The organism is Sphingomonas quercus, assembly GCF_018863195.1.
In the GTDB taxonomy this organism is placed as follows: domain Bacteria; phylum Pseudomonadota; class Alphaproteobacteria; order Sphingomonadales; family Sphingomonadaceae; genus Solisphingomonas; species Solisphingomonas quercus.
This window is the reverse complement of record NZ_JAHKRT010000002.1, coordinates 560321-616060: the sequence shown is the minus strand read 5'-3', so window position 1 is coordinate 616060 and position 55740 is coordinate 560321. Positions and strand designations below refer to the sequence as shown.

Annotated in this window: 40 protein-coding genes; 9 read left to right on the top strand and 31 right to left on the bottom strand. The window is 66.3% G+C overall.

Annotated elements, in window-relative coordinates:
- The 3 genes from KOF26_RS05985 to KOF26_RS05975 form a co-directional block, all read right to left on the bottom strand.
- Window positions 1-204: hypothetical protein (locus tag KOF26_RS05985; protein ID WP_216321613.1), on the bottom strand; the 204-nt coding region annotated here is incomplete at its 3' end.
- A gap of 20 nt (window positions 205-224) precedes the next feature.
- Window positions 225-1520, bottom strand: a complete 1296-nt coding sequence (gene dctA, locus KOF26_RS05980) for a C4-dicarboxylate transporter DctA (protein ID WP_216321610.1) — start codon at window positions 1518-1520, stop codon at window positions 225-227.
- A 209-nt stretch (window positions 1521-1729) separates the two neighbouring features.
- The gene (locus KOF26_RS05975) at window positions 1730-3229 is read right to left on the bottom strand and encodes a PQQ-dependent sugar dehydrogenase (RefSeq protein ID WP_216321591.1); all 1500 of its coding nucleotides are present in this window, start codon (window positions 3227-3229) and stop codon (window positions 1730-1732) included.
- A 256-nt stretch (window positions 3230-3485) separates the two neighbouring features.
- Between KOF26_RS05975 and KOF26_RS05970 the strand changes: the two genes are divergently transcribed.
- Window positions 3486-4151 (top strand): response regulator, encoded by a 666-nt coding sequence (locus KOF26_RS05970; RefSeq protein ID WP_216321588.1) that lies wholly within the window; start codon window positions 3486-3488, stop codon window positions 4149-4151.
- Window positions 4148-5620, top strand: a complete 1473-nt coding sequence (locus tag KOF26_RS05965) for a sensor histidine kinase (protein ID WP_216321577.1) — start codon at window positions 4148-4150, stop codon at window positions 5618-5620. Before KOF26_RS05970 ends, KOF26_RS05965 begins: the two co-directional genes overlap by 4 nt.
- Here KOF26_RS05965 and KOF26_RS05960 read toward each other — a convergent pair.
- The 3 genes from KOF26_RS05960 to KOF26_RS05950 all read right to left on the bottom strand — a co-directional run bounded on the left by KOF26_RS05960 (window position 5546) and on the right by KOF26_RS05950 (window position 9185).
- Window positions 5546-6694, bottom strand: a complete 1149-nt coding sequence (locus KOF26_RS05960) for an ABC transporter substrate-binding protein (RefSeq protein ID WP_216321575.1) — start codon at window positions 6692-6694, stop codon at window positions 5546-5548. The genes KOF26_RS05965 and KOF26_RS05960 overlap by 75 nt on opposite strands.
- Window positions 6695-6757: 63 nt before the next feature.
- Window positions 6758-7678 carry a LysR family transcriptional regulator gene (locus KOF26_RS05955; RefSeq protein WP_216321573.1) on the bottom strand — a complete coding sequence of 307 codons (921 nt, stop codon included), beginning with the start codon at window positions 7676-7678 and terminating at the stop codon, window positions 6758-6760.
- A gap of 151 nt (window positions 7679-7829) precedes the next feature.
- Window positions 7830-9185, bottom strand: coding sequence for a PQQ-dependent sugar dehydrogenase (locus tag KOF26_RS05950; protein WP_216321571.1), 1356 nt, complete (start codon window positions 9183-9185; stop codon window positions 7830-7832).
- 215 nt (window positions 9186-9400) lie between these two features.
- On the opposite strand from KOF26_RS05950, the gene KOF26_RS05945 reads away from it, so the two are divergent.
- Window positions 9401-10621: an aldose epimerase family protein gene (locus tag KOF26_RS05945; RefSeq protein WP_216321569.1), complete on the top strand. Its 1221-nt coding sequence runs from the start codon at window positions 9401-9403 to the stop codon at window positions 10619-10621.
- A gap of 27 nt (window positions 10622-10648) precedes the next feature.
- Here the strand turns inward: KOF26_RS05945 and KOF26_RS05940 are convergent, their stop codons facing one another.
- Together KOF26_RS05940 and KOF26_RS05935 are read right to left on the bottom strand one after the other, a co-directional pair.
- Window positions 10649-11788, bottom strand: coding sequence for a mannonate dehydratase (locus KOF26_RS05940; RefSeq protein WP_216321565.1), 1140 nt, complete (start codon window positions 11786-11788; stop codon window positions 10649-10651).
- 251 nt (window positions 11789-12039) lie between these two features.
- Window positions 12040-12906: a type 1 glutamine amidotransferase domain-containing protein gene (locus KOF26_RS05935; protein WP_216321562.1), complete on the bottom strand. Its 867-nt coding sequence runs from the start codon at window positions 12904-12906 to the stop codon at window positions 12040-12042.
- Window positions 12907-13420: 514 nt separating this feature from the next.
- Between KOF26_RS05935 and KOF26_RS05930 the strand changes: the two genes are divergently transcribed.
- The gene (locus KOF26_RS05930) at window positions 13421-14350 is read left to right on the top strand and encodes an alpha/beta hydrolase (protein ID WP_216321559.1); all 930 of its coding nucleotides are present in this window, start codon (window positions 13421-13423) and stop codon (window positions 14348-14350) included.
- A 32-nt stretch (window positions 14351-14382) separates the two neighbouring features.
- Here the strand turns inward: KOF26_RS05930 and KOF26_RS05925 are convergent, their stop codons facing one another.
- From KOF26_RS05925 to KOF26_RS05910, 5 genes are all read right to left on the bottom strand, one after another.
- Window positions 14383-16284: an NPCBM/NEW2 domain-containing protein gene (locus KOF26_RS05925; protein WP_216321558.1), complete on the bottom strand. Its 1902-nt coding sequence runs from the start codon at window positions 16282-16284 to the stop codon at window positions 14383-14385.
- Window positions 16285-16331: 47 nt separating this feature from the next.
- Entirely contained in the window at window positions 16332-17504 is a 1173-nt protein-coding gene (locus KOF26_RS05920; protein WP_216321555.1) for an alpha/beta hydrolase-fold protein, read from the bottom strand.
- Between the two features lie 301 nt (window positions 17505-17805).
- Window positions 17806-17931, bottom strand: coding sequence for a hypothetical protein (locus tag KOF26_RS17290; RefSeq protein ID WP_301183112.1), 126 nt, complete (start codon window positions 17929-17931; stop codon window positions 17806-17808).
- Between the two features lie 173 nt (window positions 17932-18104).
- The gene (locus tag KOF26_RS05915; RefSeq protein WP_216321552.1) at window positions 18105-18506 is read right to left on the bottom strand and encodes a DUF6481 family protein; all 402 of its coding nucleotides are present in this window, start codon (window positions 18504-18506) and stop codon (window positions 18105-18107) included.
- A 349-nt stretch (window positions 18507-18855) separates the two neighbouring features.
- Window positions 18856-19101 carry a hypothetical protein gene (locus KOF26_RS05910; RefSeq protein WP_216321549.1) on the bottom strand — a complete coding sequence of 82 codons (246 nt, stop codon included), beginning with the start codon at window positions 19099-19101 and terminating at the stop codon, window positions 18856-18858.
- 445 nt (window positions 19102-19546) lie between these two features.
- Between KOF26_RS05910 and KOF26_RS05905 the strand changes: the two genes are divergently transcribed.
- Window positions 19547-22285 (top strand): putative bifunctional diguanylate cyclase/phosphodiesterase, encoded by a 2739-nt coding sequence (locus tag KOF26_RS05905; RefSeq protein ID WP_216321546.1) that lies wholly within the window; start codon window positions 19547-19549, stop codon window positions 22283-22285.
- A 144-nt stretch (window positions 22286-22429) separates the two neighbouring features.
- Here KOF26_RS05905 and KOF26_RS05900 read toward each other — a convergent pair whose 3' ends face one another.
- The 4 genes from KOF26_RS05900 to KOF26_RS05885 all read right to left on the bottom strand — a co-directional run bounded on the left by KOF26_RS05900 (window position 22430) and on the right by KOF26_RS05885 (window position 29539).
- Complete coding sequence (locus KOF26_RS05900) at window positions 22430-25417, bottom strand: response regulator (protein ID WP_363181902.1); 2988 nt, start codon at window positions 25415-25417, stop codon at window positions 22430-22432.
- 140 nt (window positions 25418-25557) lie between these two features.
- On the bottom strand, window positions 25558-27189 hold the full coding sequence (locus tag KOF26_RS05895) for a Na+/H+ antiporter (protein WP_216321544.1): 1632 nt from the start codon (window positions 27187-27189) through the stop codon (window positions 25558-25560).
- Between the two features lie 96 nt (window positions 27190-27285).
- Window positions 27286-29076, bottom strand: a complete 1791-nt coding sequence (locus KOF26_RS05890) for a cation:proton antiporter domain-containing protein (protein WP_216321541.1) — start codon at window positions 29074-29076, stop codon at window positions 27286-27288.
- A gap of 64 nt (window positions 29077-29140) precedes the next feature.
- Window positions 29141-29539, bottom strand: a complete 399-nt coding sequence (locus KOF26_RS05885) for a hypothetical protein (RefSeq protein ID WP_216321537.1) — start codon at window positions 29537-29539, stop codon at window positions 29141-29143.
- Between the two features lie 145 nt (window positions 29540-29684).
- Between KOF26_RS05885 and KOF26_RS05880 the strand changes: the two genes are divergently transcribed.
- Together KOF26_RS05880 and KOF26_RS05875 are read left to right on the top strand one after the other, a co-directional pair.
- Complete coding sequence (locus KOF26_RS05880; RefSeq protein ID WP_216321534.1) at window positions 29685-30575, top strand: LysR family transcriptional regulator; 891 nt, start codon at window positions 29685-29687, stop codon at window positions 30573-30575.
- Window positions 30576-30708: 133 nt separating this feature from the next.
- On the top strand, window positions 30709-31446 hold the full coding sequence (locus KOF26_RS05875) for an SDR family oxidoreductase (RefSeq protein ID WP_216321531.1): 738 nt from the start codon (window positions 30709-30711) through the stop codon (window positions 31444-31446).
- A gap of 92 nt (window positions 31447-31538) precedes the next feature.
- On the opposite strand, the gene KOF26_RS05870 is transcribed toward KOF26_RS05875, so the two are convergent.
- From KOF26_RS05870 to KOF26_RS05835, 8 genes are all read right to left on the bottom strand, one after another.
- Window positions 31539-31847, bottom strand: coding sequence for a hypothetical protein (locus KOF26_RS05870; RefSeq protein ID WP_216321529.1), 309 nt, complete (start codon window positions 31845-31847; stop codon window positions 31539-31541).
- A gap of 221 nt (window positions 31848-32068) precedes the next feature.
- Complete coding sequence (locus tag KOF26_RS05865; protein WP_363181899.1) at window positions 32069-33985, bottom strand: pyrroloquinoline quinone-dependent dehydrogenase; 1917 nt, start codon at window positions 33983-33985, stop codon at window positions 32069-32071.
- A complete protein-coding gene (locus KOF26_RS05860) occupies window positions 33982-34881 on the bottom strand; it encodes a cupin domain-containing protein (RefSeq protein ID WP_216321512.1) in 900 nt (299 codons plus the stop codon). Before KOF26_RS05860 ends, KOF26_RS05865 begins: the two co-directional genes overlap by 4 nt.
- A gap of 38 nt (window positions 34882-34919) precedes the next feature.
- Window positions 34920-36137: a glycerate kinase gene (locus tag KOF26_RS05855; RefSeq protein ID WP_216321509.1), complete on the bottom strand. Its 1218-nt coding sequence runs from the start codon at window positions 36135-36137 to the stop codon at window positions 34920-34922.
- 14 nt (window positions 36138-36151) lie between these two features.
- A complete protein-coding gene (locus KOF26_RS05850; RefSeq protein ID WP_216321507.1) occupies window positions 36152-37420 on the bottom strand; it encodes an MFS transporter in 1269 nt (422 codons plus the stop codon).
- 82 nt (window positions 37421-37502) lie between these two features.
- Window positions 37503-38777, bottom strand: a complete 1275-nt coding sequence (locus KOF26_RS05845) for an MFS transporter (protein WP_253201119.1) — start codon at window positions 38775-38777, stop codon at window positions 37503-37505.
- 139 nt (window positions 38778-38916) lie between these two features.
- On the bottom strand, window positions 38917-41844 hold the full coding sequence (locus KOF26_RS05840) for a TonB-dependent receptor domain-containing protein (RefSeq protein WP_216321501.1): 2928 nt from the start codon (window positions 41842-41844) through the stop codon (window positions 38917-38919).
- A gap of 246 nt (window positions 41845-42090) precedes the next feature.
- A complete protein-coding gene (locus KOF26_RS05835; protein ID WP_216321496.1) occupies window positions 42091-44232 on the bottom strand; it encodes a right-handed parallel beta-helix repeat-containing protein in 2142 nt (713 codons plus the stop codon).
- A 346-nt stretch (window positions 44233-44578) separates the two neighbouring features.
- Here KOF26_RS05835 and KOF26_RS05830 point away from each other — a divergent pair, with 346 nt between their 5' ends.
- The gene (locus tag KOF26_RS05830) at window positions 44579-45406 is read left to right on the top strand and encodes an FCD domain-containing protein (protein WP_216321493.1); all 828 of its coding nucleotides are present in this window, start codon (window positions 44579-44581) and stop codon (window positions 45404-45406) included.
- 110 nt (window positions 45407-45516) lie between these two features.
- On the opposite strand, the gene KOF26_RS05825 is transcribed toward KOF26_RS05830, so the two are convergent.
- The 6 genes from KOF26_RS05825 to KOF26_RS05805 form a co-directional block, all read right to left on the bottom strand.
- Window positions 45517-45792, bottom strand: a complete 276-nt coding sequence (locus KOF26_RS05825; RefSeq protein ID WP_216321492.1) for a hypothetical protein — start codon at window positions 45790-45792, stop codon at window positions 45517-45519.
- A gap of 30 nt (window positions 45793-45822) precedes the next feature.
- Window positions 45823-46509, bottom strand: a complete 687-nt coding sequence (locus KOF26_RS17035; protein ID WP_253201184.1) for a sialate O-acetylesterase — start codon at window positions 46507-46509, stop codon at window positions 45823-45825.
- A 359-nt stretch (window positions 46510-46868) separates the two neighbouring features.
- Complete coding sequence (locus KOF26_RS17030) at window positions 46869-47732, bottom strand: sialate O-acetylesterase (RefSeq protein ID WP_253201117.1); 864 nt, start codon at window positions 47730-47732, stop codon at window positions 46869-46871.
- A 47-nt stretch (window positions 47733-47779) separates the two neighbouring features.
- Window positions 47780-50398, bottom strand: a complete 2619-nt coding sequence (locus tag KOF26_RS05815) for a glycoside hydrolase family 3 C-terminal domain-containing protein (protein WP_363181894.1) — start codon at window positions 50396-50398, stop codon at window positions 47780-47782.
- An 87-nt stretch (window positions 50399-50485) separates the two neighbouring features.
- Window positions 50486-51601, bottom strand: coding sequence for a glycoside hydrolase family 43 protein (locus KOF26_RS05810; protein WP_216321486.1), 1116 nt, complete (start codon window positions 51599-51601; stop codon window positions 50486-50488).
- Between the two features lie 106 nt (window positions 51602-51707).
- Window positions 51708-52400 (bottom strand): SapC family protein, encoded by a 693-nt coding sequence (locus tag KOF26_RS05805; protein WP_216321483.1) that lies wholly within the window; start codon window positions 52398-52400, stop codon window positions 51708-51710.
- Window positions 52401-52698: 298 nt separating this feature from the next.
- On the opposite strand from KOF26_RS05805, the gene KOF26_RS05800 reads away from it, so the two are divergent.
- Window positions 52699-55611: a TonB-dependent receptor gene (locus KOF26_RS05800; RefSeq protein WP_216321481.1), complete on the top strand. Its 2913-nt coding sequence runs from the start codon at window positions 52699-52701 to the stop codon at window positions 55609-55611.
- Window positions 55612-55740 lie beyond the last annotated feature (129 nt).

Genomic DNA, 55740 nt, shown 5'->3' with positions numbered 1-55740 from the left:
GAGGCTGGCCTCAGCGGTCGGGCCGTTGCCGACCAGCGTGTGATAGTCGCCGCCGGTGTGGATGTCGCCCAGCGCGCGCACCTTCAGGTCCGGCAGCACGCGATAGGGCAGGTCGCGCGCCACCGCCACCGCCGCCCCTTCGCCGGAAAAGGCCGCCCCGGCTGCTCCCGCCACCAGCGCCTTGCCGAAATCGCGCCTGTTCATCGCTCCACTCCCGTCTTCTATCACTCGGCCGGCACCGTCATGCCGGGCTCCGAATGGGTGGCGAACGCGGCACGCAATCGCGCCGGACTGAGCTCGCCCTCCCAGCGCGAGACGGCCAGCGTTACCACCCCGTTGGCGACGAAGTTCGTCACCGCCCGGCATTCGCTCATGAACCGGTCGACCCCGAGCAGCAGGCTGACCGAGGCAATCGGGATGTCGGGCACGATCTGCAGCGTCGCCGCCAGCGTGACGAACCCTGCGCCGGTCACGCCCGCCGCGCCCTTCGAGGTGAGCATCGAGATCGCCAGAATCCAAAGCTCCTGGGTCAGGGTGAGATGGGTGCCGGTCGCCTGGGCAAGGAACAGGATGCCCAGCGTCATGTAGATGTTGGTGCCGCACAGATTGAAGCTGTAGCCCATCGGCACGACCAGCCCGACCGTCGTGTCGCGCGCGCCGAGCGCCTCCAGCTTGCGCATGAGGTTGGGCAGCGCCGCCTCGGATGATGCGGTGCCGACGACGATCAGCAGCTCTTCGCGGATATAGCCCAGGAACTTGAAGATCGAGAATCCGAGACACTGGGCAAGAACGCCCATCACCACGAAGATGAAGACCGCGCTGGTTGCGTAGAAGAGGATGACCAGGGCGCCGAGCCGGGCGAGAGAAGAGACGCCGAACGCCCCGATCGTATAGGCCATCGCGCCGAAAATGCCGATCGGCGCCAGGTGGACGATGAGGCCGATGACGCGGAACAGCACATCGCCGACGCTCTCGACCGCCTTGGCGATGCGCCCGCCCGTCGGCCCCATACGGCCGAGCGCGACGCCGGTCAGCACCGAGACGAGCAGCACCTGCAGCAGGTCGCCCTTGGCGAAAGCGTCGACGAAAGTCGTCGGGATGATGGCGAGGAGGTGCGCAACGACCCCGTCGGACGCCGCCCGCTCGACATAGCCGGCCACCGCCGCCTTGCTGGTCGCGTTGGCCAGCATCGTGGCGTCAATGCCGACGCCGGGATGGACGAGATGCGCCGCGATCAGCCCCAGAACCAGGGCGAAGGTCGACGTCAGCTCGAACCACAGCATGGCCTTGAGCCCGATCCGCCCCACCTTGGCCATGTCGTGCATCGAGCCGATGCCGTGGACGATGGTGCAGAAGATCACCGGCCCGATCATCATCCGGATGAGCGCGATGAATGCATCGCCGAGCGGCTTCAGCGCCACCCCTGCACCCGGCCACAGGGCGCCCACCGCGACGCCGACCACGATCGCGATCAGCACTTGCGCGTAAAGCTTGCGCCAGAGTGGAATTCGATCCGACATTATCGTCTCCAGCGCCGGCTGCAACCGGACGTACGACAGCGTTGCGCCCCCTGATGTCGCGGGACACCCTTCCAGGACGAAGCGCTGCTCGTCCCTGGACAATGGGGAGGCGAATGGCGGCGGGGAATGTGGAAAATCTATTCGGAGGCTATAGAGATGTTCTATATCTCGATGGACTTTCCCGGATCACGCCGGCCCGATCTTCTTATTCATGCCGGCGTGATGCGATAAAGCGAGTCGACGTCGGTCAGCACATAGAGCGCCCCGTCCGGCCCGACGCGAACGTCGCGGATCCGGGCGTGGAGGTCGGTGAGCAGCGGTTCCTCCGCGATGATGCGATTGTCCGCCGAGATGGTCAGCCGGTCGAGCAGATTACCGCGCAGGCCCCCGACGAACAGGCTGCCGCGCCATTGCGGGAACAGCTTGCCCTCATAGAAGACGAGGCCGGACGGGCCGATCACCGGATCCCAGTAATAGCGCGGATCTTCCATGCCGCTGTGATGGGTGACGCCCATATTCACCAGCCAGCCGGGATAATCGACGCCATGGGTGACGATCGGCCAGCCATAATTCTTGCCGCGCTCGATCAGGTTCAGCTCGTCGCCGCCGCGCGGGCCGTGCTCGGTTTCCCACAATTGCCCCCTGGCGTCGAACGCCAGCCCCTCCTGGCTGCGCGTACCGGTCGCCCAGATTTCCGGCAGCGCGTCGGGCTTGCCGATGAAGGGATTACCGGGCGCCGGCTTGCCGTCGGCGGTGATGCGGATGATCTTGCCGAGATGGGTCTCCAGGCTTTGCGCCACCAGCCAGGGCGGCGGCTGCAGCCGGGTGCTGTCGCGATTGCCGATGGTGACGTAGAGATAGCCTTGCCTGTCGATGGCGATGCGGCTGCCCTGCTTCGTCGGATAGAGGTTCACCGAGATCGCCGGCAGGCTGCGGAAGATCACCTGCACGTCCCTGAGCGCGCCCGCCGCCGCGTCCAGCGTGGCGCGACCGACGACGATGCGGCTCTGCGCGCCGTCCTTGCCGATGCCGGTTTGTGGACCGGCCGGCTCGTCATAGGTGAAGAACATCCGGTGACTGGTGGCGAAGCCCGGGTCGAACGCGATGTCGAGCAGGCCGCCCTGGCCGCCTTCCCACACCACCTCGGGCACGCCCTTGAGCGGCGGCGAGATGGCGCCTGCCTTGTCGACGATCACCATCTGTCCTGTGCGCTGCCCGACCAGCATCCGCCCGTCCGGCAGGAATTGCAGCGCCCAGGGGCGGGCCAGCTTGTTGGTGACCAGTGTCGCCTTGTAGGCGACGCTCGCGTGATAGGGCGCGCGCGTCTGCTCGGGGAATTCCGGCTTGTTGTCCTGCTTTTCGGGCCAGCGGGTCTCGATCGGCCGCCCTTCCTCGTGCCGCCACTGGATCGGCGCATAGACCGGCGGGTCGTTCTTCGAGCGCGGCGCCGGCGCGGCGGGGCCTCGGGCCGCCGGCGCCGCTCCCGGCGCTTCGCCCGTGCCGAAATGCGCGGCAAGATAGGCGACGACGGTCCCCAACTGATCGGGCGGAACCTGGGCGCCGTTGGCGATCATCTGCTGCACCGTGTCCGACCATTGCTGCGCGTTCTGGTGCTGCGCGGTCACCATGCTGGCGTCGTGACACTGCACGCAGGCCTTGGCGACGACATCATGGCCCGGCCCGGCCGGAAAAGGATCCAGCTGGGCCACGGCCGCCGCTTCAAGAAATAGGGCAGTTGCGAGAATAGTATAACGGAGTCGTATCATCTGGGTGCCCATGAGGAGCCGTGAACAGTCCGGTCGCGGGCGAACCTGCGGTAATGGAATCAGCGGGACAAGTGCGAAAACATGGGGCCCCGATATAGATTTTTTCGTAGGCTGGCGGTACACGGATAGCACGGCGCCAGAATGAGCCGCCCGCGCGGCGGCGGCCGTTGCCGGCCGGCCGGCGGCGGACGGGGTGGGTATGCGATTGTTGATCGTCGAGGATGACGCCGCGCTGGCCCGGGGCATCCTCAAGGTTTTTCGGGCCGAAGGGCTGGCCGTTGATCATGTTTCCGACGGAGAGGAGGCGCTGGAGATCATCCAGATGGAGCCTTACAACGCCGTGGTGCTCGATCTCGGCCTTCCCGATATGGACGGCCTCACCGTCCTCAAGCAGATTCGCCGCGCCAACATCAGCGTGCCGGTGCTGATCCTGACGGCGCGGGACGCCACGGCCGATCGCATCAACGGGCTCAATCAGGGCGCGGACGATTATCTGTGCAAGCCATTCGCGATCGAGGAGCTGGAGGCGCGGGTCCGCGCGCTGATCCGCCGCGGGCTCGGCAATCCCGATCCCCTCCTGAAGCTGGGCACGCTCGAACTGGATCGCGCCACCGGCGCCTGCTACCTGGCCGGCCGGCTGCTGGAATTGACACCGCGGGAACGCGCCGTGCTCGAGACGCTGGCGGCACGCGCGCACAGCGTCGTACCGAAGGCGCGGCTGAGCGCGGAGGTGTTCGGCTATGACGATGCCGTCGCGCCCAACGCGCTGGAGGTGCATATGGGCCGGCTGCGCCGCAAGCTGGAGGGTGGCGACATCGAGATCATCACCGTGCGCGGCCTCGGCTATCTCCTGCGGCTGGCATGAGCCCGCGCAAGGCGAGGAAGCTTTCGCTCAAGCGCCGGCTGCTGCTGACCCTGCTGCCGCCGCTCTGCTGTATCCTGCTCGCGCTCGGCCTTTCCGGAGCGTGGCTGGTGAAGCGGATCGTCGAGGATGCCAGCGACCGGGTGCTCAGCGGCTCGCTGCAGGCGGTCAGCGAGACGTTGGAGATGCAGGAAGGCTATCTGACGATGGACCTTCCGCCGTCAGCGCTGGGCATGCTCGAAAACCCGGATCGCGACGCCATCTATTATAGCGTCACCTATCGCGGCAAGCTCATCACCGGCTATCCCGAGCTGGCCGTCCACCAGCCTGTGCAGCCGCGCATCGAAGGCATCCGCTTCAGCAACAGCGTCTTCCACGGCGAGCCGATCCGCATCGCGTCGGAAGCGCGGCTGGTGCCGCAGCTCGATGCGCCGGTAATCGTGCAGGTCGCCGAGACAGTGAAGAACCGCACCGCCCTTGTGCAGCGGATGCTGATCGCGCTGGCGATCGGCGAGACGATCCTGCTCGTCACCGTCATCGGGCTCGTGATGCTGGCGGTGGACTGGGGTCTGCGGCCGCTCGCGCTGTTGCGGCGCGAGGTCGAGGCGCGCAACGACGAGGCCGAGATCGACTTCGCGCCGCTGCCGCTGTCGTCGGTGCCCCAGGAGGTGCTGCCCTTCGTCTCGGCGTTCAACACGCTGCTCGATCATGTCGATCGCAGTTTCCAGACGCTGCGCCGGTTCACCTCGGATGCCTCCCATCAGCTGCGCGTGCCGCTGGCGGTGGTCCGCGCCCACGTCGAACTGCTGCGCCGCGACGGCCATGGCTCACCCGAGATGCGCGATGCGCTCACCGACATCCATCAGGCGGTACGGGCGTTGCAGCATCTCATCGTGCAGCTCATCTCGCTCGCCAAGGCGGAGCGGCCGAACGGCGACGAGGCGGACGCGGGCAGCTTCGACGCCGTCGAATGCACCGCCGCGGCGGCCCGCACCTATGCGGTGCGGGCGCTCGAAAAAGGCATGGAGCTCAGCTTCGAGGCGGATTGCGAGATGCTGATGCTCGCCGGCAATGCCATTTTCGTCGGCGAGATGATCGGCAATCTGCTCGACAATGCGGTGCTCTACGGCAACGCCGGGGGCCAGATTGTGGTCCGCGTCGACAGCCGGGCCGGGACCGTCGAGGTCGAGGATGATGGCCCCGGCATACCGGAGGGCGCGCGCGAGCGTGTGTTCGAGCGTTTCTATCGGCTGCCGCGCAACGGCGATCGGGAAGGCAGCGGTCTCGGCCTGTCGATCGTACGCGCCCTCGGGCGGCGGATGGGCGCCACGGTGAGCCTCGAAACGCCGGCGGGCGGCCATGGCGTCAAGGCGGTGGTGCGCTTCCCCCTGCCCCCGTCAGGATCGGCCGCTGCGCGCCTCGCGCCAGCGCCGCAGAAACTGGGCGCGGATGAGGCTGTCCAGGCCCGATAGCAGCCCCGGACCGATGCGGATCGCCTGCGTCCGGCGGGGATTGATGCGCAGCTGATCCTTCGGCACGCCGATATCGGCACGCACCGACCCCATGCCGTAATTTTTGAGGATGGTCTGCCCTTCCCGCGACAGCATGAAGTCGAGGAACAGCTTGGCGCTGTTTGGGTGATGGGCGTTGGCGGTGATGATCGCCACGCGCGACAGCATCAGCACATAATCGTCCGGATAGACCACGACCAGTTCCGGATGGGTGCGCTGCATGTCCATCGCATAGGAGGCGATCACGTCATAGCCGATCCACTGGTCGCCCTTGACGATGTTGAGCAGCATGTCGCGGCTGGTGCTGTAGCCGCGCGCCGCGACAAGCCCGAAGGCATCGAACAGGTTCCAGGAATCGCGCGTCACCCGCATATCCTGCGAAAGGAGGAGCATCCCTACCTCGGAGCGCTCGGGATCATAGACGGCGAGCCGGCCCGCCAGGCGATCCTTCTTCTTCTCCAGCAGCGCGCGCAGGCCGGCATGGGTTCGCGGCATCTCGTCGGGCGCCAGGTAGCGGCTGTTGTAGACGAAGGCGATCGGCTCCTGCGTCACGCCATAGCCGAGGTCCTGCCAATGCGCCCAGGTCGGAAGCGATGGCTTTTGCGGCGATGGGTAGGCTTGCGAAAGCCCGTCATTGATCAGCTTTTCCTGAAGGTCCATGGCCGAGCTCCAGATAAAGTCGGCGGAGCGCCGGCCCTCAGCGATCTCGCGCTTGAACCGGCGATACGTCCGGGCGCCGTCGCCATCGGTGTTGCTGACATGGATGAAGGGATAGCGCTGGCGGAACGCGGCCAGCAGGTCGGCCACAGCAGCGTCGGCGTGCACGACGCTGTAGATGATAAGCTCCCTCTCCTGCCGCGCCGCCTCGACGATGCTGCGATAGGATTGCGGATAATCCCAGGCGAGGCCGTCGGCGCGCAGACTGACGACCATCAGCATGGCCAGCAATGGAAAGAAGCGCGACACGATATGGTCCCGCGTTATGCCCCAGGACAAAGAGGGGAGCAGGTCGCTCCCGATGAGGCGGGTTGCCATGCGCCCGGGCCGTCTTTCCTTGCGGAAGGCATGCCGCCTGCCTTCCGTGCGGAAAGACTGGCATCAGGCGGCGATGGAGGCAAGGTCGCAAAAATTGCGGGACACCGACACGCTTGACACCAGCGACCGCAGCAGCGAGGCAAGCAGCGCCTCGGTATTGGGGGCCATATTGCCGGCGAAGACGGCGTTCACCGACTGGCTGATATCCGGATCGACGATGCGGCGCGCGCAGAGCACGCCCTTGTCGATCTCGTCCGCGAACATGCCATAGGCGGACACGGTGTAGCGCCCGCCGTAAAGCACGAGCGAGCGGCGCAGCGTGCTCGCTTCCAGCTCCTGATCGATCGCCAGCTTCACGCCCTGCGCCGAGGCGGCGTCCTCGAGCATCTCGCGCGGGGCATGGCCCCGCGGGCCGACGACGAGCGGGAAAGCGCCAAGCTCGGCGAGGGTGATGTCGCAGCGCGCGGCCGCACGCTCGGTGACCGGCCCGATCAGATAAAGCGGCTCCCGATAGAGGGAGCTGGTCTTGAGCGGTGCGGGGCCGGGGCTGAGGCAGATGGCGAGATCGAGCGCGCCACGCATGACGCTGTCATGCAATTCCGCCGACAGGCCCTCATGCAGCCGGATGCGGAACGGCCGGTTGGCATTGACGTCGAGGAGCAGCGGCGCCAGCACCTGCGCCGGCGACGGGGACAGGCCGATGGAAATCTCGCGCGGGTCGCTGCGCGCGATCGCGGCCATTGCCGCCTTGGCGTCGTTCACCGCCGCCAGGATCGCTTCGGCGTGGTACAGGAAGGCCTCGCCGGCGCTGGTCAGCGACACGCCGCGTGCATGCCGCAGGAGCAGGGGCACACGGAATTCCTGTTCAAGCTGCTTGATCTGGTAGCCGAGTCCCGGCTGCGAGATGCGCAGCTCCCGGCTGGCCGCTGCAAAGCTGGTGCACCGCACGACCGTCACGAAATCCCGTATCTGCCTGACGTCCATCCTCTGTCCCTCCCGTATCGCCGCCGTCCGACCGGGATTCGCTGTCGCGTACCCGGTTCTGGCGTTCATTCCGGCGACAAGGGACGTTAGCCTATTCAGCTGTCAGTTAGCTGTCGGCCCGCGCAAACGTTTGCAACAGTGGGCGAACGGCCTATTTCGGCACGATCCTGAGAAGCTTCGCCGTCTTGGGGGTGTTCTCCGATATCAGCGCGCCGCCACTGTCGGTGAGGACATAGACTGCGCCATCAGGCCCGACACGCACGTCGCGGATGCGCAGGTGAAGATCGGTCAGCAGCGGCTCCTCCTCGACAACCCGTCCGTTCACCAGCTTCAGACGGTCGACAAGCATGCCGCGCAGGCCACCGACGAACAGGCTTCCCCGCCACTGCGGGAACAGCCGCCCCTGATAGAAAGCGAGACCCGAAGGCGCGATCACGGGATCCCAGTAATAGACGGGCTGAGCCATCCCATCCCTGGCGACGATTCCGTCGCCGACCGGCGCACCGGAATAGTCCAGCCCGTGGGTGATGACGGGCCAGCCGTAATTCTTGCCTTTTTCGATCAGGTTCAGCTCGTCGCCGCCGCGCGGGCCATGCTCGGTCTCCCACAATTTTCCGCTCGCCGGGTCGAAGGCCAGACCCTCCTGGCTGCGCTGGCCATAGGCCCAGATCTCCGGCAGCGCCCCGGGCTGTCCGATGAAGGGGTTGCCGGGCGCCGGCTTCCCGTCGACGGTGATCCGGATGACCTTGCCGAGGTGATTGTCGAGCCGCTGCGCCACATCCCACGGATGGGCGCCGGCGCCGTCGCGGTCGCCGATCAGCACGTAGAGATAGCCATCGCGCCCGATGGCGATGCGCCCGCCCGACTTGGTGCCGGCCGAAATGTCGCCCTTCGCCGGCAAGTCGGGCGCGGCCCGGAAGATGGTCCGTACATCGGACAGGGTGCCGCGCGCCGGATCGAGGCGAGCCGTCGCGACAAAGGTGTTGTTCGGGTTCTTGTCGGCCCATTCGAAATAGGTGAAGAAAATCCGTTGATTGCTGGCGAATTTCGGGTCGATGGCGACATCGAGCAGGCCGATCTGCGCGCCTGGCGGGGCCTTCAGCGCGGCGAGGCCGTCCACCGGCGGGGACAATGCGCCGGCGCGATCGAGGATACGGAACGCGCCGGGCAGCCGCTCCGTGATGAGGATGCGCCCCTGCGGCAGGAAGCCGAGCGCCCACGGCGCAGACAGGTCATCGGCCAGCGTCTCCACTTTGTACGATGTGGTGGCGCGATAGGGCGCGCGCGTCTGGCCGGGGAAAAGCGGATGATCATCCTTCTTCTCGGGAGGGCGCGTCTCGACGGGCTGGCCCTCCACCGTCGCATAGCTCGGATAGCGCGGTGCGCGGCGGGCGGCGGTCGCCTCATTTGCCTTCGCCTCGGATTGCACAGGCGCCTGCGCCAGCGCTGAAGGCGAAAGGACGGCGGCGGCAAACGCCGCGGAGAGGAGCGGCGACAGCCGGGCCAAGCCTCTATTGATCATACCCGCGCAACATCCCTCTGCCTCGATCATGCGTGCATGATCACGTCGATTGCGTAACTTGCTATTGATTGTCCGAAATGAGATGGAATGGTCAACTCAATTCGGACATCTCTACTCCATAAGGTTTTTATATTGGCTATAAAATCGATTTATATCTGCCATTCGGCGCCGGCGGGCCATGTATCATTGGAGCAGGCATCATGAGGGCGGGCGGCAAGTTCGTCATCGGCGCGGCGGCGCTTGGCGTGTCGGCCTTGTCCACCGGCGCCAGCGCCGAGATTCGCATGTCGGCCTGGGGCGAAACGCCCGACCATCGCAAGGTCGACCTCTATACGCTGCGCAACAAGGCCGGACTCACCGTGCGCATCGCCACCTATGGCGGAATGCTGGTGGACCTGATCGTGCCGGATCGCGACGGCACGCCGGTCAACGTCATCCGCGGGATGGACCGGCTGACCGATTATTTCGAGCGCCACGCCAGCCTCTACGGGTCGATCGTCGGCCGTTACGGCAATCGCATCAAGGGCGGCCGCTTCACGCTCGACGGCGTCGATTACCAGCTGCCCGTCAACAACCAGGGCAACACCTTGCACGGCGGACCGATCGGTTTCGATCAGCGTATCTGGACGGCGAGCCCGCAGGACGGCGCCGCGCCCAGCCTGACGTTGCGCTATGTCAGCCCCGACGGGGAGATGGGTTTTCCGGGAGCGGTGAAGGCCACGGTGAAGTACACGCTCGACGGGCGGGACCTGCGCGTCGATTTCGGGGCGACCTCCGATCGGCCTACCGTCATCGATCTGTTCGTGCATCCCTGGTTCAACCTCGGCGGCGCGGGCAATGGCGATATATTGGGCCATCGCCTGCAGATTTTCGCCAGCCGCTATGCCGAGATGGATGAGAGCCACACGCCGACGGGCGGCCTCGCTCCGGTCGCCGGCACCCCGTTCGATTTTCGTCGGCCCATCCCGATCGGGACGCATATTCACGATTGCGACTGGCAGATTTCCGGCAATCCCAGGGCGCCGGGCTATGACCAGCAGTTCGCGCTCGACGGCAAGGCGGGGACGCTGCGCCTCGCCGCCCGGCTGGAAGAGCCGGACAGCGGGCGCGTCCTGGAGGTGCTCACGACCCAGCCGGATCTTGGCCTTTATACCACCAACTTTCCGGGCACCATCGCTGGTCGGGCCGGCGAGCGTTATGGCCAATATGGCGCGGTGGTGTTCGAGACGCAGCATTTCGGCAACTCGCCCAATCTGCCGCAATTTCCCAGCACCGTGCTACGGCCAGGCGCGAAGTTCCACGAGATGACGATCTTCCGCTTTCCGGCGGGTGGCGGGGGCCGGGCCAGCCCGCCCCGCTCCCCGCACCTGATCGCGGACGCACCGCCTTGCGGAATGCCCACCCCGCCCCACGCACGGTGACGCGGACCGGGGCGGCCACCCGCCCTGTCATGCCTGGCCGAGGATGAGTTTTGCCTCTTCGTTGACGCCGCGTTTGAGGCCGAGGAGGTAGCCATTGGCGAAGCCGTAGGATTGCAGGCTCTTGGGGTCGTCGGGGTGGCGGGGATTGTGGTCGGGCAGGATCGTTCCGGGATAGCCGGTGTCGCGCAGCAGGCGGGTGATGTTGTAGTAATTGATGTCGCCCATATCGAGGAAGACTTCCTGGAAGTCGTTCTGGCCGCCGATGATGTTGCGCATGTGGACCTGGGTGACCTTGTTGCGTTCGAGCAGGTAACGCATGATCTCGAGCTGGTCGTTCGGGTTCTTGAACGATTCCCCGCCGACGCCGGCGCAGTAGGACAGCGCGTTATGCGGATCGTCGACCATCGCCACATAGCGCTTGAGGCCGTTGGCGAAGTCGGCATCATAGTTGGTCACGCCGAGATAGCCGGCGGGCAGGCCGCCCGGATCGAACGGATGCAGCGACATCCGCACCTTGTACTGGCGCGCGACGGGGATGATGTCCTTCAGGAAGATCTCGATCCGCGCCCAATATTCCTCCAGCGAGACGACCCCGGCATAATCGGGCGGCAGCGTCCGCCAGTTTGCCGGCAGGGTGAAGCCGTTATGGGTCGCCCCGCCGCGCACCACCGCGCGCTTGTTGCGCTGCTGCGGGATCATGCACCAGTGATAGCTGATCGAGGTGACGCCGGCCTCGCTGCACTTGCGGATATTGTCCTTCAGCCGATCCAGCCAGCGGCGGCGATCGTCATTGGTCTTCATGATGATGAACGCCGAGTCCATGCGCACGCATTCGAGGACCATGTCCATCTTGCGGCAATCATCCTGCATCCGCTTCAGCGCATCGCCGTCCCACGGGCCAAGCTCCTCGACGCTGCGCTCGCTGGGCACCGGCTGGCCGACGACCTGGGCGAGGTTGCGGCTGGCGGTGATCGTCACCAGGTTGGCGCCGTAGCGCTTGAAGAACTCCAGGCTCTTCCTGTCGGTCGGCGCGTCGCCGGCAACGCTGTGATAATCGCCGCCCAGGTTGAAGCCCTCGTTCACGCGCACCTTGAGATCCGCAAACACCTGCCCCGGACCGAGACGCCCGACCCGGCGCGACGGCTGCGCGGCAGCAAGCGCCGGCATGCCCGCCGCAAGGCCCACACCCGCCGCGCCGAGAATGCTCCTGCCAAAATCCCGCCTGTCCATCTCACCTTCCCCTGACTACGTAATTGCATGAATAGTTATTGGCCTGAAGGACATTCCAGCGCCGCCTATAGTGCCGTCGACAATGCATTCTCCTTCCCATGACAACATCCATCTTGATGGATGCAAGGAATAGCTTGTGCGCTTGCTTGTCACCGGCTTGCGATTGCCCTGTCATGGGCACGACCCGCCTAATGCGATGATCTGGAGTTGAGAGCGGCGAGAACCGCGTCGCTCAGTTCGTGGTCGGACGCCGGATTCTGGCCAGTGATCATCTCGCGGTCGACCACGACCAGAGGTTGCGCTGGCGGTCCGACGCGCACCTGGGCACCGGCGATCCTTACCGCGTCTTCGATATAGAAAGGCATCCTGCCGCCGAGGGCCTGTTCCTTCGGCATTTCTTCCGCGGTAGACAGCAGGGTCATCTTATAACCGGCATAGGGCCAGCCGGACGCAATCGTCTTCGCCTTCCCGGTGCGCCCCGCCACCAGAGCCTGGCGAAACCCCGCCGGATCCTTGACGGTCGCCGCGAAGGCGACAGGGGCGTGGCAGAGCATGGCCGTCGGCTTACCCGTCTGGTGGAAATAACGCAGCGCCGTGCCAAGCGCCCGATCTTCCATCAGGTCGACCATCGGCGCCCGCCCGCCCGGAACATAGATTGCAGCAAACTTGCCGAGGCCGGCCTTTACGACCGCGTCCAGCCGCTGCGGTTTCTGAAGAGAAGGATAGGAAAGCACGAACTTCGTCGCCTGCCTGAGGGCGGCTTCGTCTCCGTGAAAGAGATCGGGCGTAATCGAGATGCCGTCGACCGCCGGCGCATTGCCGTCGGGGGTCGCCACCACGACCTCGTAGCCGGCCTGGATGAACGCCTGCGCCGGGACGGCCAGTTCGTTCAGAAAATAGCCGGTGGGGATTTTTCGGCCATCCTTGAGCGCCATCGCGTTGACGCTGGAGGCGACCAGCAGGATCCGTCCCTTCGCTGCGTTCGCCGCACCTGCCGGCACGAACGAAAGGAGAGAAACGGCGGCGACCACAGCCGCCGACGGCATGAACTTCATTTTATCCGCACCTTCCTGCGTGTCGCCATGCGGGCCGCGGTCAACGAGGAAGCCGCGCCGCTCAATGCCAATATGCGGGATTTATATTGCGCGGCCACCCGGGTCACAAGTAGCAAAACAAAGTCTAGTTATAAATTATTCGGAGATTAGCCGAATAAAATACTTATAGCTCGAATTGGTTGATAGTATTCCCGGCACCCTGCGCCGGATGACCCGCAGCACCCCGGATCGGCAGGGGCCGTCCTGTGCTACGCCGGCTTCCTGTTTCTCAGCGCTCGGCTTCGCGTGCCGTGGCGGCGGGTCCGCGCTCCGCGGAGGGCGGCCTCGGCGAGGACCAGCGGATGAGCGGGGCGATCGGCGATCGAACTGAGATGAAGGTTGCGATGATCGAAATTCGGCCGGGGCGCATGCCCCCGGGCTTTGACAGTCGGCATCCCGGCGAGGATGATCATGCCGACGGGATGAGGAGCCGAATATCGTGCTGAGCCGCCGCGAAACTCTCGCTGCCGGGTTGATGACAGGTTTGGCCCATTCTGCGGCCGCCGCGGCGACGGGCAGCTGGCCCGACTTCCCCGCCGAGGAAATCGAGATATGGCCCGGGACCCCGCCCGGCGCGCCGGCGACCCTGCCGGTCGAACAGGTGATCGAGAATGGCGACGCCAACCGCCACAATCGCCTGGTAAAGGGCATCGCGCGGCCGCGCCTCAAGCTGTTCCGGCCGGCCCGGCCCAACGGCGCGGCGCTGCTCGTCACGCCCGGCGGGGGCTATTCGGTAATCGTCATCGATGCCGAGGGATATCAGATCGGGCCGTGGCTCAGCGAGCGCGGCTGGACGGTGTTCGTGCTCTATTATCGGCTACCCGGCGAGGGGTGGGCCAATCGCGCCGACGTTCCGCTCGCCGACGCGCAGCGCGCGATGCGGCTCATCCGATCGCGTGCGACCCGATTTGGCTTCGATCCCGAAAAGCTCGGTGCCCTCGGCTTTTCCGCCGGCGGCCATGTCTGCGGCGATCTCGCCACCCGTCATGACGCGAAGGTCTATGAGCCGATCGATGCCGTCGACCGGCTCAGCGCGCGCCCGGTCATTGCCGCGCCCATCTATGCCGTCCAGTCGATGACCCCGCCGCTCGCCCATGCCGGTTCACGCGAGATGCTGCTGGGGCCGAACCCCTCGCGAGCGATTGAGCAGGCCCACAGCCCGGCGCACAATGTCTCGGCCCGGACGCCGCCCTGTTTCCTGGCCCATGCCGAGGACGACGCCACCGTCGCCGTCGCCAACAGCCTCGAGATGCGCGCCGCCCTCAAGGCCGCCGGCGTCGAGGTTGAGACGCATCTGTTCACGGCAGGCGGCCATGGTTTCGGCTTGCCCGGGCCGAAGGGAGAGCCCGCACGGCATTGGCCCGAGATGTTCGCCGCCTGGGCGGCGGCGCGCGGCCTCGGTTGAAAAAACTGGTCTGACAAATAACGGCCGGCCGCTTAGCGCCCGGTGAGCGCCGCCGCGCCCCAGGTGACCGGCAGCCGCTGATTGTCGCCGCCCGGGCTGCGCGCGACGAGTTCGATCAGCCTGATCCCGGCGACGGACGCCGAGACCGGCTCCGCCGCCATGCCCCAGGCGAGCGGGCGACTGGTGGCGAGGAGCTTGCCGTCGCCATAGACCGCGAATGTCACGGCATGGGCCTTGTCGGTGGCGCTGTCGTCGACGCCGACCATCGCCGTGAAGCGGCCTGCGCCGTCGTTCCGCACCTCGAGGCGGGAATTGGCGAGGATGCCGATGCCGGCCGTGAAGGGCTTGCCCGCGACCTGTAGCACTTGCCCGTAGGGCGCGCTGTCGGCCCGTGCGCCGCCCCACCCGGCATAGGTCGGCCGGTCCCCGGCCCCGTTCGTGCCGGACCAGCCATCGGCGGTCCTGAAGATCGTCGGGTCCGCCACCGGGTCGAGGATGCCGTCCACGGCCGGGTTCACACGCCCCGGCTGCTCCGAAAGATAATAACCGTCCTCCAGCGCCCGCCTGCCATGGGCGCGGAAGACCAGCGTCTCTCGCGGTTCGACATGCAGCTTGATCCGGCCGCTGAAGCTCGTCCGCCGCTTGCTCCACAGATCGGTCAGCTCGATCGGCGCGGAGTCGCTGAATTTCAGATGGAATGCGTGCAAGTCGACGTCATGGCCGCCCGATCCGCGATTGAAGATCGCCACCGCCTTGTCCCCGGAGGCCAGCGTCTTCACCAGTATCTGCACGTCACTGCTGTCATAGGCGAGGATCGCCTGGTTGCCGGCGGGATCCTGATCGAGCGCGATGATGTCGGCGTTTCCGAACACCTCCATCAGCGAGGCCGGCGTCGTGCGCAGGTCGGCGCCGATCAACAGCGGCGCGTTCATCATTGCCCACAGCGCGAAGTGGGAGCGCGCCTCCTTCAGGTGATCGGCGTCGAAATCCCCTGCCCCGATGTACAGCATGTCGGGGTCGTTCCACGATCCGGGATGGGCATAGAGCGAGCGCGTCACCGCGCTGTCGTAATTGACGAGCAGACGGCCCCATCTGGGCGAGATATCATCGCTCGTCCGCGAGATGTTGCCGAAATCCTTGCCCCAGGCGCGGACGTTCGCGGCGCCCCATACGCAAAGGGACAGTACATAATCCTCGTCCGGATTCTCGCGCCTCAGGGCCGTGTTGATCTGCCGGAACAGCGACTGCACCGCCGGAATGTCGGTCCGCGTCACCGCGCCCGAATCCATGATCGGGCCGAGGGGCCGGAATTTGCCGGACCGCACGCGTTCGCTGTCCGGCCCGTAATCGCGCAGGCCGCATCCGTCGACCTTGATGAAGTCGAACCCCCATTCGCGGAAAAACAGCGCGATGTCCTGGTCGATATGGCCATAAAGGCCGACTTCCCGTTCCAGGACACTGCCCTTGGGCAGGTCCGCCTCGGTTGGCGAGAACGCTTCCGAACAGGTGTTGCGGCCCAGGTCGGAATAGATGCCGGCCTTCAATCCCATGGCATGAAGCCGATCCGTGAACGGCTTGAACGTCGGTGCGCCGCCCGCTTCGGCGGAAGGGAATTTGTCGACACGGATGATCATGCGGCCGTCGGGCAGGCGACGCCGCAGCGCCCATCCATCGTCGATGTTGACGTAACGATAGCCCTTGGCGGCGAGGCCGCTGTCGACGATCCGCTGCGCCGAGCCGATGATCTTGTCTTCGTCGATGTCGGTGGCAAACGCGTTCCAGCTGCTCCACCCCATCGGTGGCGCGGCCGCCTGCCCCGACGTGTACCCGGACCAGCGCCCCGTCGGAGCGAGAGGATCGGGCGATGCGGCCGCGGCCGGAAATGCGGCGACCGCCGCTGCCAGCGCGCCCAGTTTGAGCAACGTCACGCCCATCGCGCCCCTCCCCTGTCCTCGCCGCGCCATGCGGACGGCGACCCGCCTCAATCGCGAAACAACAGCGGCGCCAGCTCGCGGAGGCTGCGGCGCCAGGTGAGGAATTCGTGCGCCGTGTCCGGAGACACGTAAAAGACGCTGTTGATCCCCGCCGCCTTCAGCGCCTCGGCATTGGCCTTCGGGTCCGACGGCGGGGCGCCGGGCGGCAGGTTGGTGCGGTTGCGATCGAGCTCGCGGCTGCCGAAGCTGACGAAGACCAGCTTCACCTTGTTCCTGAAATCCGGGGTTGCGCGGACGTCCTCCATCGAGAAGGTGCCGCCACTCAGCAAGCCGATCGCGGAGAATTTATCCAGGTTCTTCGGCGCGATCAGCTTGGTTTCGAAGCCGCCCATCGACAGCCCCGCCATGGCGCGATGCGGCGCATCGGCGAGCGTCCGGAAATGGCCGTCGACATAGGGAATGAGTTCGTTGAGCAGCACGGTCTGGAACGGGCGGATGTCGAAGCTGGCAAGGCCGCCGGGGCTGCCGGGCCGGATGTCGTTGGTCATGCCGTAGGTCATCACGATGATGAACGGCCGCGTTTTGCCGGCGGCGATCAGGTTATCCATGATCAGGTTGGCATGGCCCTGATTGGACCAGGCCGTCTCGTCCTCACCCCAGCCATGCTGGAGATAGAGGACCGGATAGCGCGCGCCCTGATCCTGATCATAGCCCGGCGGCGTATAGACGAAGGCCCGGCGCTGCGTGCCGGTGCTCGGCGACGGAAACAGCACCTGCTGCACATGCCCATGGGGAACGTTCTTCAAGGCATAGAAATCGGCGTCGCGGGCCGGGATCTCGATGCCGCTTTCCCAGCGCGTCGAGCCATAGAAGTTCAGCGTCCCCGGGTCGTTGAAGGTGCCGCCGTCCACCGTCAGGTGATAATAATGAAAACCCTCGTCGAGCGGCCCTTCGGAAGTGCCGACCCAGCTTCCGTCATCCGCCTTGGTGAGCACGGTGCCGCCCCGGCCGCCAAGCCCCAGGCTGACCTTCACCGCCTTGGCATCGGGCGCGACGATGCGGAAGCGGGCATAGCCCTGCGAATTGACCTGCGGATATTGCTGGCCGGGCTGGTTCAGCGAGGATGGCTTGAAATCCTCTTTCGCCGCGGCGCCGCCCTGCGCCAGTGCAGGCGCCGAGCTGATCGCAGCACCCAGCATCAGAATCATCGCACGGTTCATCGCCGACTCCTCGCCCCATCGCCGTCCTCGCGATGAGGAGCGATCAATAGTCGGAGTATTGCCGGAATTTTGTACGGCTGCAACCGTGCCGGCTTTTCCGTCTTTTCCGGGCGCGCGTTTCCGGCGGGGGTACCTGCGCAAGCGGGCCGCGACCCTGCAATGCCGACAAGCGGGGGTGCAGAACGTCCTGCTCAATCTCGATCATTTATTGCGCTGCTCATCCGGCGCAATTGACCGCCGCCACGACGCGCAACCGGGCTGGTGGCGGCGTTCTCCCACCGGAGGGCGCCGCCCCCTCGTATCAGGAAGCCTTTGCGCCCCCGCTGACGGCGCCCTTCGTCGATGGATTTGAAGCGTTCTGCTTCGGCGGGCCCTCTTTCTTGGGTTTGCGGGCTTCCTTGTTCTTCTTTACCTGACCCTTGGCCATCGCGACTACTCCATCAAGATCGTAAAATCTGCTCGCCCGTTTCCGGACCCGGCTTCAACGCATGAAGCGGGGCGGGGGCGGCAGACGCCACGGCGCCCTCCGCCGCCGCCGGACTTTGAACCCCGCGCACGGCGACGGAAAGGCAGAGGACACGCAGCACCCGCCCGCATGTCTCAACGGCGAGAGGCGCGCGCCTTTCGCGCGGCGTAGCGCGCGTCCCGCGCCGCCTTGCGATCGTCTTCGGTCCACAGCTTCTTCTGGGCAGCCTTGTCGGCGGCTGCTTCCGCCCGTGCCTGGGCGGCCGCTTCCACGCGCGCCTTCGCCTCGGCCTCGGCTTCGGCAGCGGCCTGTCGCTCCTGCTCGCGCTTCGCCTCGATCGCCGCCTTCATGGCGAGATCAAGGGCGGCGCGCTTCTCTGCCGCCGCAGCTTCCCGCGCCTGCCGACGGGCGATCCGCTCGGCGGTCACTGCCTCGTCGATCGGCGGCTTGGCGCGATACCGGGCGAGTGCGGCGTTGCGCGCGCGGGCCGCGGCCTCCTGCCGCTCCTGAAATCCTGCTTCTTTGAATGCCGGCATCTGTATCTTGCTATCCTTGAATGAAGGTTGGCGCTGACTGCATAGTCCCTTCGCCGCGCCCGAGGCGCTCCTGCGGGACTTTGTGAGGCTGGAAGGACATGGGGAGCCTGAGCGGCCCGATATCCCTCGCAGGCGACGTTCAGCGCCACCAACATAGCCCCATTCTGCGAGAAAGCCAGACGTCCGCATCTTTCTCCCGGGGAATTCGGAGCCTCCCCGGGCGGGCGGGCGTGACGACCGGTGCGGAATCGGGTTCGGCATCAGCCGGCAAGAATGAGAGCGAACCGCCCGGACAGGGCGATCCGCTCATTCGCTGTCCGCGCCGGCGCTGCGCCTTACGCCCGGCCAGCTAGCCGAAGAAAATCCAGCACTCCGTGGACATCTGGCCGGTGGCCGGCAGGATCGGAGGCGTGCCGGCCGGCACGAGCATCGCTTCCCACCGCATGCACTCGCGGGTGCGGCGATAGGCCTCATGCGGGTGCTCCACCAGTCGCAGGACGTCCCGCCGGTCATCGCGATCGGCCAGCCATCCGGTCGGCATTCCCGCCCTCGCTGCCTCCCAGACATGATTCAGATAGGTTTGCGAATAGTGCACCGGCGCCCCCTGTTGACGAGCACCGCGCTAGGCAGCGGTCGTTAATGAGGGAGTGCCGAGGGACCCGGATCAATCGGTATCGGACCATGTTGCCTGCGCCCGGGCGGCCTTCAGTCCGGCGACGTGTCGCGCGGCCGGCTGAACCATATCTTCCTGAAGGCCAGCGACCCGCGCGGGCCAGACGCGGCCATCCCGCCGGGAACCAGCGTGCAGGAATCCTGTTCAACGAAATTACTTGGGCGAAGTCCGCCGCCTGGCGTGAGCCTTATATCGGATACGTAATAAAATCTTCCCGTATTCTGCGCAATCAATTAACGGATTGTAAACGACTTCTGTTCGCTTTCTGTCTGCAACTATGAGATTTCAATTCAGGATTGGTCGTGATGGGTTTTTTACCATATAAGCACCGGCGATACGTATCTACAGCACGAAGTTCAGCTTAGTCATGCCACAGTCACTCGGGCCGGCCGGAGAGGCTCTCGCGGAAACCGAGCTTCGCGCGCAGCACGCGAACCTGCAGCAGCAGATTCCCCTGATGTATGCGCTGATCGCGATCGACGTCGCGTTCCTCACAATCGCGACGTGGCATGACGTGCCGTCCCGGATGAGCATCGCCGCGCCCGGGATATTGGTCTCGGTCGCCATGATCAGGGGCATCATATGGGCCTCCCGGCGCGACAAGGCGCTTTCGGAGGAGCAGATCCGGCGACAGCTCCGCGGCACGATGATTGCCGCGGCGCTGCTCAGCCTGATGTTCGGGGCCTGGGGCGTGTGGCTGATGTCCCACGTCGATGCCGCACACGGCTCCTCGGTGGCGCTCTACGTGTTCGTCGGGGCGATCAGCTGCTGCTATTGCCTGCAGGCCCTTCCGGCAGCGGCCCGGCTCGTTCTCACGCTCGGGGCGGCGCCGGTGACGCTGCGCATGCTCTTCGCCGACGACTGGTACATCATCGGCATCGGCATCTCCTTCATCCTCGTGGCCGGTCTCATTCTGCGGACGCTGTCGGCCACGCAGACGGCGTTTCGCGGCCTGTTGCGATCGAGGAGCGAGCTTCGCGCGGTGGTCGCGGCGCTTCAGGACAGCGAGGAAAATCACCGCTATTCGGTCGAGCTCAACCCACAAATCCCCTGGATCAGCGATCCTCACGGCGCGATCATCGAGCTCAGCCCGCGCTGGTCGGCATACACCGGCATTCCACTCGCCGACGCCCTCGGTTCCGGCTGGACGAGCGCGGTCCATCCCGAGGATCTTCCTGACCTGCTCCAGGCGTGGAAGGACGCGCTTGCCGAGCGACAGGGCGCCATCGCCGACGTCCGCTACCGCCTGCGCCAGCGCGACGCGAGTTATCGCTGGTTCCGGGCGCGCGCCAATCCGCGCCGCGACCCCGCCGGCCACATCCTCAAATGGTACGGCAATCTCGAGGACATCCACGACCAGGTCGAGGCCGAACTCGCGCTGCGCGAAAGCGAGGAACTCTATCGGCTCGCGTCGCGCGCCACCAATGACATCATCTGGGATTGGTCTCCGGTCACCGGGCGCATCCAGTGGGCGGGCGAAGTCGACAACATCTTCGGTTATACCGAAATCGCCGAAGGCACGTCGCTCGACTGGTGGATGGAGCAGGTTCACCCGGACGACCGCGCCGACATGCTTTCCATCCATGACCGGGTCATGCGAAATCTGCAGGACAGCTGGAGCCACGAGCATCGCTTCAGGGCCGGGGATGGATCCTTTATCCAGATATTCGCGCGCGGCTATGCGATCCGCGATGCCGAGGGGAGGGCGATCCGGGCGATCGGGGCGATGAGCGACATCACGCTTGCCAAGCGCGTCGAGGAGGATCTGCGCTGGGCGGCCTTCCACGATGCGCTCACCACATTGCCGAACCGGAAGTTCTTCGCAGACGAGCTTGAACGCGCGCTCGTCACCGCATCGGCGGACCTTTCGCTCGTCGGCGTGGTCATCGTCGACGTCGACGGCTTCAAGTCGATCAATGACGGGCTCGGCCACGCGGCCGGCGATACGGTGCTCATTACCGTCGCCGGGCGCCTGCAGGCCAACATCCCCACCGGGGCGACCGTCGCCCGGCTCGGCGGCGACGAGTTCGCGGTGATCCTGCCGGGCCTGACCGAGGGGGACAAGCGGGTAGAGACGCTGAAGGCCATCCTCGCCGGCGTCGGCGATGCGGTGATCATCGAGGAGGGCGCCGTCGATGTGAACCTGTGCGCAGGGGCGGCGATGTGGCCGATCGACGGTGCGACCGCGGAGGAGGTCGTGAAGAGCGCGGACCTTGCGCTCTACGCGGCCAAGGCGGAAGGCCCGGGCACAATGCGAGGCTTCCGACCGGAAATGCGCGAGCGCATCGAAGGGCGCAACCAGATGCTGCGCGACGCCCGCCAGGCGGTCCAGGATGAACGGGTGGTTCCCTTCTACCAGCCGAAGATCGCGCTCGCTTCCGGGGAGATCGTCGGCTTCGAAGCGCTCCTCAGGTGGCACCATCCCGGTAACGGGCTCCAGGGGCCAGACATGATCGCGGGGGCATTCGAGGACAGCTCGCTGGCTACGCAACTCACCGATCGAATGCTGGAAGGGGTGCTGACCGACCTGAACCGGTGGCTCGACCAGGGGTTCCGGATCGGTCGCGTCGCACTCAATGGATCAACGGCCGACTTCCGCCGCGACGACTTCGCAGACCGTATCCTGAGGCGGTTCCATAAGGCCGGGCTGCCGCCCTCGCTCCTCGAACTCGAAGTCACGGAAACGGTGCTGCTCGGGCAGTTTGCCGACAGCGTCGAGCGCGCCTTCAACCTGCTACGCGCCGAGGGCGCCGCGATTGCGCTCGATGACTTCGGGACAGGCTATGCATCGCTGACGCACCTGCGGCAGTTTCCGGTGGACGTCCTCAAGATCGATCGATCGTTCATATCGCGGCTCACCGACGTCGACGGCGCCGATTTCGCGATCGTGCACGGGATGATCGATATCGCGCGGCGGATGGCGATCCAGACGGTCGCCGAAGGGGTGGAAGAGCAGATCCAGGCGGCAAAGCTGCGGGAACTGGGTTGCGATGTCGCACAGGGATTTCTGTACAGCCCCGCGATCGCGGCGGACCGGGTGCCGCTGTTCCTGAGGAATTGGGAGCAGGATCGGGAGCCGGTCGGTGCCGGGCGCGTCGTACGATGAAGCGTCGCCCGTTCCGGACGGCGTCCGCATGATGACCAGCAGCAGCCCGAACCAGGGTCTGGACCTCTAAACGGCAGTGGCCGGGATTGCCCTGCAAGGGGCGCCGGCAAGGAGGGCTGCCACTGCCGTCTAGAGGCCCGGACCCTAGCCGCTGCGCTCCCGACACGACACGCCGAGCGCGTGCAGCGTGTCCTGCAGCGTGTTCATATTATAGGGCTTGGCGATGACGGCGATGCACCGGTCGCCACGGAATGACGCCTCGAGCGCTGCCGCGCGGGTGGCGGAGGCAAGCACGATGGCGAGATCCGCATGCAGCGCGCGCAGCTCACGCACCAGCCCTTCGCCCGCACGATCGGACAGCGCGTCATCGAGGATCACCGCCCCGTAGCGCCCCTGCGCGGCGCGCACCTTGCCCAATGCCTCGGCGCCGGTGCCCGCTTCCTCGACCCGAAGCCCGCCCGCCGAAAGCGCCTCGGAAATCAGCGACCGGACCATCGGGTCGCTTTCGGCGATCAGGACATCGCCGATGCCGGTATCGATCATGTCACGGACCTTCTGGGCGAGCGCCTCGAAGGTGAAGGGCTTGATGATCATTTCGACGCCGGGATCCAGCCTGCCGCCGTGAACGATGGCGTTGCGCGTATAGCCCGAGGTGTAGAGGACCCGCAGCGCCGGCTGGATCTTGCGCGCCTCCTCGGCCAGCTCGCGGCCACTCATGCCGGGCATCACCACGTCGGTGAACAACAGGTCGATCGGCCTTTCCTGGCGCTCGATCAGGCGCAGCGCGGACAAGCCGTCATGGGCTTCCAGCACGCGATAACCGAGCTCGCCCAGGCAATCGACGGTATAGGCGCGCACATCGTCATCGTCCTCGACGACGAGCACGGTCTCGCGCCGCGGGCTCCCTTCGAGGCCACGCGCGAGCCGCGCCGGCTCCTCTTCCGGCTCGATCGCCGCGCTCATCAGACGCGGCAGATAGATTTTGATCGTCGTCCCTTCGTTCTGCTCCGAATAGATTTTGATATGGCCGCCGGATTGCTTGACGAAGCCATAGATCATGGAAAGGCCGAGACCTGTTCCCTTGCCCACCTCCTTGGTGGTGAAGAACGGCTCGAAGGCACGCTGGATGACTTCGCGGGGCATGCCGCTGCCATTGTCGGTGACTGCGATCATCACATATTGGCCTGGCGGGACCTCGGCCTGGGCCGCCGCATAATTCTCGTCCAGGCGCGCATTTGCGGTCTCGATCGTCAGCTCCCCGCCCTTCGGCATCGCATCGCGCGCATTGAGGGCGAGATTGAGGATGGCGCTTTCGAGCTGGTTGGGGTCGGCCTCGACACGCCACAGGCCCGGCGAGGTGACGATCTCAAGCCGGATCAGTTCGCCGAGCGAGCGTTGCAGCATGTCGGACATGCCGCCGACCAGCCGATCGGGATCGATCGGCTTGGGCGCGAGCGGCTGGCGGCGTGAAAAGGCGAGCAGCCGCTGGGTCAGCGACGCCGCCCGCTCCGCCCCCTTCATCGCGTTATCGAGCGAACGGCGCACGCGCACGTCGCCGATCTCGGCGACGTCGAGCGCGCGCTGGGCGATGCTGATATTCCCGGTGACGACCGTCAGCAGGTTGTTGAAATCATGCGCGATGCCGCCGGTGAGCTGGCCTACCGCCTCCATCTTCTGCGCCTGGCGCAACGCCGCCTCCGCCTCGCCGCGCTTGGCGACCTCGGCGGCGACCTCCTCCTCCAGCCGCTCATTGAGCTGGCGAAGCCGGTCCTCGGTCTGCTTGCGGACGGTGAAATCGATTACCGTGCCGATGAAGCGGACGGCACGCCCGCCCTCGAACATCGGTCGGCCGGTCGCCGCCAGCCAGCGCTCGATGCCATCCTCAAGGCCGATCGTGCGATATTCGATGTCGTAGCTTCCCGGGCCGCCCGGTTCGAGCGCGGCGCGCACCGCCGCATCCGCCCGCTCCCGATCGTCGGGATGGAGCCCGGCGAGAAAGCTGCCCTCGTAGCTGACCTCCGCTTCGGCTGGCAGCCCGAACAACGCCTTGCATTTCGTATCCCAGCGCAAGGCGCCGCTGAGCGGATCATAGTCCCATGTGCCGATGTCCGCGGCTTCGTTGGCGAGGCGTAGCCGGTCCTCGCTCGCCGCAAGCCGCGCCTCGGCCGCTCGCCGTTGCGCAAGCTCGAGTTCCAGCGCGGTGAACAGCCTGACATTGTCGATGGCAACCGCGGCCTCCGCGGCAAGGCCCTGCAGTCCGCGCTCGGACTGCTCATCGAAGATGCCGACCTCGGAATGGCCGAGGAACATGCCACCGGCGATCTCGCCGCTGCGCGATATCACCGGCACCGCGAGATAGCTGCGGACCGGCAGATGACCTTCGGGCATTCCCTTGTGCGGCGCGTTCTTGCCGTAGCGCGGATCCCGGGTGATGTCGTCGGAGCGGACGATCCCCTCGCCGTTGAACGTCGGCGCGAACACCGCGGTGCTGCGCGGCATCGGGAATTTCGAGAAGGCCTCTTCGGGCGCCCCGGACAGGGCGTAGAGCATATGGCGCTCCCCGCTATCATTGACGCCATTGTAGAAGAAAGCGCCGAACGCCGCGCCGGTCAGCTCGACCCCGGCATCGGTGACGATCTGGGCGAGCTTGTGGAGGTCGGTCTCGGCGGCCAGCGCGGACCCGGCGCGGTTGAGGATTGCGAGGGCGCGCCGTTCCTCCAGCAGCGCTTCCTCGGCCTGGCGCTGTTTCGACCGGTCGCGCAGCACTTTCGTGAAGCCCACGAGCATGCCGTCATGATCGCGGATCGGCGTCATCTCGCCGGTGGCCCAGAACCGCTTGCCGTCCTTGCGCACCCGCCAGCCCTCGGCGCCGCCGCCCCGGCCCGCCCCCGCGGCGTCTGCCATCTCCCGACGGAGCGCATCCGCGCCGATATTGTCGGGAAACAGTCGCTCGAGGGTGCGGCCGAGCATCTCGGCTTCGCTCCACCCGAGGATCTGGTGAGCGCCCTCGCTCCAGCTGGACACCCTGCCGTCAGTGTCGGTGGTGATTATCGCCGTATCGACGGCGCTGTCGACGATCTGCCGCCACTCGTCCGCGGTGATCGAATGCCGGCCCCGGTGCCCCACGTCCACCTTAGCCTCCCCTTATCTTTCGCCAAACGCATCGCTGGAACAGCCGGCCGGCGCCTTGTTTGCAGCTTTTTCCGGATATGGCCAGACCGTCTGCATGTTCGACTGCGGCCGTTTGCCCCGACCGCGTGCTCGTGGTTCCATTATGACACGGCGTATCGCGCCTCGAGCAAATCCAGCTCGCGCACCAGCTTTTGCGCGATCTCGCTGCCGAGCTGGCGATCGCGCACCCTACGGAAGATCTCGGCGCGCTCGGCCTTGAGGGCGGCGAGACGCAGGTCGCGCTCGATCCTCTCCTCCCGCCGGCCGGATGCAGCATCCTCGGGGCTGCCCTGCCGGCGGTCGATCCGCTCGCGATAGACATCCATGATGCGGGACGCGGCGGCGACGAACAGGTCGGCATCGTCGCGCCCTTCGGCCATTTCATGCTCGACCTGTTCGATGACTGCGATGGCCGCCCGGGCGGCGGCGACGCGCGCGGCATCCTCTTCGATCAGATGCGAGGCCTCGGGCGGCATCTGCAGGTCGCGCAGCAGCCAGGGAAGCCCGATGCTCGCCGCCGCGAGCGAGGTGATGATCACGCCCATGGCGAGGAAGATCGCCAGGTCGCGCGCCGGAAAGGGGGAGCCGTCGGCCATGGCGAGCGGCAGGGTCAGCGCGCCGGCCAGGGTGATGGCGCCCCGCACGCCGGCGAAGGACATGGCGGCGACGATCCGCCAGTTCAGCGGGCGCCTGCCCTGACCGGTGCGGAACATCGTCAGGCGGAGCGAGAGCCACACCCACAGGAAACGCAGCGCGGCGAGGCCGGCAGTGATCGCGAGCACATGCACGGCGAGCCACCAGGGCTGGAGGTGGCCGGTGGTCTGCACCGTCTCCTTCGCGCCGGCGAGGATGAGCGGCAATTGCTCGCCCAACAATACGAAGATGATGCCGTTGGCGGTGAACTGGATCGTGTCCCAGACGGTGGCGCGGCGGATGCGCGTCGAGCCTTGCAGCTCGCCATTGGTCTCGACGAACCCCATGGTGAGACCAGCGGCCACGGCAGCAAGGATCCCCGAGCAGCCGAGATGCTCGGCGACAAGATAGGAGCCGAACGGGATGAGCAGGCTGATCAGCACCTGCGCGCCGCCCTCCTCGCCATAGTGGCGGGTCACCCAGCCCTTGGCCCGTGACACCGCCCATGTGACGCCGGCGCCGATCGCGACGCCGCCGAGCGACACCCACAGGAAGTTGAGCGCCGCGTCATGAAAGGAGAAGGCCCCGGTCAGCGCCGCCGCCACGGCGAAGCGCAGGCAGACGAGGCCGGAGGCGTCGTTGAGCAGCGATTCCCCCTCCAGAATGTGCATCATCCGCTTCGGGATCGGCACGCGCTGGGCGATCGCCGAAACCGCGATCGGATCGGTCGGCGAGATGACCGCGGCCAGCGCGAACGCCACCGCCAGCGGCATCGCCGGGATCATCCAGTGAATGAAGAAGCCCATGCCGACGACGGTGAACACCACCAGCCCCAGCGCCAGCTCGAGCACGGTCTTGCCGTCCTTGAACAGCTCCTCGCGCGGGATCCGCCAGCCGTCGAGGAACAGCAAGGGTGGCAGGAAGAGGACGAAGAAGATTTCCGGGTCGAGCGTCACCCGCCAGTCGGCCGCAAGGCCGATCAGCCCGCCGAGCGCGATCTGGAACAACGGGCGCGGCAGGGGCAGCGGCAGGATCCGCGAGAGGATGCCGCTCAGGATGACCGCGAGCAGCAGAATCAGAATGATGGTGATGGTTTCCAAGGCCCTGTCCGTCGCTTGCCGTCGTTCGTCAGATATAGGTCGATCGGCGGGCATCAACCCGGGGCACCGCCGCGCCGCCGGCCGATCCCGCCCCGCTCATTGCGCCATGATACCGGCCATCAGGCCGGCCGCGGCGGCCATGCCGGTCCAGATCGCCGCCTTGAACCAGCGCGGCGGCTCCTGCCTTGCGGCATCGCCCCGGGCCGGCCTCGGTGCCGGCGCGGGCACGGGCTCTGCGGCTGGTTTCGGCTTCGGGATGGCGAGGGAGAGCATCTCCGCCGCGACCTGCTGCTCGCCCATGACCACTTCATCGGCGCCGTGCCGCAGCATGTGCGCGACCTGTTCGTCGGAATGGGCGCGCGATATGATGGTGAGAGCCGGATTGATAGCGCGCGCGCGCTCCGCGATCACCCCCGCCTCGAAACCCTCGGGAATGGCGATCAGCAGTCTGGCGGCGCGTTCCACGCCGGCCTGACGCAATGCCTCCGGCCGCGTCGCGCTGGCTCGCAGCACGGCGAACCCGTCGTCGCGGGCGGAGCGCGCGACATCCGGCTGCTCCTCGATCACCACAAAGGGCTGGCGGGCGGCGAACAGGCCACGCGCGATGCGACCGCCGACGCGGCCATGGCCGACCAGGATGACATGGCCGGCAAGGCCCTCGGCGAGGGCGGCCGCCTCGGCTGCGGTGTCCGGCATTTCCGCCGCCGCGTCGCGCCGCCCGGCCATCAGGCGGAAGAGGAACGGGTTGATGAGGATCGACAGGATCGCCCCGGCGAGGACGAGGTCCCTCACGCCGTCCGGCACCATGTCGAGCTGCACGCCGAGCCCGGCGAGGATGAAGGAGAATTCGCCGATCTGGGCGAGGCTCGCCGCGATCGTCAGTGCCGTGCGCGTCGGGTGGCCGAACAGGCGCACGATGGCGAAGGCGGCGAGCGACTTGCCGACCACGATGATCGCCACGGTGGCAACCAGCGCGCCCGGTTGCTCGAGCACCACCGCGGGATTGAACAACATTCCCACGGACACGAAGAACAGCACCGCGAAAGCATCCCGCAGCGGCAGCGTCTCTTCCGTCGCACGCTTGCCGAGCTGGGTTTCGCCGAGCAGCATGCCGGCGAAAAACGCGCCCAGCGCGAAGGACACGCCGAACAGCCGCGCGGCGCCGAACGCGACCCCGAGCGCGATGGTGAGCACGGCGAGCCGGAACAACTCGCGCGAGCCGCTGTGCGCGACCCAATGCAGCGCCCATGGGATGACGCGCTTGCCGATGACCAGCATCAGCGCGACGAAGCCGATCATCTTGGCGATTGTCAGGCCGAGCAGGTCGGCGATACCCCTCCCGCCGGGCGCTGCATCGCCCGAAAGCAGCTGCGCGGCGACCGGCAGCAGCACGAGCGCCAGCACCATCACCAGATCCTCGACGATCAGCCAGCCGATCGCGATCCGCCCGCGCTCGGTCTGGACGAGGCCGCGCCCTTCGAGCGCGCGCAGCAACACGACCGTGCTCGCCACCGAGAGGGCGAGGCCGAAGACCAGTCCCGTCGCCGGTGTCCAGCCGACCACCCAGGCAAGCCCCATGCCCATCAGCGTCGCGACAATGATCTGGGCGATCGCCCCCGGCACCGCGATACGCCGGACCGACAGCAGATCCTGCAAAGAGAAATGCAGGCCGACGCCGAACATCAGCAGAATCACCCCGATCTCGGCAAGCTCCGCGGCGAGCGCGCCATGGGCGACATAACCCGGCGTGAAAGGACCGACGATGACGCCGGCGAGCAGATAGCCGGCGATCGGCGGCAGGCGGAGGCGATGGGCGAGCGCGCCCATCGCGAATGCCGCGACGAGCGCGGCGACGATGGTCCCGATCAACGGGGTGGAATGGGGCATGGCATGTCTCCTGGCGGACAACGCTGCCACCGGGCGTGCACGCCCGGCGACGGCCGGCTGCTCGTCAGGAGAGCGGCGGCGCCCTTGCCAGCGCTGGCGAGGAACGGATGCCATCGGCGATCGAGGGCACCTCCCCGGGCCACGCCGTGGCCGGTACGACCGCCGGCACGGAGGGCGTCGACGCCGGCCTGGTGCGCGGGAAATCGCCCGCCGGATCGGCGCGCCCATCGCCCACCCCGGTTTTCCGCGCCGGCAGCGCCCGCTGCTCTCGCGCCACCGATGAGCGAGCGGGCTTGATCGCGACGGCGCTGGTCGAGGCGCTGAACGCGGAACCCGTACCGCGGATCGACGGCGCTTCGAGCGGAATGAGCGCGTGGACGAGCGCGCTCGCCAGGCACAGGCACAGCCAGAGCAGGAAGACCGGACCACCCGTCCGGCCACCGAGACTGGCCCTTCCTTCCATTCACGACCCTCGTTTTGCGGCCACGCTAACCTAAGCTTCCATCGGCTGAAGGCAATGCCGCCGCGACAGCATCCGGCGCCACGACCGGATCGTTCGCGCGCGATGGCCGGATGAATTCCGCACCGCGCTTCGATAAGGATCGGTGATGGATCGCTTCGCAGCCATGCAGCTCTTCGTCCGGATCGTCGAGCGGCGCAGTTTCACGCTCGCCGCCGGGGATCTGGGCATGCCGAGGCAGACGGCCACCGACGTCATCAGGCAGCTGGAGGCCCGGTTGGGCGTGCGCCTGCTCAATCGCACGACGAGAACCGTCACGCCGACCCTCGACGGAGAGGCCTATTACCGCCGCTGCGTCGTCCTGCTCGGAGATCTGGAGGATGCCGAAGCGGTGTTCCGCGGGGCCACGCCGAGGGGCCTCCTCCGCGTCGATCTGCACGGTACCCTGGCACGCCATTTCCTGCTCGATCACCTGCCCGACTTCATGGCCCGCTATCCAGAGATCACGCTCCACATCAGCGAGGGCGATCGCCTCAGCGACCCGCTGCGGGAGGGCATCGACTGCGTGGTGCGCGCCGGCGAGCCCAGGGACCAGACCATGGTCGGGCGTCGGGTGGCGATGTTGCAGGAGACGACGTGCGCCAGCCCGGCCTATCTAGAGAAGCACGGGATACCCGCGACGATCGACGAACTCGACGGGCATGAGGCGATCGGCTTCTTCTCCTCGGCCCGCCGGGCGGTCTTCCCGCTCGATTTTACCGTGGATGGCAAGACGAGGGAGGTCACGCTGCCGATGCGCGTGACCGTGGAGGGCGCCGAAACCATGGTCAGGCTCTGCCGCCTCGGCTTCGGGATCATCCAGGTCCCGCGCTACCATGTTGCCAGCGACATCGCTGCCGGCAGCCTCGTTCCCATCCTCGAAGCCTGGCCGCCGGCGCCGATACCGATCTCCGTCCTCTATCCGGAGAACCGCCAGCTTTCTCCCCGCGTCCGGGTGTTCATCGACTGGGTCGCGCTCCTCCTGCACGGCAAGCAATAGAGCGCCGCCCGCCTCGCGACATTAGTCGCATTCGCCGGACAAACCTGCCGGCCCGGGGCTGATTATCCCGCAAGCATAGAATGCCACATTCCCGGGTGTGCAACGAGCATCACATCACGGAAGGGACGGCATCATGAACGATCAGCATCAGAAGGTGGCGATCATCACCGGCGCGGGTCGCGGGATGGGCGCGGTCATCGCGGAGCGTCTCGCCAGGGACGGCATCTCCGTCGTCGTCAACTATGCATCGAGCGCGGATGCGGCCGAGGCGCTCGTCGCCCGCATCGAAGCGCAGGGCGGGCGCGCTCTGCCGGCGCAGGCCGACGTCTCCGATCCGGCGCAGGTCGCTCGCATGTTCGAGAATGTCGTCGCCGCGCTCGGCGGTGTCGACATCCTCGTGAACAACGCCGGGATCATGCCGGTCGGCATGCTTGCCGATTTCGACGACGCGAGTTTCAACCGCCTGATCGACACGAACCTCAAGGGCAGTTTCAACACGATGCGCGAAGCGTCGCGCCGCCTGCGCGATGGCGGACGGGTCGTGAACTTCTCGTCGAGCGTGGTTGGTCTCTACCAGCCCAGTTTCGGCATCTATGCGGCGACCAAGGCCGCGATCGAGGCGCTGACCGTGGTCATGGCGAGGGAGATGGCCGGTCGCAACATCACCGTGAACGCGGTCGCGCCCGGCCCGGTGCAGACCGAGCTTCTGTCGCACTCCCCCCAGCCGGTGCTCGACAATCTCGCGCGGATGACGCCATTGGGTCGCCTCGGCCAGCCCGCGGACATCGCCAGCGTCATCGCCTTTCTGGCCGGGGAGGGCGGGGGATGGATCAACGGCCAGACCATCCGCGTCAATGGCGGCATCATCTGACGCATCCGTGTCCTGCCATATCGCCGAGACGAAAATATCCCCGGCATCAACGATGCCGGGGCTTCGATCAATGAGGCAGGATCGACCTTCGGTTATTTTGCCTTCTCCGACGACGCAGCCTTGTTTCCGAAATTGGCGGCGAGATAATTGACAATCGGCTCGAACTCCTCGTCCGAAACCTGCGCGCCATAGCCGATCATCGTGTTCACGGTCTCAGCCCATTGCTCCCGGGTTCGTCGCTGCGAGGTGAACTGGGCAGCGACATGACATGCCGTGCATGTTCTTTCCACCTGCGCTCCCGTCGCCAGCCGGGGCGCACCGTCTGCGGGCGGGGCCTTCGGATCCTGGGCGATGCCGGCTTGCGCGCCCAGCGCGACGCAAGTCGCCAGTGCGATCGTCAACAAGGATGTCGGGAAATTGGGCATCGTCTGTCCTCATAATGGGCCGCCAGGGGCGAGAAGGCTCCTCGCCTTTCGAGGGCCGGCGCCCCCGCGCGCCCTCGTCGCCGCCGAACCAACCACGGAGAGCAGGGCAAGTCCGAACACGGCGCCGGAAGCCGGTCTGTGCGACGTCATGGGTGGTTCCTTGGCAAGATGATGGGGACGTGCGGCTGTCCTCCGCCTCAGGGCAGGGCGAATGCGGTGACTGCGTCGTTGGTGACCGGCCCGCTGGCCATGCCGCCGGTGTTGACGGCCGCGACATATTGCCGGCCCGCCTTGCCCTGATAGGTCATCGGCGTCGCGTAGATGGAGGCGGGAAGCTTCATCTCCCAGAGCTGCCTGCCGGTGCGGCTGTCGAACGCGCGCAGCCGGTTATCGTCGGTGCCGCCGACGAAGGTGAGGCCAGCCGCGGTGGTGATCGGCCCGCCGAGGCTCGGCCGACCGGTTTCCTGGAGGCCGGCGGGCAAGTTCTCGCTCACCCCGAGAGTGCGGCGCCAGGCGATGCGGCCCTTGTTCACGTCGACCGCGACGAGCTCGCCCCAGGGCGGCCTCTGGCAGGGCAGCCGGGTCTCACGATCCCAGAAGTAGCGATAGCCGCCCTTGAGGACATAGGAGCCGTCCGGCTGCTTCTCGAGCTGCTGCGGGCTGGCGAGGTTGTTGATGTTGACGATGTAATAGCCGAGCTTCGGATCGAACGCGGCCCCGCCCCAGTCGACGCCCCCGAAGCTGCCCGGGAAGAACGCGACTGCGGAGTCCGCCCGCAGCGGCTGGAACATGCGGCTTTCGACGATGTTCCATTCCTTGACCAGCGCCTCGCAGCGCCCCTTCAGCTCGGGCGTGACGTCGGCCAGCTCGGCCATGGTGAACGAAAGTCGGCCGAGCGGCGGCGGCGTGACCGGCATCGGCTGGGTCGGCCATGGAGCCTCGCTGGCGATGTCCGTCTCGGTCGGCACCGGCACTTCCTTGACCTCGTAGATCGGCTTGCCGGTGACGCGGTCGAGCAGGAACAGGATCGCGGTCTTGTTCATCACCGCGATCGCCGGGATCGTGCGCCCGTTCCTGCGCACGTCGACCAGCGAGGCGCTCGTCAGGTCGAGGTCCCAGATATCGTGATGCACGGTCTGGAAATGCCACAGATATCTGCCGGTCGCCGCATCGAGGGCGACGACCGAAGTGCCATAGAGATTGGCGCCCTTGCGGTCCCCGCCCCAACGGTCGAACGTGGGCGAGGCAACCGGCAGGTAGACGATGCCGCGCTGGACGTCCGCGGCGAGGAAGGTCCAGACATTGACGCCCGAACGGTTCTTCCAGCTGTCGCCTTCCCAGGTTTCGTGACCGGGCTCGCCTGGGCGCGGGATGGTGTGAAACGTCCAGACGAGCCTGCCGGTCCGGGCGTCCCAGGCGCGCACGTCGCCGGCCGCCCCCTGAGAGGGCATTTCCTGCACGCGCGAGCCGGTGATGATGAGGTTACGATAGACGAGCGGTGGCGAGCTCATGCCGAACATCGTCGCCGACGGGCTGGCGCCGTTCAGCACCTCGGGCGTCTTCATATCGACGATGCCATCGGTGCCGAAGCCGGCGACCGGCCTTCCGCTCCCGGCGTCGAGCGCGATCAGCTTGCCGGCGCGGGTGCCGAAGATGATCTGCGGGCGCGCGCCATCCATGCCGGGCCAATATTCGACGCCGCGTGTCGCGGCCTGATCGTTGCCGGCGAGCGCATAGGCCCAGATTTCCTTTCCGGTGTCGGCGTCGAGCGCGACCACCCGGCCATAGGGCGTTGGCAGGTACATGACGCCCTTCACCACGATCGGGGTGGCCTGCGACGGGATGAAGCGCGACGCCCGGCGGCCGGCGCCGGTCTCGGGATCGACGGGTGCGGCCGCCATGCCGGGGGCGGGCTGGGCCGGACGCATATGATAGGTCCAGGCGATTTTCAGACGGGCGACGTTGGCCGGAGTTATCTGCTTGAGCGGGGAGTGGCGCTGGCCGCCGGGATCGCGGCCATAGCTTGGCCAGTCGGGCTTCGCCTGGGCGTTCGCCTGCATGGCAAGGCCGATCGCGGTCAGCCCGAGCAGGGGGAGGATGGCCGCGCGCTTCACCGGCGTGGCTCCTGGCGGGCGGCGGTCCACGCTTCCTTGGCGGCAAGATCGCGCGCGACGCCGACGATGAGGAATTCAAGCGGCGCCTGTCCGCCCTTGATCGAACGGGCCTGATCGAGGTCTACCGGAATGGCGTCGCCCGCCTTGACCGCCACCGTCTCGGAACCGACGGTGAAGCTGCCGTCCCCGGAAATGACATAATAGACCTCGCTCATATCAGGCTGGGTCACGGAGCCGACCGAAGCCCCCGGCGGCACGATCAGATGATCGATATAGGACCAGCTGGTGGTGAACACGCTGGGATCGAGGGCCCGGCGATACTGGACGGTGCCAGTGCCGCCGTTCATGCCCTGCACCGCCTTGAGCAGGCTCTTGTCGAGCCGGTAGCTGATGAACTGGGGCACCGGATCGATGGCGGCGCCGACGCGGGTGTCCTTGAGGTTGAAGGCGTCGTAGCGCTTGGTCATGCTGACATTGATGTTCAGCCACTGCAGCGGCTTGTCGGTCGGGTTGTAGATGCCATGGGCATGCCCCATGCGGTCGGGCACGCCGGCGGGCCCTTTCAACCGGGAGGTCCGCCCGTCGACGGTGAACTCCGCCTCGCCGTCGAGGATGACGAACATCTCCTCGCACTGGTTATGGAAATGCTGGCCGATGCCGCTGTGCGGCTGGATGACGCCGCGATGCACGAAGAGCAGGTTGGTGCTGAGCGCGCTGGCACCCAGAAGCGGCGCGAAGTCCATCGCCCCGGCGCCGTCATGCACCGCCTCGCTGTGACGATAACGGGCCGGGTCGGCATGGCCGACACGCTCCGCCAGCGGCTTGGCGACCTGCGCGGCCGCCACGGCCGGCAGCATCGGCAAGCATGCCAAGAAGACCAGAAGTTCCTTTCGCATCAGTCTCTCCCATCGCCGGGTTGTCTGGCGGCTATCCGTCACTCTGAAAGCATCCGGGCGTGCGCATTCCCGTCGCCGGGCGCGCGTGCGCACGGCGGGCGGCCGCGCGCCAGGAGGGCGGCCTCGGCGCCGATCCGGAGCGTGGCGGCGACGTTGCGGGCGGTGACGCGCACATTCTCCGCGGCGCGCAGCAACGCCTGATCGAGCGTGCAGCATTGGTTGAGCACGCTGAACACCGCGTCGATGCCGTGGCCGTGGATCAGCTCGGCGCCGGCACCCAGCGCGCCACCGATGGCGATGACCGGTTTGCCATGCCGCTTCGCGATGCCGGCCACGCCGACCGGGGTCTTGCCGCGAATGCTTTGACCGTCGATCTGGCCTTCGCCGGTGATGACCAGGTCGGCATGCTTGATGATGGCGTCCAATCCGACGGCCTTGGTGACGATCTCGACGCCGGGGCGAAGCTGCGCGTCGAGGAAGGCGACCATCGCCGCGCCGAGGCCCCCGGCCGCCCCCCCGCCCGGCAGATCGGCGACGGCCTTGCCCAGATCCGCCTCGATCCGCGCCGCATAATGGCGCAGATTGTCGTCAAGCGACGCCACCATCGCCGGGGTCGCGCCCTTTTGCGGCCCGAAAATGGCGGAGGCGCCCAGCGGTCCGAGCAGCGGGTTGTCGACATCGCAGGCGACCTCGATCGTGCATTCGGCCAGACGTGGCTCGATACCGGTGATGTCGATCCGCGAGAGCGCCGCCAGCGCGCCGCCGCCAAAGCCGATCGCGCGGCCGTCGGCGTCGAGCAGCTTCACGCCGAGCGCCTGCGCCATGCCGGCACCGCCATCGTTGGTCGCGCTGCCGCCGATGCCGATGACGAAGTGCCGCGCGCCGAGATCGAGTGCGTGGCGGATCAGCTCCCCGACCCCGAACGTGGTGGCGCGGGTCGGATCGCGCCGCTCGACCGGCAGCCGCATCAGCCCACTGGTCGCGGCCATCTCGATCACCGCCGTCATGCCGTCCCCGGTAAGGCCGAAGTCGGCTTCGATCGGCTCACCCAGCGGGCCGGTGACCGATCGGGTGATGATGCGCCCCTCGGTCGCGGCGACCAGCGTGTCGACCGTCCCCTCCCCGCCATCCGCGACGGGCACCTTCACATAGGTCCAGTCAGGGAAGATTTCGCGAAAGCCGGCCTCGATATGGTTCGCGACTTCCCATGCCGAAAGGCTTTCCTTGAACGAATCTGACGCAATTACGATCTTCATGAGGATTCCCTGGCTCAGCGCAGCGTCTTGTGCGCCGGCACGCAGACCACGATCAGGGCGCCGATCGACATGCCGGCGGCAAGCGCGATGAGCGCCGTGGCGGTGTTGCCGGTGCTGTCCTTGATCAGGCCGATCAAATAAGGGCTCACGAAACCGGCAATCTGTCCGCAGGAATTGATCAGCGCGAACCCGGCTGCGGCGGTCGCCGCGCTGAGCTGGCTGTTGGCGAGCGGCCAGAACAAGGGGAGCCCGGTCAGCGCGCCCGCCGTGGCGAGCGTCATGCCGGCCAGGGACACGCCGGGATCCTGCGCGGCGGCGGCGATCAGCAGGCCGGCCAGGCTGAGCGCCAGCGGCACGACGAGGTGCCAGCGCCGTTCCCGTCGGCGGTCGGCCGAATGCCCCATCGCCACCATGAAGATCACCGCCGCGAGATAGGGGATGGCGCTGAGCAGGCCGATCGCCACCGGGTCCGCGTGGCCGCTATTGGCGATGATCGTGGGCAGCCAGAAATTTATCCCGTAGACGCCACTCTGGATGAAGAAATAGAGCGCTCCCAGCAGCCAGATGACTGGGTTGCGGATCATGCCCCCGAACGTGATCGCGGCGCCCTCCGGCCGGGCCGCCTCGTCCCGCGCCAGATCGTCGCGCAGGGCGCGCTTTTCGCCCGGGCTGAGCCAGTCCGCCTGCTCGGCGCCATCATCCAGCACGAACCAGACGAGCATGCCGAGAACAACGGTCGGCAGGCCCTGGAGCAGGAACAGCCATTGCCAGGCGGAGAGCCCGTGCTGCCCGGCGGAGAAGTGGCCGAGGATCCAGCCCGACACCGGCCCGCCCAGCACACCTGAAATCGGGATGGCGGACATGAACAACGTCATGACGCGGCCGTGCCTCGCCTGCGGGAACCAGCGCGTCAGGTAAAGGACGATACCGGGGAAGAATCCGGCCTCGGCGGCGCCGGTCAGGAGGCGCAGCATATAGAAGCCGGCCGGCGTCCGCACGAACATCAGCGCTGTCGAGAACAGCCCCCAGCTCACCATCATCAAGGCGATCCACCGCCGCGCCCCGACCTTCTGGAGCATCAGATTGCTGGGGATGCCGCAGACGAGATAGCCGATGAAGAAAATCCCCGCGCCGAGTCCGTATACGGCCTCGCTCATTCCCAGCTCTTCGAGCATCTGCAACTTCGCGAAGCCGACGTTAACGCGGTCGATATAGTTGAACAGATAACAGATGAAGAGGAAGGGAATGACACGAAGCGCTATCTTTCGATAGATCGGCGTCATGTCATCCACCTTTGCCGGGGGCATGGCTGAAGAGCCCATTGCGTTCCTTTCCTGCCGACCCTGTTCGATCGGGCGCATGCGATCAGGCCCCGGCCGGCGCGGACATCGCGCCTGAATGCATCCCGCCGGGGCGGATGAGCGGCTTTGCCGGGTCGACGAAAAGCCACGCCACCGCCCCGACCGTCGCGAAGCCGGCCGCCGTGCCGAAGGCGGCGGTCCAGCCGAACTGGGCGGCGATCCAGGGCGTCAGCGACGCGGTGATCGCGCCGCCGATCTGGCAACCCATGTTCATGAACCCGGAGACAACCCCGGTATGGGGCGCCGCGAAATCGGCCGTCACCGACCAGAACGAGCTTTGCGCGAGATAGGTGGCGCCTGCCCCGCCGGCGAGGATCAGCACCGCTACCGTCGTATCCGTGGCCGCCGCGCCGGCGACGAGAAAGGCGGCGGTGAGGATGAATGCGACGACAGCGATCCCGCATCTTCCCCAGAACAGCCCGTGCCGCCGCGCGACCGCGTCATTCACCATGCCACCCGCCAGGCAGCAGACGGTCATCGCGATGAATGGCAGCATGCTGTAGAGCGCGCTCGACTTGAGGTCGACGTGTCGCGCCTCGGCAAGGTAGATGAAGAACCAGCTGAAGAACAACCAGACAACATAGCCAAACGCAAAGTAACTGGTGAACAATGCCCAGACGTTGCGGTTCGAGAGGATCAGGCCCCACGGCGTCGCGACATGTCGCCCGGCCCCGGACGCGGGCAAACCGGCGCGGATATGCGCGAGTTCGGCCGACGACATGCCGGGATGGTCCTCCGGCCGGTCGCGCGCCGCCAGATACCAGATGCCGCCCGCCGCCACGCCCAGCAGGGCGCAGACGAAGAACGAGGCGCGCCACCCGCCCCACAGGATGATCGCGGTGACAAGTGGCGGCGTCAGCCCGGCCCCCATGCCCACGCCCGCGAAGATCCAGCCATTGGCCTTGCCGCGCTCCTGGGCAGGAATCCATTGCGACACAAACTGGTTGCCCGCCGGATAGACCACCGCCTCGCCCGCCCCCAACAGGAAGCGCACGAGAACGAGCTGCGGCAACACCGCGCCGAGCATCGGGGAGACCAGCGCAGTCAGCGCGGTGAACACGCCCCACCAGACCACCCCCATGGCAAGGACGCGGCGCGGGCCGATCCGCCCTGCCAGCCAGCCGGCCGGCACCTGAAAGGCGGCATAACCGACCAGAAACGCGCTGAAGACCCAGCCGAGATGGACCTGATCCAGCCCGTATTCCTCGCGCATCTGCACGCCGGCGACGGAGATGTTGGTCCGGTCCAGGAACGCGATCGAACTCAGGATGAAGAGCATGAAGATCAGCTTCAGCCTGACACGGGATTGGCCGCTTTGCATCGTTACGGGCCCTTGTGCAGCGTGATCCGCGCGCCGGCGGACAGTGGAAAGCTCCGATCCACCGGCGCCACGGATCATCCCACCGACATGTCAGCGATCAGAACTTGCCCTTCACGCCGACGGTGAAATACCGACCGATCACGTCGAAGCCCTGTCCCGTGGGATAGTAGAGCCCGGGCACGTTGTTCTGTCCGCCGATCAGCGGGGGCTGCTTGTTGAACAGGTTCTGGATCGAAACAAATGGCGAGATGGTGTTGTCGTCACCCAGCCGGATCCGGTAGTTGAACGAAATATCCGTATAGCTGTAGGCCGGAATATCGGGCCGGAGATCAAAGCTGATCGCCGGATCGCTGGGATGCTGCTTGGACTGCCAGCGCTCGGTCACGAACACGCTCAGACCCTCGGAGGTATAGCTGAGGCTGAGATTGGCATTGACCTTGGAGCCGAAGCCGCCGCTGGTCGGGTTCGCGACGATGCCGGCATTCTCGCGGGCGGGCAGGCTGATCAGCGTCTGCGTCTTGAGGGTCGGCTGATAGGCGACCAGCGCGCGGATCGCGAGCCTGCCGGGCACGCTCTTGATCAGGTTGGCCATGTCGAAGCTGTAATTGGCCTCGACATCGACGCCGCGGGTCCAGGATCGCGCCGAGTTCACACTCTGCGAGAACACCCGCGTCGGGAAATTCGCCGCCGAGCGATCGCTGAACGGCAACGGACGCTCAAGCAGGCTACAGAGCGGAGACGCGCCATTGGATGTCTCGCACTCGCGCTGGACGTCGACGCTGAAACCCGAAGTGCTGCTGATCGCGTTGTTGATCTTGATGTTATAATAATCGACCGCAAGGCTGAAGCCGGGGATCCATTCCGGCTGGAACACCACGCCCACCGTCGTCGTCATCGCGACCTCGGGCTTCAGATCCGGATTGCCCTGTCGGATCACGTTCACGGGCCTGCTCTGGTTGGTGTGCAGATCCGTAAAGCCGGTCGGGGAGATCGACGTCGGCGCGAAGAGGTCGTTGAGAGTAGGTGCCCTGATATCGCGCGAACGCGTGCCGCGGATGCGCAGTTCGTGGCTGACCTGCCAGGTGCCGCCGATCTTCCACGTGCCGACGCCGCCGCTGGTGCTGTAATCCGTGTAGCGACCCGCGAGGTTGAGCTCGAGCGACTGGATCAGCGGCACGTCCCTGAGCAACGGGATCAGAAGCTCACCGGCGACTTCCTTGACGTTCTGCTTGCCGAACATGCTGGTCGATACGTCATGCTGCCATTGCGGGGTGGAAGCCGAGCAATTGGCGGCGTCGCGGATACCGGTGCAATCGGGCTGCGCGGCAGCCTGGGCGCTGCTGCGGTTGCGCAGCGACAGCGTGCGATATTCGCCGCTGAGCGCCGCCGTCACCGGGCCGGCCCACAAGGAAAAGACCTCGCCCGAGACGGACAGGTTCACGTCATTCATGCGATTGGTCAGCTTGAACCGCGTGTCGTCGGTGATCCAGTCATAGGCGCTCGCGCTGGGCGCTGTCGGGCCGAAGACGTTGAGCGGCTCGCAACCCGGGAACAGGTTCGCATTCGGCGTCAACGACACCTGGCACACCACCCGACCGGTGGCGGGATCGCGAACCGCGTCCAGCGCGGCCGCGTAGCGCGGCGTATAAGTATTGTTGTGGTTGATCACCCGCAGGTCATTCTGCGAGTAGATATAGTTGAGGTTCCAGTCGAACCTTCCGAAGACCTTCCCCTTCAAACCCGCCATCGCGTAGACGTTGCGGTTGAACGGGTCGTTGATGCGGCCGGGCAGGCCGTTCTCCCGGCTTTGCAGGCGGCCGACCTGGATCGACTTGGTTCCGGTCTGCGTCATGATCTGCTGGATCGATGCAGGAATGAAGGGATTGCCGCTGAGGATGTCCGCGACATAACGCGCCGATGCATAGGGATATTTGGCAGCGGAATCGGAATAGCTACCCTGCACATAGGCACTTATGTCGTTGGTGATCTCGTAATCGAAGCGGGCGAATGCCTGGTTGGTGCGCACCGGCGCCAGCAGCGTGCCGTCGTCATAATAGCCGCCGTCGCCACCGGATTCGATGCCGTTCACGCCGGATGATGCCCCGTGGATGAAGGGCGTCGGCACGCCGTTGCTGTTGAAGGCGGTGTCGGCAAGGCCGGGCGTGGTGGTGTTGACGATCATGCCGCCGGGCGAGCCGAGCAGCGTGCGGCCGTTCTTGACCAGCCGGAAGGGATTGGCCTGCGTCCCCGCGCCGCCGACGATCCAGTAATCCTTGCCCAACGGGCGCCCGGCGACGTCCTTGATGCCCTTCGAGTCATAGTGATCGAAGCTCGCCTCGATGTGCCCGCGCCCGTCGAACAACGGCATGCCCGCCGCGACGCCGACCCGCCACGAGGCATTGTCACCATAGGTCGACAGACCAGCCTGCGAATTGAACTTCAGGCCATTGAAGTTCTTGTCGAGGATATAGTTGATCACGCCGGTGACGGCGTCCGACCCGTAGACGGCGGAGGCGCCGCCGGTCACCACCTCGACACGCTGGACGAGCGCCTGCGGGATGATGTTGGTATCGACGGCGCCGCCGCTGCCCGCCGGCGGCAGGCGATTGCCGTCAAGAAGCACAAGATTTCTGTTGCTGCCGAAGTGACGCAGGTTGAGCGTGGCGGCGGAGCTGTTGCCCTGCGCGGAGCCGATGCTGCGCTGGGAAGGCTGGCCGGCGAACTGGGGCAACTGGTTGAGGCCGTCCGAAATGCTCGACGGGGTGGTTTCGAGCAGGCGCTGCGTCGAGACCACGGTGACCGGGGTCGGAGCCTGGTTGCCGTTCGAAACGACACGCGATCCGGTGACGACGATCTCGCCTGCCGCCGACGCATCTGCGGCCGGAGCCGGAGCCGGAACTCCGCTCTGCACTGCCGCGTCGCCACCCGGCTGTCCGCCGGCAACGGCCTGAGCAGACGCCTGGGTGCCGATCGCGATAGTGCTGGCACCGACCATGAAGATCGATGCCTTCCAAAGGCTGTTCATATCCTCTCCTCCCGAAAACGGTCGACCCGCCGCCCGCCTGTGCGGATTCTCGGAGTCGATGAATTTGCATATATCTCTTAGCCAAATCACACAATGGTCAAATAACATTACCACTGCGGCGGCTTGGCAATATTGTCGCGCCACGATTGCCGCCGGATTGTGACATCCGGCAGCATTCGTCGACTGCCCGCGCGACCGCACGTCGCTGCCCCGCGCGCTTCCGTAACCGCGGGGGCGCCGGGACGGTCAGACCTGGCGAGGGTCCGCGTTCCAGGAGGTCTTGCCGCCGAGATCCGCCATCGGACCCGCGACACGCATCGCGCCGGCCGGCCGGCCGAGCAGATCCGACTGGACATTGTTGATCGCGCTCACGCGCGGCAGCGGCCTGGCGCTGATGAAGGTGAGCCGCAGCGTCTTCGGATCGAAATCGACCTGCGCGTCCGCGATGATCGAGTTCTTGTCCCAGCCGAGCGCCTGCCAGTCCGCCAGACTGCGGTATTTGATGTGTTGCCAGGCAAGCGGATCATAGGTCGGCGGCACGACCCCTTCGAACAACCCCTGGAATGTCCACGGCATGTTGACGTAGACATTGGCGTCCGCCTTGTTGTTCCGGTTCAGGAAGATGATGCCGGCCCGCTCGCATTTGACGAAGATGTTGTTGACCACTTCATTGCCGGTGCCGGTGCCTGCGCCGCGGTCCTGACGAATGATCGGAAATATGCCCGCATTGTCGCATCGGCCGATCAGATTCTGCGTGATGATCAGCTTGTCCGTGGCATTGTCGAAAATGCCCGATCCGGCGCAACCGCGCTGACCGGGGGTACCCGGTTCAGAGTTGCGGACATCCCAGATGATGTTGTTGTCGATCTGGTTCTGATCGGGGTTCATCTCCATGTGGACCCCGGCGCCCACCGAAAACACGTCGGCGACGACGTTGCGGGTGATGCGGCAGTTCTTGTTGTTCACGTCCCACCATGCACCGGCGGCATGGCGAATGTGCCGGATGACGTTGCGGCGAAACAGCATGTTCACCGCGAAATGGAATTTGACCGCGCCGGCTTCCCAACCCCGCTCGGCATCCGCCCAGCCGCACCATTCGATCATATTGTCTTCGATGAGCGTGTCGGTCGTGCCGCCGCCGGAAAGGCCGGAGACGCCACAATAGCGAATGTTGTTGCGGCGTATGATCTGCGCGAGGCCGGGGTTGCGCGCGCCGGCGCCGTAATTGGCGTCGCGACCGATGACGAGGCCGACGCCGTTCGCCCATTCGATGGTGTTGTCCTCGACGATCCAGTGATCGCCGCCGCCCAGCCCGACCATGCCGTCCTGGGCGGACGGATAGGGATAGGGATTGCCGGCATGCTGGAAGGTGAGCCCCTTCACGCGGATATAGTTCAGCCCCGGTTGCGCCGGCACGAAGGTGGCGACACGGGTCGTGGCCTCGATCAGGTGATCGGCGGGCGTTCCCGATTCCAGCCGGATATAGATCGCGGTGCCGTCATTGTTCACCCACAGACGGGCATTGGGGGAGCCGCCAATCTCCTGCATGACAGGTCCGCCACGACGGCGCGGCGGCATGCCGCGCAGCGACACCGGCGGCCGGGTAAAATCCGGAATCGCCGGCAGCTCGGGCATCGCCAGTTCGTTGAGCTGCTCCATCGGCTCCAGCGGCTTGCCATCGACGAATACGAGACCGCGGCGGCGCAGGTAAGGCCCCATGTCCGCGATCGTCGGATCCAGCCACCCCCAGGAGCCCATCACGCTGGGCAGGGCGAAGGGATTATAAAGATCGGGAAACAGCGCGTTGGAAAGATCATAGCGCCAGACCGTGACGCCGGGGGTCGCCGCGTCACGCGGTCCCCGTGAAACCGTCTCCGGCTTCCAACCGTCCTTCAGGACCTCGGATCCCTTGATGTAGACCTTCGCGCCGGGTGCGGCCTCATAGCTGATCATCTGGGTCGGGCCGGTTCCGCCGCGCGCCGGGCGAACGCACTCGCGGTACGTGCCCGCGGCGATGATCACACGCTCGCCGGGCTGCAGCACCTGGGCCGCTTTCCCGATCGTGCGGAACGGATGCGCCTTATCCCCCGGGCCATTGTCGTCAGCACCGGCGGCGGTGTTGTCGACATAATAGGTCCTGGTGAAGGTCAGTGGCTGCTCCCAGCGGGCAAAGGTCGCGCCGTCGGGCAGCCGGGAATCGTCCATGGCGCCGCCGCCGGCAGAGCGTGCGCCGCCCTGCGCCCAGGCCTGCCCGCCAAGGGTCGCCATGGCGCCGGCGATCGCGGCACCCTCCATGAACCGGCGGCGATTGAGCGAGAAGGCGGAGCCGGCAACACTTTCTTCGGAAGGGCAAGTGGGTGCGGCAAACTGGTCCTGTGCTGATTTCATGATCCGTCCAACCAATTACGGTGAATACAAAGCCAGGCACGGAGGATTTTTCCGCACCCGCGACTTTCGACAATCACGATTCGAGATTAGCCGGTAGCCGACCGCCCTGCGTCAGTCCTGCAGAGCATTTTCCCACCAGCCGGCAAAACTCCAGAAACATTTCTGGCGCCAATCAGCGAGCCTGCACACCTCAGGAAGCTTTTCATGCCCTCTCCTCCATGAACGGGTCAGCCCCATGTCCACTGATGCAGATTCTCGGAGCGAGGGGTTTGCATATATCTCCTGACCAGAATCCACAATGGCCAAAAACTTTTACCACAGCCCCTCTGGCGCGAGGAAGTCGCCAGTGTCAAATTACCCCGATGAAACGCGGAGGTTTACGTTGCCTATAAAGCCGATTCGGCTAGCCGACACGATTGCCGAGCATATTCAGCAGCTCATTCTGGAAGGGGTACTCCAGCCGGGTGAGCGACTGCTGGCTGAGCGCGAGCTTTCCGCCAAGCTGAACGTCTCGCGGCCGTCGCTGCGCGAGGGGCTCGACAGGCTCATCGCGGAAGGCCTGCTCACCACCAATGCCCAGGGCGCCACTTATGTGAGCGAGAATATCGGAAAGAGCCTGCGCGATCCGCTGATCGCACTGATGGACAATCCGGACGCGCGAACCGACCTCATGGAGCTGCGCGCGGTGGTCGAGGCCGCTGCCGCCGGCTACGCGGCCGAACGGGCATCGGACGTCAACCGCAGCATGCTTGAAGAGCGCTTCAACGCCATGGTCAAGGCTCACAACGAAGATGATATCGACGAGATCGGACGAACCGATGCCGACTTTCACTTCGCGATCTACGAATCCAGCCATAATATAATGATGCTTCATTTTATGAACAGCCTCGAAGGCGTCCTGCGATCGAGCGTCTATTCGAACCGCCAGAATCTCTATAAGCATCGCGCCGACCGCGGATCGCAGATAGACGAGCATCGCGCGATCTTTGAGGCCATCATGGACCGGGATGTGGCGGCCGCCCAATCGGCGGCGCGCGAGCATATGAAGACGGCGCTTGAGACGCAGCGCGCGATTTACGAAGCGGAAAAGCGGCTGGAAGCCTCCATCCGGCGTCTTTCCAGAACAGACCTTGTCGCCAGTCGAAAGCGCCCGAAGCAAATCGCCGGCCGTTGACGAAATGCTCCGTCCGTCGGCGGCGATGAAGGCGGGCGACATCAAGGCCATCATGGCCGACTACGCTCCCGACGTCGTCGTCATCACGCCGCGGCGCCGGCGGCGGCGGACTAGACCCCGCCGGCGGGCCCCGGGGCCTGTTCCGGCATCGCCGACGCCCAACGCATCTTCGCCACGCTGACGAGCAATGAGAATATCGCGTCGATCAGGAACATGGCACCATCCAGCCGCGCGGCGGCGAAACCGCCTTTCTGCGCTCGGCCCAGTTCAAAGCCACGCCGGGAGAAGTCACCGGCACGGACGTGTTCGTCGTACACCATCGCAAGATCGAGGACATCGTTCCGCACGTCGAACAGGTCGCACGCTCCGCGCTCTCGGTTACGCATGCCAGGCCCGGCCGGCCCGGGCGCCGCTTCTCATTCGACGGGGAGCTCGAACGGCGAGGCCGGGAGGGCCGAACCGTCCGAGAGCGTGCAGATCGGGCTGTCGCCCCAGCAATAGCGCACGCGAAGCGGGCGCGGCGCTCCGCTCGCAAGCGGGAGCAGGACACGATCCGGTCCCGCGATCCGCGCCGCCACGAAGCGGCACGAGCCTTCCCCGGCCCCACAGAGCTCGAAGGCGTTGGGGGCGCCGCTGAACGAGGTCAGCGCCCCTTTCAACCCGGCAAAGCGCACCGTGACCGCCTCGCCCGCCCATGTCGCGGCCACCGGGCGCGGCCCCCCGGGTTGCGGCGCCTCGCCATAGACGAGGCCACGCGCCGCCGCCGCGAGGCGGCGACCGACCTCCTGCTTGTTGGTCGGATGAATGTCATGCCGATCGCCGATGTCGATGGTCACGATATAGGCCGCGTTCCGGTCGGCGACGGTGGCCCGTCGCTGGGCCTCGCGGATATCGGCGATATCCGAATGGACGGGCTCGGTAACCAAAGGCCCGAAATTGGGCAGCTGCACCACCAGGAAGGGCAGGTCCGGGCCGAACCGGGCACGCCAGTCGGCGAACAGCGCCGTCAGCGTCGTCGCGTAAAGCGGCGCGAAGTGGACGTCGGATTCCCCTTGGTACCACAGCGCAGCCCGAAACGCGTACGGCCCGATCGGCGCGATCATGCCGTTATAGGCGACGGCGACGCCATGCGCCGGTCCCCAGGGCAGCTGTGGGGCGATTGCCCCGTTGGCCATTTCCCGATAGCGCCATGGTCCGGCCAGGGGGACGGCGCTGCCGTCTGCGAAGCGCAGCGCGCGGCTGGCGGCCGGCCCGGTCAGGCCGCAATTGCGCCAGCTGCAGAAAATATTGGCGACGATGACGTTCGCGCCGGCGCGGAGCACCCCCGCAGGCAGGGGATGGCGCGCTTCCGGTTGCCAGGAGCTGCCACCGACCGGCTGGCCATTGACCCAGCTCTGCTCCTCCTCATTGGCCGTGCCGAGATCGAGCGTCGCCTGCCTCGCCGCCTGTTCAGCGGTGAGCGTCACCTCGGTGCGCAGCCACATCTGCCCGGTGAAGCCGTCGGGTGAGCTGCTCTTCCACAGCGCCCATGGGCCGAGCGCCGCCGGTGCAACCGCCCAACCGGACGCGTCATAGGATGGGACCATGGCGCTTGCCCGGAAATGCCGAGTCCGCGCCACCACGCCTCCCATTTCGCTGCCCAGCCGCGCTGGCCATCCTGCGGATCGCGACGATAGCGGGCGAGGAGATCGAGATCGTCATCATAGACGCCGAGCTTGCGCAGCCCGGCCTCGCTCAGCCAGTCGCGCACCCGGCTGCCTCCCCACGGCGCCGCCACGAGCCCGATCGGGACGCCGGCGGTGCGCTTCAGTTCGCGCGCGAAGAAATAGCAGCTCGCCGAAAAGCCGCCGATCGTATCCGGCGCGGCGGGGATCCAGGCCACCGGCGTGGCAAAGGTCGCGAGCGGTGTCAGGCTGTCCCTGGTCTGCACGGTGAGCTGCCGGATCTGCCCGTCGGTGGCGTTGCGCTGTTCCATCGCGAAGCCGTTCGCCGCCCGCACCTGAAGCTGCATGTTCGACTGGCCGCCGCACAGGAACACGTCCCCGATCAGCACGTCATCGACGGTTTCGCCCGCGCCGTCCGCCGATGCCGCGTGCAGGCGGTAGGGCCCGCCCGCCTTCATCGCCGGCAGTGTGGCGCGCCAGCTGCCGTCGCTGCCGGCGCGCGCCGCCGCCGTCGCCGGGCCGAGCGTGACGCTGATCTCGCTGCCGGCGACAGCGCTGCCATAGACCGGTATCGGCACGTCGCGCTGGAGCACGGCGTGATCCTGGAACATCGGATGGAGCAGCGGAGCGGCGAAGCCGGCGGAGCCCGTCAGGAGCAGCATGGCAGCGGCAGGAATGCGGATCATGGCGGGCCTCGGTCGGGCGGGGATCAGAGCGGCAGCGGGAATGCGCCGGCAACGGTGAAGGAGGTCGCCACCGACGCCACCCCTTCACCCGGCTGACCGCCGCCGATGCTCATCCGGTAGGTGCCGGGCGTGACCGAGCGAACGCCGGCGGCGCTGACGCTCGACAGGTCGCGCGGCGACAGCTCGAAATGCAGCCTCGCGCTTGCGCCGGGGGCGAGCGCCACGCGCCTGAAGCCGCGCAAGGCCCGGATCGGCATGCCGGGGGCGCCCGGGAAGCCAAGATAGAGTTGCGCGACCTCCTCGCCCGCGACGGCGCCGATATTGCGCACGACGACGTCGACGCCGAGGGTCTCGCCGGCCCGCAGCCTGGTGCGCGACAGCGTCGGGGAGCCATAGCTGAACCGGGTGTAGCTCAGCCCGTGGCCGAACGGATAGAGCGGCTTGCCGGTGAAATAGCGATAGGTCCGCCCGGCCATGGCATAGTCGCCGAACGGCGGCAGCTGGTCGACGCCGGTGTAGAAGGTCACCGGCAATCGACCGGACGGATTGTTGACGCCGGCCAGCGTGTCGGCGATCGCGGTGCCGCCCTCCTGCCCCGGGTACCACGCCTCGAGGATGGCATTGGCGTTCGCCGCCGCCCAGTTCACCGACAGGGCCGAGCCGTTCATCAGCACCACGACGAGCGGCTTGCCCGTCGCCTTGACCGCCTTCAGCACCTCCTCCTCGGGGGCCGGCAGGTCGAGACTGGTGCGATCTCCACCCTTGAAGCCCGGAATGTCGACCGTCATCTCCTCGCCCTCCAGCGCCGAGGTGATGCCGGCCACGGCGATGACGATGTCGGCGTCGCGTGCCGCCGCTACCGCGCGCGCCAGCGCATCCGGCCGGATCGCGTTCCAGACGAAGCGCGGCGGGAAGCGGCCGCCGACCTGCTCGATGCGGACATCGTGGTGCTGGCCGGCGCGGAATGGCATCTCCACCAGATTGGGCCCGCGCTGCTGTGCATCGCTATTGTCGGCGACGAGCTTGCCGTCGATCCACAGCCGGGCGTTGCGGCCGTCGACGCCGATCCGATAGGTCGCTGTCTCTGGCGCGGTCACCGTGCCGCTCCATCGCGCGGAGATGGTCGCCGCGTCGGGAATCGCGGACGGCGTATTGCGATCGAACGCCACGCGCGGATCGATCCGCGTCACCGCAGGCACGCCGGTGAGGCCGTTTCCACGCCAATATTCGCCCTTCAGCCCAGGACGGCCGTCATCCGTCGCCAGCGCCGCGGTCGGCACCGGCTCGGCCGCGCGCAGGAAATCGGTGCCCGGCTCAAAGCTGATCTGCGCGTCCGGAAATGCCGCCCGCAGGCCCTCCAGCGCGGTGACGGGATGGAGCGGCTGGCCACGATAATTGCCGAGCAACACGTCGACCTGATCGGCCAGCGGCCCGACCACTGCGATGCGTTTCACCTTCGCGGCGGCAAGCGGCAGGACGCCATCATTCTTGAGCAGCACCATCGATTCACGGGCCAGCTTCAACGCGAGCGCGCGATGGGCAGGCGAATTCAGCGCCGTGTCAGGGATGGCGTTATAGGGCACCATGGCCGGCGGATCGAAAAGCCCCAGCCGCATCCGCACCGCGAACAGGCGCCTGAGCGACTGATCGACGACACTCTCCGGCAGCAGTCCGCTCTGCATCGCCTCGCGATAGCGATCATAATCGGAAGTCGGGCCGGGCTCGCGCCCATATTCGGTGCAGTCATTGTCGACGCCGAGCTTCATCGACACCGCCGCCGCTTCCGCGAGGCTCGCGGCGTAACGGTGCCCGCGCTGGATATCCGCGATCGAATCGCAGTCGGAGACGAGATGGCCCTTGAACCCCCAGGCGCTGCGCAATCGGTCGCGCAGCAGGAAGTCGCTGGCGCAGGCCGGCTGGCCGTTGACCGCATTGTACGCGCACATCACCGACTCGACATGGCCCTCGGTGACGAGCTGGCGGAAGGCGGGCAGATAGGTGTCCTCCATGTCGTGGAGGCTGGCCCGCACATCGTCACTGTGGCGACCGGGCTCGGGTCCGCTATGGACGGCATAATGTTTGGCGGTCGCGGAGACGCGATAGTAGCGCGGGTCGTCGCCCTGCATGCCGCGGACGAAGGCGACGCCCAGCGCGCCGGTCAGATACGGGTCTTCGCCATAGGTTTCCTGCCCCCGTCCCCAGCGCGGATCACGGAAGATATTGATGTTCGGCGACCAGAAGGTCAAGCCCTGCATGATCCTGTGCTCGGCGCCGCTGCGCTCGACCTGGTTCCACTTGACCCGGCCCTCGTCGCCGATCGCCACGCCCATCGCGCGCACCGCGTCGGGATCGAAGGTGGCGGCCAGCCCGACCGGTTCGGGAAAGACGGTCGCATAGCCGTTATTGGCGATGCCATGGAGCGCCTCGCTCCACCAGTCATAGGCGGGGATGCCCAGCCGCGGAACCGCCCGCGCCTGATTGACGAGCTGCGATGCCTTCTCCTCCAGCGTCAGACGGCCGACGAGGTCGTCGACGCGCTGCCCCATCGGCAGCGCCGGATTGCGAAACGGCAGATCCGCCGGCGCCTGCGCCACGGCGCCGCCAGCCAGCAACGCGCCTGCGATGAATACCGCTCTCCGCACCCCACCCTCCTCCCGTTTTTCCCGATCATATAGTATTTGATCGAGACGCCAAGAGGGCGGACCCGGCTGCGCGCCAGCGACGGCGCGTCAGTCGACGAAGGGGTCGATGGTCGGAATGGTCCCGTCCGGGTTGAACCTGAGTTCGGTGACCTTGACGTTGCGAAGATGGTTCTTTCCGCTCAATTGCGTGTCGGCATAGAAGAGCCACCACTTCCCGCCCGACTGGATGATCGAATGATGGGTCGTCCAGCCCTGCACGGGCTTCAGGATATGGCCGGTATATTTGAAGGGGCCATAAGGGCTGCTGCCGATGGCGTAGTTCAGGAAATGAGTGTCGCCGGTGGAATAGGTATAATAATATTTGCCGTTCCGCTTGAACACCCACGAGCCTTCGAAGAAGCGCCGGTCATGATTGCCGCCGAGCACGGGCTTGCCACGCTCGTCGAGGATCACGGCGTCACGCGGACGCTCGGCGAAGCTCTTCATATCCGCATTCATGCGGACCACCTTGCCGGAAAGCGCCGGGCGATCATCCTGCTTGAGGTCGGTATCGCTGCCGTTCGGATCATAGCGTCCGCTTGCCCAGCGCTGGAGCTGGCCGCCCCAGATGCCGCCGAAATACATATAGCTGGTGCCGTCCGTGTCGGTGAACACCGCCGGGTCCATCGAGAAGCTGCCGGCGATCGGCCGTGGCTCCGCCTTGAACGGCCCCATCGGGTTGGTAGAGGTGGCGACGCCGATGCGGAACGCGCCCAGCCCGTTCTTGTCCCGGGAGCGGTCGCGCGCCGGGAAATAGAGATAATAGGTGCCGTTCCGATAGGCCGCATCCGGCGCCCACATCTGCTGCGAGGCCCAGGGCACGTCCTTCACATCCAGCGCCACCGGCCCGATCGTCACCGGGCCGCCGATCCGGTCCATGCGCAGCACGCGATAGTCGCGCATCGCATATTGGTTGCCGAGATCGTCGTCGGCGGTGGGCGTCGGGATGTCGTGGCTGGGATAAACGTAGATCTTGCCGTTGAAGACATGGGCCGAGGGATCGGCGGTGTAGATTTTCGAGACCAGCGGCTGCGACAGATAATAGCGTCCGTTCGGCGCGCGTGGGCCGGTGGCGGCGACGGCGACGACCGCCGTGCCGGCGAACAAGGCGACAAGGACGAGCGCCTTGGCGCCGACGCCCTTGGTGGCATATCCCGCACGCATTCGCCTCTCCTCTTCCTCTCGCGGCAGGCTCGTAACCGGCCCGCTCACCTGATAGCGCTACCAGTTTCGCAGCGGGATCGGCGTTGTCAAGCGTCCGTCCGGTCAATCAGACCGGATCGAGCAGCCGTTCATTGCGCCGCGCCGCCATCACGCCGATCTGCGACAGCGAGCCGATCATCGTGAAGGCGAGCTGGAGATCGCCCGAACGGAACAGCTTCACCGCGTCGGCATCGGACAATTCATAGAGCCCGTCCCTGGCGATCGTATAGAGGCCATCGAGGCGGCAATGTTCACCATCGTCGAACCGCAAGCTGATGTCGATCGGCTCGACCAGCTTGTGGTCCAGCATGCGGCGGATGAAGGCGTCGGTTTCGTCCAGGCCGTAGCGCAACTGGGTCAGCGCCTGCTGCACGCCGCGCAGATAATCGCTCGGCTGCCCGTCCGCGTCGAACACCGGCTCACCCTCGGCGCGGCTGACGCGAGGGTGACCGGTGTCGAACCCGAGATCGTCGCCGACGATATGGAAAGGCTCGCGGCGCAGGGTCAGTGGCCGGTAGGGGCTGGTGCCCTGGTCGAGGAACAGGTTCTCGCCGTCGTGGAAGCCAAGTACGGCACCGGCCAGGAAGCTGCCCGTCTCCGCGCTCTTGGTGAAGAAGATGGGGTAATGGGCCGCCGCCCGCGCAAACTCGCTGGCGACGAGCTGGACGAAGTTACGCCGGTCACCGAGCGACGGGTCGCGACGGGTGACGATCCGCAGATCGCGATGCGCCACCGTGTCGAGCAATTCTATCCGAGCCATTCTCATCCCCTTGCGTGGCGCCGGCCTTGCCCGCCCGGTCGCCCTTTCCTCCAGGCCTATTGCGGCCGCCGGCGATCGCCAAGGCCTTTCCGGCGCAATCCGGACCGGGCCGGCCGATCGCCGGAAAATAATATCATATCTGGTATCTGGACAGGTTGATAGCGCTACCGTAGAACTATGGCCTGATCAGTATCCGTGGGTATCAAACGGAACAGGGTGGCAGCCGGGCGGCGAAGTTCCGGCACCTCCCCCAGTCATTGGCTGGACTTACAAAGACTTAGGTAGAGGGGAACTGAATATGGCTGATTGGACCGCCAAGAATCCGTCCGGCCGGCGTATCGCGCTGGTCGGGGCCACGAGCATGTTAGCGTTAGCGGTTGCAGCGCCCGCCTTTGCTCAGGCACAACCCGCCCCCGGCGGGGATAACGGGGCTCCGCAGGACGAGATCGTCGTCACCGGGCTGCGCGGCTCGCTGCAGCGCAACCTCGACATCAAGCGCTCGGCGCCCGGCGTGGTCGACGCGATCTCCGCCGAGGATATCGGCAAGTTCCCCGATTCGAATGTCGCCGCATCGCTCCAGCGGCTGCCCGGCGTTTCCATCCAGCGCGCCGGCGCGCGCGGCGAAGCGACCGGCATCACCGTTCGCGGCTTCGGCGGCGATTTCAACGAAACGCTTTATGACGGCCGGCGGGTATCGACCGCGACCGGACAGCGCTCGGTCGACTTCTCGACGATCGGCGCGGATTTTGTCGGCCAGCTCAACCTGCTGAAGACGCCCGACGTAACCATCGCCGCCAACTCGATCGGCGCCACCGTCAACATCATGTTCCCGAAGCCGTTCGACCATCCGGGCCTGCGCCTGTCGGCGAGCGCCTCGGGCTCGTGGCAGGAGGACGCCAAGAAGGTCGTGCCGACCGGCGGTCTGCTGTTCAGCGACACCTTCGCCGACGACACGTTCGGCATTCTCGCGGACGTCGTCTACACGCGCCACGACACGCAGGCGAACAACGTCTACATCAACGGCTTCAACTTCAGCACCTATGCGCCGTGCCAGCTGGCCGGCAGCACGGCCGCCAGCTGCAACCCCTCCGACACATCCGCCACCGCGTCGGACCGTCGCTCCGTGATCGGTGCGTTCCCGCAGCAATATGGCGCGCAGCAGGTCTATACCAAGGATGAGCGCATCGACGGCCGCGTCGCCGTGCAATGGCATCCGACCGACGAGGTGATGGTCACCCTCGACGACAATTACTCGCGCCAGCAGGTCCGCTCGCACTCGTTCGGCTATGGCGTGTGGTTCAACCAGGGCAGCCTGCGCAACGTTCAGCTCGACAGCAACGGCGTTCCGACCAATTTCAGTCAGGCCGGCTCGCAGACCGATTTCGTCGCCAACGACACCGACAACGTCCTCGAGACCAACCAGACCGGTCTCAACGTCAAATGGGATGTGTCGGACAATTTCTCGGTCGAAGCCGACGGCAATTACTCGAAGAGCTGGCGCAATCCCGGCGGCCGGATCAACGACGACAATGCCGATGTCGGCTACGGCTATGCCATTGGCCCCAATCTCGGCGTGAAGATCGACGGGAACAGCGACGACACGCTGCCGGTCCTCGTCAACTATGGCGCGGGCGGCAACCCGGCGCGCTTCGCCGACACCTCGGTGTTCGGCTCGCACGTCATGGTGCGCCAGGCCAACAAGACCACCGACCAGATCAAGCAGGGTCGCCTCGCCGCGCAATGGAAGGACGACAAGTTCTCCATCAAGTTCGGCGGCCAGTATCTGGAAGAGGTCTACAGGAACCAGACGAGCAACACCTTCGCCAATAATTTCTGGCAGGCCTATTCCGGCTATGGCCCGGATTCGGCGACCAATCCCAATTCGGTGGCCGGCGTGCGGTTACCCTCCAGCCTGTTTGCCAACACGGTCGGCGTCGGCGGCTTCATGCCGGGCTTCGCCGGCGCATTGGCGGGGCCGCTGATCAACTACAGCGTCGCCGACGTGCGCAACTATCTGTCCGGGCTCGGCAACCCGCAGACCAAGCAGATCCCCGGCTTCAACTATGCCGACGGTCAGGTCGGCCCGAACTTCACCGGTAATTTCGATCTCGCCCTGGATCCGGCCAGCGTCCAGCGCATCCAGGAGCGCACCTGGGCGCTGTTCGTCCGCGCCAGCTTCGAGACCGAGATCGCGGGCATGCCGCTCTTCTTCAACGCCGGCATGCGCGAGGAACATACCAATATCGCATCGAGCGGCGTCGGCCGCCAGCCATTGACCCTGACCACCAGCGAAGCCGACCGGACGCTGCTCAACGTCACCTACACGCCGACCCAGCCGATCACGGTCAAGAGCAGCTATTCCTATCTGCTCCCGAGCCTCGACATGAAGCTGAACGTCACCGACACGTTCGACCTGCGTTTCGATGCCTCGCGCACGCTGACCCGGCCCAATCTCGGCTTCCTGTCGCCGGTGCTGAACGTGGGCCAGCTGCAACGCATCGGCGCACTGACGGCGACCGGCAACAACCCGGAGCTGCGGCCCTATCTGTCCGACAATTTCGACGTCGCGGCGGAATGGTATTACAAGCGCAATTCCTACATCGCCGTCGACTTCTTCCTGAAGAACGTCAGCAACTTCATCGTCGCCGGTACGACGCGCCAGACCGTGAACGGCGTCGTCGATCCGACGACCGGGCAGCTGGCGAACTTCGCCGTGTCCGCCCGCGTCAACGGGCCGGAGGCGACGGTGCGTGGCGTCGAGATCGCGTGGCAGCACGTGTTCGGCGACAGCGGCTTCGGCTTCCAGGCCAACGCCACGCTCGTCAACACCAACAAGCCCTATGACAAGGCCGATTTCAGCACCAGCGGCTTCGCCGTCACCGGCCTTGCCAATTCGGCCAATGCGGTGGCCTTCTACGACAAGAACGGCTTCCAGATCCGCGCTGCGCTCAACTGGCGCGACGAGTATCTGCTGCAGTTTGGGCAGGCGCAGAACACCGGCTCGTTCGGGGCCGAGCCGACGTTCGTCAACGCCGCGACCCAGGTCGACCTCAGTTCGAGCTGGGACATCACCAACCGCATCAGCGTGTTCGGTGAAGTGCTGAATATCACCAACGAGACCTACAGCACGCATGGCCGCTTCAAGAACCAGCTGCTGACGGTGTTCAACTATGGCCGACGTGTCACCGTCGGCGCACGCTTCCGGCTCTGAGCCGGTTGCCCGGTGGCCGTCGCTCGCGCGGGGCGGCGGCCACCCCCCCCTTTTTTCTGGTCGGACAAAAGCGCGCGGGGACCGTCGGGTCGGACCGGGTCCGACGCGTACAGCATCGAATGTGTCGAC

What these genes read in the sequence shown, in the direction of transcription:
- dctA (WP_216321610.1), bottom strand. Translation starts at nt 1,520, where the DNA reads ATGTCGGATCGAATTCCACTCTGGCGCAAGCTTTACGCGCAAGTGCTG.
- KOF26_RS05970 (WP_216321588.1), top strand. Translation starts at nt 3,486, where the DNA reads ATGCGATTGTTGATCGTCGAGGATGACGCCGCGCTGGCCCGGGGCATC.
- KOF26_RS05965 (WP_216321577.1), top strand. Translation starts at nt 4,148, where the DNA reads ATGAGCCCGCGCAAGGCGAGGAAGCTTTCGCTCAAGCGCCGGCTGCTG.
- KOF26_RS05960 (WP_216321575.1), bottom strand. Translation starts at nt 6,694, where the DNA reads ATGGCAACCCGCCTCATCGGGAGCGACCTGCTCCCCTCTTTGTCCTGG.
- KOF26_RS05955 (WP_216321573.1), bottom strand. Translation starts at nt 7,678, where the DNA reads ATGGACGTCAGGCAGATACGGGATTTCGTGACGGTCGTGCGGTGCACC.
- KOF26_RS05945 (WP_216321569.1), top strand. Translation starts at nt 9,401, where the DNA reads ATGAGGGCGGGCGGCAAGTTCGTCATCGGCGCGGCGGCGCTTGGCGTG.
- KOF26_RS05940 (WP_216321565.1), bottom strand. Translation starts at nt 11,788, where the DNA reads ATGCCGGCGCTTGCTGCCGCGCAGCCGTCGCGCCGGGTCGGGCGTCTC.
- KOF26_RS05935 (WP_216321562.1), bottom strand. Translation starts at nt 12,906, where the DNA reads ATGAAGTTCATGCCGTCGGCGGCTGTGGTCGCCGCCGTTTCTCTCCTT.
- KOF26_RS05930 (WP_216321559.1), top strand. Translation starts at nt 13,421, where the DNA reads ATGACAGGTTTGGCCCATTCTGCGGCCGCCGCGGCGACGGGCAGCTGG.
- KOF26_RS05925 (WP_216321558.1), bottom strand. Translation starts at nt 16,284, where the DNA reads ATGGGCGTGACGTTGCTCAAACTGGGCGCGCTGGCAGCGGCGGTCGCC.
- KOF26_RS05920 (WP_216321555.1), bottom strand. Translation starts at nt 17,504, where the DNA reads ATGAACCGTGCGATGATTCTGATGCTGGGTGCTGCGATCAGCTCGGCG.
- KOF26_RS17290 (WP_301183112.1), bottom strand. Translation starts at nt 17,931, where the DNA reads ATGGCCAAGGGTCAGGTAAAGAAGAACAAGGAAGCCCGCAAACCCAAG.
- KOF26_RS05915 (WP_216321552.1), bottom strand. Translation starts at nt 18,506, where the DNA reads ATGCCGGCATTCAAAGAAGCAGGATTTCAGGAGCGGCAGGAGGCCGCG.
- KOF26_RS05905 (WP_216321546.1), top strand. Translation starts at nt 19,547, where the DNA reads ATGCCACAGTCACTCGGGCCGGCCGGAGAGGCTCTCGCGGAAACCGAG.
- KOF26_RS05890 (WP_216321541.1), bottom strand. Translation starts at nt 29,076, where the DNA reads ATGCCCCATTCCACCCCGTTGATCGGGACCATCGTCGCCGCGCTCGTC.
- KOF26_RS05885 (WP_216321537.1), bottom strand. Translation starts at nt 29,539, where the DNA reads ATGGAAGGAAGGGCCAGTCTCGGTGGCCGGACGGGTGGTCCGGTCTTC.
- KOF26_RS05880 (WP_216321534.1), top strand. Translation starts at nt 29,685, where the DNA reads ATGGATCGCTTCGCAGCCATGCAGCTCTTCGTCCGGATCGTCGAGCGG.
- KOF26_RS05875 (WP_216321531.1), top strand. Translation starts at nt 30,709, where the DNA reads ATGAACGATCAGCATCAGAAGGTGGCGATCATCACCGGCGCGGGTCGC.
- KOF26_RS05860 (WP_216321512.1), bottom strand. Translation starts at nt 34,881, where the DNA reads ATGCGAAAGGAACTTCTGGTCTTCTTGGCATGCTTGCCGATGCTGCCG.
- KOF26_RS05855 (WP_216321509.1), bottom strand. Translation starts at nt 36,137, where the DNA reads ATGAAGATCGTAATTGCGTCAGATTCGTTCAAGGAAAGCCTTTCGGCA.
- KOF26_RS05850 (WP_216321507.1), bottom strand. Translation starts at nt 37,420, where the DNA reads ATGACGCCGATCTATCGAAAGATAGCGCTTCGTGTCATTCCCTTCCTC.
- KOF26_RS05845 (WP_253201119.1), bottom strand. Translation starts at nt 38,777, where the DNA reads ATGCTCTTCATCCTGAGTTCGATCGCGTTCCTGGACCGGACCAACATC.
- KOF26_RS05840 (WP_216321501.1), bottom strand. Translation starts at nt 41,844, where the DNA reads ATGAACAGCCTTTGGAAGGCATCGATCTTCATGGTCGGTGCCAGCACT.
- KOF26_RS05835 (WP_216321496.1), bottom strand. Translation starts at nt 44,232, where the DNA reads ATGAAATCAGCACAGGACCAGTTTGCCGCACCCACTTGCCCTTCCGAA.
- KOF26_RS05825 (WP_216321492.1), bottom strand. Translation starts at nt 45,792, where the DNA reads ATGCGTAACCGAGAGCGCGGAGCGTGCGACCTGTTCGACGTGCGGAAC.
- KOF26_RS17035 (WP_253201184.1), bottom strand. Translation starts at nt 46,509, where the DNA reads ATGATCGCGCCGATCGGGCCGTACGCGTTTCGGGCTGCGCTGTGGTAC.
- KOF26_RS17030 (WP_253201117.1), bottom strand. Translation starts at nt 47,732, where the DNA reads ATGCTGCTCCTGACGGGCTCCGCCGGCTTCGCCGCTCCGCTGCTCCAT.
- KOF26_RS05810 (WP_216321486.1), bottom strand. Translation starts at nt 51,601, where the DNA reads ATGCGTGCGGGATATGCCACCAAGGGCGTCGGCGCCAAGGCGCTCGTC.
- KOF26_RS05805 (WP_216321483.1), bottom strand. Translation starts at nt 52,400, where the DNA reads ATGGCTCGGATAGAATTGCTCGACACGGTGGCGCATCGCGATCTGCGG.
- KOF26_RS05800 (WP_216321481.1), top strand. Translation starts at nt 52,699, where the DNA reads ATGGCTGATTGGACCGCCAAGAATCCGTCCGGCCGGCGTATCGCGCTG.